We start from the raw sequence: 55,962 nt of genomic DNA, 5'->3' as shown, positions 1-55,962 counted from the left end.
GGAAGATTGACGGCCGCGGCGGGGTGTCCGGTTTGGTCTTGATGGTGTCCGTCAGATCGCCAGCGCGGCCTCACTCGCCTCCTCAGGACATTTTTGAACTTGAACGCTCAACTTCCCCGGGTAGCACAGCGGCCCGCTCAAAGGGGAGCAGGCGTGCTTAAGGGGGCATCACCGTCTGGTTTGTTCTGCCTCATGTATTGGTACCTCTGACAGTGGTTCGTCGAATCAATGTACCCAAGGTCTGTACGGGTGTAGTCATTTGAGTTGCTTGGGCCGGTATGTTTGGTGGGTTTACCTGAGGCGCAGGAACGTTTTCGTATTCGGTCAGAAGCAGGGCAGTCCGGGTTCGAGCCAATCTTTCGGCTTCGCTCGTAAGAGAGAGGTTATGTGTCCAGTGATTCACGCTGCTGGCAAGTAAACTCGATCGTTGTTGATGATTCATATCCGCAACGCTACTAAAAATTTCTCGGTGAATCGGATTGTTCGTGTTGTTCATCTCCGCCCTGGAATGTGCCTCGCGCTCTGCTGCGGCTTGGGCTTCTCGAGTTTCTCGTCTTGCGTTCGCACGGGCTTGTCCAGCTTGGGCCCTGAGGGATCTCTCACGCTGACGCAAACGCGAGGATTCGCGGAGAGTGGGATTGCCTCCATAGCGACGTTGGGGGGTGTTGACAGGTCTGAGCGGGGTGCGCATTTGTCCACTTGGGTCTGAAAAATTGATCGGGTCGCCGTTGCAATAGCAGTAGCTGTTGAGCCCTCCCAGTAAAAAAGGGCTTTGTGAGTCAGATGTGTTGAATCTCATCAATCGACTGCTGTAGGGGCGATGGCCGTTTCCCAGGAGATAGAGCCTGGAAAACGGGTCGTGATGCTCACCGTTGTAGGCAAGTGCTGGAGCCGCTGAGCCGCAGTCGGTATGTAGGCCGTAGGCGCTGTAATTCATCGTTGTGTGATGACTTTTCTGTTTCATTTCCAGGGGGACTTTCTGGTCGGGCGGTTGGGTATGCATGATCAATGGCTCCGTTGTTGGACACACCGGGTTCAAAGTAGATTCACAACGTGGGGCGTCACAACTAGCAGTTTTGTCAGGCCCGGAAACGGTGACGGAAGCCGGTGAAGGGGCCGCAAGCGATTGACCAGGCTGTCTTGATGCAGAGGCGGCTGGGGAGGCTTGTGGCGAGTTTGAAAGCGGGCACCGGGGCAAATACCACGTCTCTCCCATGGGCATGGCCATCCGCGAGGGGCTGCGCGATCTGCTCCTGACTCCAAAGCGCAAGCCCTGTACAAAACCCCATCTCCGGCACGGCTATTGCTACACCGCTGGCAACACACCGTTTTTATGACGGTCAGCCATGCGAGAGAGCAAGATGCCCCAGGCCGCCCACATATCCCTAGCCCCCGATCTGCAGGGGCAGCCCCCGATCGAGCAGGACAGTCGCCAGGGTGTCGAGCAGGCCTTCGCCCTGTTCAATCAGGTCTCGAGCCAGCTGAGCCAGTCCTATAGCCTGCTGGAAGCCCGGGTCAGCGAACTCAAGGGCGAGCTGGCGGTGGTCAGCGCCCAGCGCATCGATGAACTGAGCGAAAAGGAGCGCCTCGCCAACCGCCTGCAGAACCTGCTGGACCTGCTGCCCGGCGGGGTGATCGTGATCGATGGCCAGGGCCTGGTGCGCGAAGCCAACCCGGCCGCCTGCGAACTGCTCGGCGAGCCGCTGGTCGGCCAGCTGTGGCGCCAGGTGATCGCCCGCAGCTTTGCCCCGCGCAAGGATGACGGTCACGAAGTCTCGCTGCGCGACGGCCGCCGTCTGTCCATTGCCACTCGCTCGCTGGATGCCGAGCCTGGCCAGTTGATGTTGCTCAACGACCTGACCGAAACCCGTCGCCTGCAGGACCAGCTGGCTCGCCACGAGCGCCTGTCTTCGCTGGGGCGCATGGTCGCCTCGCTGGCGCACCAGATCCGCACGCCACTGTCGGCGGCGATGCTCTACGCCAGCCACCTGGCTGATCCCGAACAAGAGCTGAGCGCGGAAACCCGCCAGCGCTTTGCCGGTACCCTGAAGGAACGCTTGCACGAGCTGGAACACCAAGTGCGCGACATGCTGGTATTCGCCCGTGGCGAGCTGCCGCTGAATGATCGAGTCACGCCAAAAGCCTTGTTCCAGGCCCTGCAGCAGGCTGCCCAGGCGCATGTGCAAGGGCACGCCGTGCGCTGGCAGTGCGACAGCCACCTGGGTGAGCTGCTGTGCAACCGCGACACCCTGGTTGGTGCATTGCTCAACCTGATCGAAAATGCGCTGCAAGCCAGCGACGGCCCGGCGCGACTGAAGGTGCACCTGTTCCGCCGCGAGTGCAGCCTGCACCTGTGTGTAAGCGACGCCGGCAGTGGCATCGATGGCGACCTGCTCGGCCGCCTGGGCGAGCCGTTCCTGACCACCAAGGCCACTGGCACCGGCCTGGGCCTGGCGGTGGTCAAGGCCGTGGTGCGCGCGCACCAAGGTACGCTGCGCCTGCGCTCCAGGGTTGGCCGTGGCACCTGTGTGCGGGTGGAACTGCCGTTGATCGACGGGCAGCTGGCGGAGGGCATGTAATGACGATCAAGGTGCTGCTGGTCGAGGACGACCGCGTATTGCGCCAGGCGCTGGGCGATACCCTGGAAATCGGCGGCTTCGCCTACCAGGCGGTGGGCAGTGCCGAAGAAGCGCTGGAAGCGGTGCTGGAGGAGGCCTTCAGCCTGGTAGTCAGCGATGTGAACATGCCAGGCATGGATGGGCACCAACTGCTGGCCCAGCTGCGGCGCCAGCAACCGCAACTGCCCGTGTTGCTGATGACTGCGCATGCCGCGGTGGAGCGTGCCGTCGAGGCGATGCGCCAAGGCGCCGCCGACTATCTGGTCAAGCCGTTCGAGCCCAAGGCGTTGCTCAGCCTGGTCGAGCGGCATGCCGCCGGGCGCGTGGCTGAAGAAGAAGGCCCGGTGGCCTGCGAACCAGCCAGTCGACAGTTGCTGGAACTGGCCGCGCGGGTGGCGCGCAGTGACTCGACCGTGCTGATTTCGGGCGAGTCCGGCACCGGCAAGGAAGTGCTGGCGCGCTTCATTCATCAGCAATCGTCGCGGGCGGCGCAGCCCTTCGTGGCGATCAATTGTGCTGCCATCCCCGACAACATGCTCGAGGCCACGCTGTTCGGCCACGAAAAGGGTGCCTTCACTGGCGCCATCGCTGCCCAGGCCGGCAAGTTCGAGCAGGCCGAAGGCGGCACCTTGCTGCTTGATGAGATCTCGGAGATGCCGATGGCCTTGCAGGCCAAGCTGCTGCGCGTGCTGCAGGAGCGCGAGGTGGAGCGGGTAGGCGGGCGCAAGCCGATTAGCCTGGATATCCGTGTGCTGGCCACCACCAACCGTGACCTGGCTGGCGAAGTGGCGGCCGGGCGTTTCCGTGAAGACCTCTACTACCGCCTTTCGGTGTTCCCCCTGGCCTGGCGTCCGCTGCGCGAACGCCCGGGTGACATCCTGCAACTGGCCGAGCGCCTGTTGGCGCGTCACGTGGCCAAGATGAAGCACGCCCCGGTGCACCTGTCGCCCCAGGCCCGGGCCTGCCTGCAGGCGTATGCCTGGCCGGGCAACGTACGCGAACTGGACAACGCCCTGCAGCGGGCGCTGATCCTGCAGCAGGGCGGGGTGATCGAGGCGGCGGATTTTTGTCTGGCAGGCGCCATTCCATTGTCAGCTGGCATCGAGCCATCACCTGAAGTGGTGGCCGAGCCTGGCGGGCTGGGCGATGACATGCGTCGCCATGAGTACCAGATGATCATCGACACCCTGCGAGCCGAGCGCGGCCGCCGCAAGGAGGCGGCCGAACGCCTGGGGATAAGCCCGCGTACCTTGCGCTACAAGCTGGCGCAGATGCGCGATGCCGGGTTTGACGTCGAGGCCAGCCTGTTCGGCTGACAAAAACCTCAGAGCTTGCGCAGCCCTTGTAGGAGCAGCCTTGTGCTGCGAAGAGGCCAGCAAGGCAGAAGGTGGTCTGTTGCATCAAAGGCCCCTTTCGCAGCACAAGGCTGCTCCTACAGTGAACCGAGGTGCGCGTGCCAAGGCTGGCACCTTTGTTGCTTTACGTTGGCTATCCGCCGCATCACTGTCAAAAAAATGCGGCCGCAGGAGAGAGAAGGGTCATGAGCCAAGGTGTTGAATTCAATCGTCTGATGTTGGACATGCGGGCCATGCAGGCCGATGCCATGTCGCTGCCCAAGGTGGCCGCCGCTCCCGAGCTGGCACCGGGGCAGAGTACCTTTGCCGACATGCTCGGCCAGGCCATCGGCAAGGTGCATGAGACTCAGCAGGCTTCGACCCAGCTGGCCAACGCCTTCGAGATCGGCAAGAGTGGCGTCGACCTGACCGATGTGATGATCGCTTCGCAAAAGGCCAGCGTGTCGATGCAGGCCCTGACCCAGGTACGCAACAAGCTGGTCCAGGCGTACCAGGACATCATGCAGATGCCGGTTTGAGGACGGACGTAAACCATGGCTGAAGCAGTCGTCGACAACGCCCCTGCCAAGAGCGGCCCGCCCGCGGCCAAGCCGCCGCTGTTCGGCATGGCGTTTCTGGAAAATATCGCGCAGATGCCCATGCTGCGTCAGATCGGCCTTCTGGTCGGTCTGGCCGCCAGCGTGGCGATCGGCTTTGCCGTGGTACTGTGGTCGCAACAACCTGATTACCGTCCGCTGTACGGCAGCCTGGCGGGCATGGACACCAAGCAGGTCATGGATACCCTGGCCGCTGCCGACATCCCCTACAACGTCGAGCCCAACTCCGGGGCTCTGCTGGTCAAGGCCGACGACCTCTCCCGTGCGCGCCTGAAACTGGCGGCCGCCGGCGTGGCGCCAAGCGATGGCAACGTCGGTTTCGAATTGCTCGACAAAGAACAGGGCCTGGGCACCAGCCAGTTCATGGAAGCCACCCGTTACCGTCGCAGCCTGGAAGGCGAGCTGGCGCGTACCGTGTCCAGCCTGAACAACGTCAAGGGCGCGCGCGTGCACCTGGCCATCCCGAAAAGCTCGGTGTTCGTGCGTGACGAACGCAAGCCCAGCGCCTCGGTACTGGTCGAGCTGTACCCGGGCCGTGCCCTGGAAGCCGGGCAAGTGATGGCCATCGTCAACCTGGTCGCCACCAGCGTGCCGGAACTGGACAAGTCCCAGGTCACCGTGGTCGACCAGAAGGGCAACCTGCTGTCCGAGCAGATCCAGGACACCGCCCTGACCCAGGCAGGCAAACAGTTCGACTACAGCCGCCGGGTAGAAAGCATGCTCACCCAGCGGGTGCACAACATCCTGCAGCCGGTGCTGGGGAATGACCGCTACAAGGCCGAAGTGTCTGCCGACCTCGACTTCAGCGCGGTCGAATCCACCTCCGAGCAGTTCAACCCCGACCAGCCGGCACTGCGCAGCGAGCAGTCGGTCGACGAACAGCGTGCCAGCAGCCAGGGGCCGCAAGGTGTCCCCGGCGCACTGAGCAACCAGCCGCCAGGCCCGGCCTCGGCACCGCAGACCACCGGTGGTGCCGCTACCCCGGCCGCGGCCATCCAGCCTGGCCAGCCGCTGGTGGATGCCAACGGCCAGCAGATCATGGACCCGGCCACCGGCCAGCCGATGCTCGCGCCGTACCCGTCGGACAAGCGCCAGCAAAGCACCAAGAACTTCGAGCTGGACCGCTCCATCAGCCACACCCGCCAGCAGCAGGGGCGCATGACCCGCCTGTCGGTGGCGGTGGTGGTGGACGACCAGGTCAAGATCGACCCTGCCACCGGCGACGCCACCCGTTCGCCATGGGGCGCCGAGGACCTGGCACGCTTCACTCGCCTGGTACAGGACGCGGTCGGCTTCGATGCCAGCCGTGGCGACAGTGTGACGGTGATCAACGTGCCGTTCGCCGCCGACCGTGGCGAAGAGATCGCCGACATCGCCTTCTACCAGCAGCCGTGGTTCTGGGACATCGTCAAGCAAGTGCTGGGCGTGGTGTTCATCCTGGTGCTGGTGTTCGGTGTGCTGCGCCCGGTGCTGAACAACATTACAGGGGGCGGCAAGCAGGCTGCCTCGGATGGCGACATGGAGCTGGGCGGCATGATGGGGCTGGATGGCGAACTGGCCAACGACCGCGTCACTCTGGGTGGCCCGACAAGCATTCTGCTGCCTAGCCCGAACGAGGGTTACGAGGCACAGCTCAACGCAATCAAAGGCCTGGTGGCCGAAGACCCGGGCCGCGTTGCCCAGGTCGTGAAAGAGTGGATCAACGCCGATGAGTGATAACCGAGCCGTTACCGCCAAGCTGAGCCGCGTCGACAAGGCGGCGATCCTCCTGCTTTCGCTGGGCGAGACCGATGCCGCCCAGGTGCTGCGGCACATGGGGCCCAAGGAAGTGCAGCGTGTGGGTGTGGCCATGGCGCAGATGGGCAATGTGCACCGTGAACAGGTCGAGCAGGTGATGAGCGAGTTCGTCGAAATCGTCGGCGACCAGACCAGCCTGGGCGTGGGCTCCGATGCCTATATCCGCAAGATGCTCAATCAGGCCCTGGGCGAGGACAAGGCCAATGGCCTGGTCGACCGCATCCTGCTCGGTGGCAACACCAGCGGCCTGGACAGCCTGAAGTGGATGGAGCCGCGCGCCGTTGCCGACGTGATCCGCTACGAGCACCCGCAGATCCAGGCCATCGTGGTCGCCTACCTCGACCCCGACCAGGCCGGCGAAGTGCTGAGCAACTTCGACCACAAGGTGCGCCTGGACATCGTCCTGCGCGTGTCGTCGCTGAACACCGTGCAGCCGGCGGCGCTGAAGGAGCTGAACCAGATCCTCGAGAAGCAGTTCTCGGGCAACTCCAACGCGGCGCGTACCACCTTGGGTGGCATCAAGCGCGCCGCCGACATCATGAACTTCCTCGACAGCTCGGTGGAAGGTGCACTGATGGACGCGATCCGCGAAATCGACAGCGACCTGTCGGAGCAGATCGAAGACCTGATGTTCGTCTTCAACAACCTGGCCGACGTCGACGACCGAGGCATCCAGGCGCTGCTGCGCGAAGTCTCGTCCGACGTGCTGGTGGTGTCGCTCAAGGGCGCCGACGAGCGGGTCAAGGACAAGATCTTCAAGAACATGTCCAAACGTGCCTCGGAACTGTTGCGCGACGACCTGGAGGCCAAGGGGCCGGTGCGGGTCAGCGATGTGGAAACGGCGCAGAAGGAAATCCTCACCATCGCCCGCCGCATGGCCGAGGCCGGCGAGATCGTGCTCGGCGGCAAGGGCGCCGAGGAAATGATCTAAGGTCTTCGCGATCTGAAAGCCGACGCCGCCCCTTGTGGGAGCGGGTTTACCCGCGAAGGCGTCGGACCTGACGATAGAGGTTGTCGCTGCCGACGCATTCGCGGGTGAACCCGCTCCCACAGGGACCGTGTCGGCTGAACATGGTTTGAGAACATGACAGCATGCCCACCAAAGAACATCACCCCAGCGACCTGATCCGCGCCCGCGACCTCGAAGGCGTGGACGTATGGGCGCTGCCCAGCTTCGACCCGGAACCCGAGCCTGAGCCCGAACCGGAGCCGGAGCCCGAGGTAGTCGAGGAAGAAGTCGAGGAAGTGCCGCTGGAAGAAGTCCAGCCACTGACCCTGGAAGAACTCGAGGCCATCCGCCAGGAAGCCTACAACGAAGGCTTTGCCACCGGTGAGCGCGAGGGCTTCCATAGCACCCAGCTCAAGGTCCGCCAGGAAGCCGAAGAGGCCCTGAAGACCAAGCTGGAAAGCCTCGACCGGCTGATGACCAACCTGATGGAACCGATCGCCGAGCAGGACACGCAGATCGAGAAAACCCTGGTCCACCTGGTGGCTCACATGACCCGCCAGGTGATCGGTCGCGAACTGCGGGGCGATTCCAGCCAGATCACCCAGGTACTGCGCGAAGCGCTCAAGCTGCTGCCCATGGGCGCGGACAATATCCGCATCCACCTCAACCCGCAGGATTTCGAGCTGGCCAAGGCCCTGCGCGAGCGCCATGAGGAAAGCTGGCGGCTGCTCGAGGACAGCGCACTGCTACCAGGCGGCTGCCGTATCGAGACCGCGCACAGCCGCATCGACGCGACCATGGAAACCCGCATCGAGAAAGCCGTAGCACAACTGTTCGACCAGTTGCACGACCATTCGCTGCACCCGGCAGCGCCAGACATGTCGGTAGACCTGGACAGCCTGCCAGAGCGCGCCGTGGGTAGCCCGGATGCAACTTGAGCGCACCAGTTTCGGCAAGCGCCTGGGCAGTTACGCCGAGGCCATCGAGCTGCCGGCCCAGCCCATCGTCGAAGGCCGCCTGCTGCGCATGGTCGGCCTCACCCTGGAAGCCGAAGGCCTGCGCGCTGCAGTCGGCAGCCGCTGCCTGGTAATCAACGACGACAGCTACCACCCGGTGCAGGTGGAGGCCGAAGTCATGGGCTTTGCCGGGTCCAAGGTATTCCTCATGCCGGTCGGCAGCATTGTCGGCATCGCCCCCGGCGCCCGGGTGGTGCCGCTGGATGACAGCGGCCGCCTGCCCATGGGCATGAGCATGCTCGGCCGGGTGCTCGACGGCGCCGGTCGCGCGCTGGATGGCAAGGGCGGGATGAAGGCCGAGGACTGGGTGCCGATGGACGGCCCGGTGATCAACCCGTTGAACCGCGACCCCATCAGCAAGCCGCTGGACGTGGGCATTCGCAGCATCAATGGCCTGCTCACCGTCGGTCGCGGCCAGCGCCTGGGCCTGTTCGCCGGTACCGGGGTGGGCAAGTCGGTGTTGCTGGGCATGATGACCCGCTTCACCGAAGCCGAGATCATCGTCGTCGGCCTGATCGGCGAGCGGGGTCGCGAGGTCAAGGAATTCATCGAGCATATCCTGGGTGAGGAAGGCCTCAAGCGCTCGGTGGTGGTCGCTTCGCCCGCCGACGATGCGCCGCTGATGCGTCTGCGCGCCGCCATGTACTGCACACGTATTGCCGAGTACTTCCGCGACAAGGGCAAGAACGTGCTGTTGCTGATGGACTCGCTGACCCGTTTCGCACAGGCCCAGCGTGAAATCGCCCTGGCCATCGGCGAGCCGCCGGCCACCCGGGGTTACCCGCCGTCGGTGTTCGCCAAGCTGCCCAAGCTGGTGGAGCGGGCCGGCAACGGCGAGCCAGGTGGTGGTTCGATCACCGCGTTCTATACCGTGTTGTCCGAGGGCGACGACCAGCAGGACCCGATTGCCGACGCGGCGCGCGGTGTGCTCGATGGCCACTTCGTGCTGTCGCGGCGGCTGGCCGAAGAAGGTCATTACCCGGCCATCGACATCGAAGCCTCGATCAGCCGGGTCATGCCCCAGGTGGTCGATGCCGACCATTTGCGCCAGGCGCAGAAGTTCAAGCAGTTGTGGTCGCGCCTGTCGCAGAGCCGCGATCTGATCAGCGTGGGTGCCTACGTGGCGGGTGGCGACCCGGAAACCGACCTGGCCATCGCCCTGCAATCGAAGCTGGTGGAGTTTTTGCGCCAGGGCCTGCGCGAGAGCGTGGGCATGGCGCAAAGCCGCGAACAGTTGGGGGCTATCTTTGCGCCCCCGGCGGGCGGTTGATAGGCCATGACGCTGCCCGGACGTGCCACGCGCCTGGCGCCGGTGGTGGACATGGCCGAAGAGGCCGAGCGCCAGGCGGCCCAGCGCCTTGGGCAGTTCCAGCAGCAGGTGGCCACGGCCCAGGCCAAACTGGCCGAGCTCGAGCGGTTTCGCGAGGATTACCAGCTGCAGTGGATCAATCGTGGCGGGCAGGGGGTGAACGGTAGCTGGCTGGTCAATTACCAGCGCTTCCTCGGGCAGCTGGAAACGGCCATGACCCAGCAGCGCCAGAGCCTGGTCTGGCACCAGAACAACCTCAACAACGCCCGAGGCACCTGGCAGCAGGCCTATGCCCGGGTGGAAGGCCTGCGCAAGCTGGTGCAGCGCTATCTGGAGGAAGCCCGGCGGGCCGAAGACAAGCGCGAGCAGCGCCTGCTCGACGAGCTGTCACAACGCCTGCCGCGGCAGAACCACCTATAGCCTGTACTGGCCTCTTCGCGGGTAAACCTGCTCCCACAGGCACGGCGCAGGATTCGAATTTGTGGAGATCCTGTGGGAGCGGGTTCACCCGCGAAGAGGCCGGGACAGGCAGCCCACATGCTTGCCACCCCCGCCATCGCCTGCTAAACCTTTATGGAGTTGCATCCGCCATCATCGAAGGAATCGCTAGCATGGCAGTCGAGACTGATTTTTCGCAGGACGGGAAAAAGCTGACGATAAAGATCAAGGGGCGCTTCGATTTCGGCAAGCACCAGGAATTTCGCGACGCCTACGAACGCCAGACCAGCCGGCCAGATTCGGTGGTCGTCGACCTGAAGGACACTACCTACCTCGACAGTTCCGCGCTCGGCATGCTGCTGTTGCTACGTGACCATGCGGGCGGCGATGAGTCGGATGTGCGTGTGGTGCATGCCAGCTCCGACGTGCGCAAGATCCTCGCCATCTCCAATTTCGAAAAACTCTTCGATATCAGTTGAGCGCCGACATGCCGGCCGAACAGGCGTTGACCGTGCTGGTGGCTGAAGACGGTGCCGCCGACCGCCTGCTCCTGGCGCAGATCGTGCGCCGTCAAGGTCATCAGGTACTTACCGCGGAAAACGGCGAGCAGGCGGTGGCGTTGTTCGTCGAGCGTCGCCCGCAACTGGTGCTGCTGGATGCGCTGATGCCGGTGATGGACGGCTTCGAGGCGGCGCGGCAGATCAAGGCCCTGGCCGGCGAAGCGCTGGTGCCGATCATTTTCCTGACTTCATTGAACGAGGAGGAAGGCCTGGTGCGCTGCCTGGAGGCAGGGGGCGACGACTTCATGGCCAAGCCCTACAGTGCGGTGATTCTCGGCGCCAAGATCCGCGCCATGGACCGCCTGCGCCGGCTGCAGGCCACCGTGCTGGAGCAGCGTGACCAGATTGCCCGGCACCACCACCACCTGCTCAACGAGCAGCGGGTTGCCAAGGCGGTGTTCGACAAGGTGGCCCATTCCGGCTGCCTTTCCGCGCCCAACATCCGCTACCTGCAATCGCCGTATGCGCTGTTCAATGGCGACCTGATGCTGGCCGCGTTCACTCCGTCCGGCGACATGCGAGTGCTTCTCGGCGATTTTACCGGCCACGGCCTGCCAGCGGCGGTAGGGGCGATGCCGCTGGCTGAAGTGTTCTACGGCATGACTGCCAAGGGCTACGGCATGGCGCAGGTCCTGCGCGAGATGAACGCCAAGCTCAAGCGCATCCTGCCGGTGGACATGTTCTGTTGTGCGCTGCTGCTCAACCTGAGCATGCAGCGCGGTTCGGTGGAAGTGTGGAATGGTGGCATGCCTGATGGCTATCGCCTGGCAGTAGATGGCCAGGTGCTGTCGGCGCTGGGTTCGCGGCACCTGCCGCTGGGCATCCTGGACGCCGAGCATTTCGATGACAGTACCGAAGTGTTGCCGCTGGCGCCGGGTGAACGCCTGCTGCTGCTGTCGGACGGCGTGCTCGACACGGCCGACGACCAGGAGCGCCTGTTCGGTGTGCAGCGCCTGCACAGGGTGCTGGCCGACAACCGTGACCCGGCGCGGCTGTTCGACGAAGTGATGCAGGCTCTGGAGCGCTTTGGCGGGCGCCCGCGCGATGACATCAGTCTGTGCGACATTCGTATGTTCTGTGCCGAGGAGCGGGTGCCGGCGCCGATGATCTACTCTGATAGCGGCCGCTCCAGCCCGCTGGACTGGTCGCTGGGGTTCGAGGTGCGTGGCGAGAGCCTCAAACGCTTCAACCCGGTGCCGTACCTGGTGCAGTTGTTGCAGGAGATTCACGGCCTGCGTGCGCGCACCGGCAACCTGCACAGTGTGCTCAGCGAGCTTTATTCAAACGCGCTGGAGCATGGCGTGCTGGGCCTGGATTCGCAGCTCAAGCGCGATGGCCAAGGCTTTGCAGACTATTATCAAGAGCGCGCCCGGCGCCTCGGGGTGTTGACCGACGGTTACGTGCGCATCGATTTCAAGGTTGAACCGCATGCCGACGGCGGGCGTCTGATGATCGAGGTCCGTGACAGTGGTGCCGGGTTCGATGTGCAGCGCGTGCTGTCGCGGCCCACGCTGGAGCAGGGGCTGAGTGGGCGTGGCCTGAATTTGGTAAGGCGGCTGGCCAGCAGCGCTTGCTGGAGTGAGGGCGGGCGTTGCGCGCATGTGGAGTTCGTCTGGTGAGCCACGGGTTGGCTCGGGCATAATCTGGCTTGATCAAGGAGTGAACAAGTGACTGACATGCATATTGACCATAAGGTACTCAGCGACCTGCGTGAGGTCATGGAAGATGGCTACCTGCAGTTGGTGCAAACCTTTCTTGACGACTCCGAGCGGCGCCTGGGCCAGCTGCATGCGGCCAAAAGTGCCGAAGAGCTCGGTTCTGCGGCCCACAGTTTCAAGGGCAGCAGCAGCAACATGGGCGCGGTTGCGCTGGCCAGCCTGTGCCAGCAACTGGAGGAGCGCGCGCGGCGGCCTCCGCTGTATGGCATCGAGGACCTGATCAACCGCATCGACCTGGAGTTCGTCGAGGTGCAGCGCTTCTACCGAGGTGAGCAGCAACGCATTTCGGCGGGTTGATACACGACTTGGCGCGAGTCTTGCCTGTCTCTGGCTGCATGATTTTTTTGTTTCTGGCGCGGAGACCGCTCGATGCCTGTCGCACCCAACCCATTGTTGCAAGGCAACGCCATTGCCAATACCTCGCGTTCGGCCACCGCACAGGCCGACAAGCCGCTGCAGGCGCTGGGTGACAAGGGCGACGGCTTCGGCCAGGTGATGGCCAGGCAGGGCCGCGACAAGGCCGCAGGGCAGGACGACAAGGTCGCCCAGGCCAAGCCCAAGGACAAGCCCGAGTCGGCGCAGGGCGGCAAGAAAGCCGCTGCCGACAAACCCGCGGTTGCCGATGACGGCAAACAATTGCCAGCCGACGACCAGGCCCAGACTGACACCGGCTTGCGCGATGCCAGCCTGGTGGCCGGCCAGGTAACCGACGCTCAGCCTGGCGCTCAGCTGATCCAGGCGCAGGCCGAGGCGGTGGCGCCGGTGTTGCAGGCCGCCGCGGCGCAGGTCACCGCCGAGCTGCCCGAGGAGCCGGCCACCGAGGAAGCCTTCGATCCCGACGCCGATCCTCTGGCCAACCTGCCGACCTTGCGCCTGGCGCTGGAGCAAAGTGCCCAGGCCAAGGGAGCGACCTCGGCGCATGCCCTGGATCCTTCGCAGGCTCAGGGCGAGGAGGGGCAGGCCGCCGTCAATACCTTGGCGAATCTGGTCGAGAATGCCGAGGGTGAAACGGGCGAGCCCGGCGACAAGGCCTTTGCTGCCTTGCTCGAAGATGGCCTGAAGGACACCAAGAGCGCTGGCAGCGATACACGCGTAGACGATTTCGCCAACCGCCTGGCCAACCTGACCCAGGCCGCCACGGCCAAGACCGCCAATGCCGTGCCGGCCAGTGCCAGCCCATTGCACCAACCGCTGCCGATGAACCAGAACGCCTGGGCCGAGGGCCTGGTCAACCGGGTCATGTACCTGTCCAGCCAGAACCTCAAGTCGGCGGATATCCAGCTGGAACCGGCTGAACTGGGCCGCCTGGACATTCGCGTCAATGTTGCGACGGACCAGTCGACCCAGGTCACCTTCATCAGCGGCCACGCCGGCGTGCGTGACGCCCTCGACAGCCAGGTGCACCGCCTGCGCGAGCTGTTCGCCCAGCAGGGGCTGGCACAGCCGGATGTCAACGTGGCCGACCAGTCGCGCGGGCAGCAGCAACAGCAGCAGGGTCAGGCGCAGGGCAGCAACCTGTCCGGGGTTGCGGCGCGCCGGGCCGAGCAGGGCGGGGCCGAGGCAGTCGATAGCGCCCGGCCTGTGGAGCAGCAGGTGGTTGTTGGTGACAGTGCGGTCGATTATTACGCGTAGATCCCGATTGCCTGTACTGGCCGCTTCGCGGGTAAACCCGCTCCCACAAGCACAGCGCAGGGTTCGAAGCCTGTGGAGGTCCTGTGGGAGCGGGTTCACCCGCGAAGAAGCCAGCACGGTTGTCCCTGCTGAAATCTCCCTTCTGCAAAATCTGGCATAACACTTGCTCAAGCCAAGCCATCCTCCCTTGAACCCCCGATGGACGACGGATTATTGGCATGGCGAAGAGCGAAGCAGTCAAAGACCCCGCCACTAAAGGCAAACTCAAGCTGATCCTGCTGGCAGTAGTGGGCCTGTTGCTGGCGATCGGCCTTTCGGTGGGCGCTACCTGGTTCATCATGCACAAGAGCGAGCCAGCCCCGGCCGCCGACCCTGCAGCCAGCAACGTCAAGCCAGCGGCTATCTACGAAGCATTGGCCCCGGCCTTCGTGGTCAACTTCAACCAGAACGGTCGCCAGCGCTACATGCAGGTGAGCATCACCCTGCAAGCGCGCAACCAGGCTGATCTGGACGCCCTCAAGGTGCACATGCCGGTAATCCGCAACAACCTGGTGATGATGTTCTCCGGGCAAGGCTTCGACACCCTGGCCGGTAGCCCGGTGGGACAGGAAATGCTGCGCCAGAAGGCCACCGCAGTGGTCCAGGAAGTGGCGCAGAAGGAAGTCGGCAAGCCGGTCGTCGACCAGTTGCTGTTCACCAATTTCGTATTGCAGTAGGAGTCCGCAATGGCCGTACAGGACCTGCTGTCCCAGGATGAAATCGATGCCCTGTTGCATGGCGTCGACGACGGGCTGGTGCAGACCGAGAGTGCATCCGAGCCTGGCAGCATCAAAAGCTACGACCTGACCAGTCAGGACCGTATCGTGCGGGGTCGCATGCCGACCCTGGAAATGATCAACGAGCGCTTCGCCCGTTACACCCGTATCAGCATGTTCAACCTGCTGCGCCGCTCCGCCGACGTGGCGGTGGGTGGCGTGCAGGTGATGAAGTTCGGTGAATACGTGCACTCGCTGTACGTGCCGACCAGCCTCAACCTGGTCAAGATCAAGCCGCTGCGCGGTACCTCGCTGTTCATCCTCGACGCCAAGCTGGTGTTCAAGCTGGTGGACAACTTCTTCGGCGGCGACGGCCGCCACGCCAAGATCGAAGGCCGCGAGTTCACCCCCACCGAGTTGCGCGTGGTGCGCATGGTGCTGGACCAGTGCTTCGTCGATCTCAAGGAAGCCTGGCAGGCAATCATGCCGGTCACCTTCGAGTACATGAACTCCGAGGTCAACCCGGCCATGGCCAACATTGTCGGCCCCAGCGAGGCGGTGGTGGTGTCCACCTTCCACATCGAGCTGGACGGCGGTGGCGGCGACCTGCACGTGACCATGCCGTACTCGATGATCGAGCCGGTGCGGGAAATGCTCGACGCCGGTTTCCAGTCCGACCTGGACGACCAGGACGAGCGCTGGGTCAAGGCCCTGCGCGAGGATGTGCTGGACGTGGCCGTGCCGCTGACCGCCACCGTAGCCCGGCGCCAGCTGAAGCTGCGCGACATCCTGCATATGCAGCCTGGCGACGTGATCCCGGTGGAGCTGCCCGAGCACCTGGTGCTGCGTGCCAACGGTGTGCCGTCGTTCAAGGCGCGCCTGGGTTCGCACAAGGGCAACCTGGCGCTGCAGATCATCGACCCGATCGAACGCCGCTGACGGCGTGCCGGTCGCACATAACGAATTGAATGCCTGTCGAGGAAACCATGGCTAACGAAAACGAGATCACCTCCGCAGAGGACCAGGCACTGGCCGATGAATGGGCTGCGGCACTGGAAGAAACCGGTGCAGCCGGCCAGGCCGATATCGATGCACTGCTGGGTGGTGACACCGGTAGCAGCACCGGCGGCGCGGGCCGCCTGCCGATGGAGGAGTTCGCCAGCTCGCCGAAGCCGAACGAAAACGTCAGCCTCGAAGGCCCTAACCTGGACGTGATCCTGGATATCCCGGTGAACATTTCCATGGAAGTGGGCAGCACCGAGATCAACATCCGCAACCTGCTGCAGCTCAACCAGGGCTCGGTGATCGAGCTCGACCGCCTGGCCGGCGAGCCGCTCGACGTGCTGGTCAACGGCACGCTGATCGCCCATGGCGAGGTAGTGGTGGTCAACGAGAAGTTCGGCATCCGCCTGACCGACGTGATCAGCCCCAGCGAACGTATCAAGAAGCTGCGCTGAGTGAAGGGCACGATGCGCGCCATCGCGGCGGCTGCCGCGCTGCTCGCCAGCCAGGCTTGCCTGGCCGCGGCCACACCGGCGGCAACCCCGGCAACCGCGCCTGGCAGCCTCGGTGGGCAGCTGGCGCAGATGGTCTTCGGCCTGCTGCTGGTGGTCGGCCTGATCTTCTTCCTGGCCTGGTTGCTGCGGCGCATGCAAAGCACGGCGGTAAAGGGCGGGCAGGTGATCGAGATCGTCGGCAGCCGGGCCATCGGCCCGCGTGATCGGCTGCTGCTGGTGCAGGTGGGCAAGGAGCAGATCCTGATCGGCCATACCCCTGGCAGCATCGAGGCCCTGCATGTGCTGGCCGAACCCGTGGAAGTGCCGGAAAACGCCCGCCAGGCGACGCCGGAGTTTGCCCAGCGGCTGATGGAGCTGATGGGCAAGGACCCTAAGGACAAGAAGTGATGAGTGGCGCGCTGCGTGTGTTGTTGACTCTGGCGCTGCTGCTGGCTGCGCCGCTGGCCCTGGGTGCCGACCCGCTGTCGATCCCGGCCATTACCCTGTCCAATACCGCGGACGGGCAGCAGGAGTATTCGGTCAGCCTGCAGATTCTGCTGATCATGACGGCGCTCAGCTTCATCCCGGCGTTCGTCATCCTGATGACCAGCTTCACCCGCATCATCATCGTGTTCTCGATCCTGCGTCAGGCCCTGGGCCTGCAGCAGACGCCGTCGAACCAGCTGCTGACCGGCATGGCGCTGTTCCTGACCATGTTCATCATGGCGCCGGTGTTCGACCGGGTGAACCAGGACGCCCTGCAGCCGTACCTGAAGGAGCAGATGACCGCCCAGCAGGCCATCGACAAGGCCCAAGGGCCGCTCAAGGACTTCATGCTGGCACAAACCCGGCAAAGCGACCTCGACCTGTTCATGCGCCTGTCCAAACGTACCGACATCGCCGGCCCGGACCAGGTGCCGCTGACGATCCTGGTGCCGGCGTTCGTGACATCCGAGCTGAAGACCGCGTTCCAGATCGGTTTCATGATCTTCATCCCGTTCCTGATCATCGACATGGTAGTGGCCAGCGTGCTGATGGCCATGGGTATGATGATGCTGTCGCCGCTGATCATCTCGCTGCCGTTCAAGATCATGCTGTTCGTGCTGGTCGATGGCTGGGCGCTGATCATGGGTACCCTGGCCAGCAGTTTCGGCGGCGTCTGACGCCGTCAAGGAGAGCCGCCGATGACACCTGAAGTCGCTGTCGATCTGTTCCGTGATGCCTTGTGGCTGACCACCCTGATGGTCGCCATACTGGTGGTGCCCAGCCTGCTGGTGGGCCTGGTGGTGGCCATGTTCCAGGCCGCCACCCAGATCAACGAACAGACCTTGAGTTTCCTGCCGCGCCTGCTTGTGATGCTGGTCACGCTGATCATCGCCGGGCCGTGGCTGGTGCAGAAGTTCATGGAGTACTTCACCAGTCTCTATACCAACATTCCTCAGCTGATCGGTTGACGCGCCGATGCTGGAGCTGACCGACACGCAGATCGGCACCTGGGTCGCGACCTTCATCCTGCCGTTGTTCAGGGTGACGGCAGTATTGATGACCATGCCGATCTTTGGCACCCGCATGCTGCCGGCACGGGTGCGCCTGTATGTGGCGGTGGCTATCACCGTGGTGATTGTCCCGGCCCTGCCGCCCTTGCCCGAGTTCGACCCGTTGAGCCTGCGTGGCCTGCTGTTGTGTGCCGAGCAGATCATCGTCGGGGCATTGTTCGGGTTGTCCTTGCAGTTGCTGTTCCAGGCTTTCGTGATCGCTGGCCAGATCGTCGCGGTGCAGATGGGCATGGCCTTCGCATCGATGGTCGACCCGGCCAACGGCGTCAACGTCACGGTGATCAGCCAGTTCATGACCATGCTGGTGAGTGTGCTGTTCCTGCTGATGAACGGCCATCTGGTGGCGTTCGAGGTACTGACCGAAAGCTTCACCACCTTGCCGGTAGGCAACGCGCTGGTGGTCAATCAGTTCTGGGAACTGGCGGGGCGCCTGGGTTGGGTGTTCGGTGCCGGCCTGCTGCTGATCCTGCCGGCTATCGCCGCGCTGCTGGTGGTGAACATCGCTTTTGGCGTGATGACGCGTGCCGCGCCGCAGTTGAACATTTTCTCCATCGGTTTTCCGCTGACCCTGGTCATGGGCATGTTCATTTTCTGGGTCGGCCTGGCCGACATACTTTCCCATTATCAGGCATTGGCCAGCGAAGCGCTGCAATGGCTGCGTGATCTGGCAAGGGCGCGCTGAGCATGGCGGAAAGCGAAAGCGGTCAGGACAAGACAGAAGAACCCACCGACAAGCGCAAGCGCGATGCCCGCGAGAAAGGCGAGATCGCGCGTTCCAAGGAGCTGAACACGGTGGCGGTGACCTTGGCCGGTGCCGGTGGCCTGCTGGCGTTCGGCGGCCACCTGGCCGAGACGCTGCTGGCGATCATGCGCATGAACTTCAGCCTGACCCGCGACTTCATCGTCGATGAGCGCGCCATGGGTGCCTTCCTGCTGGCCTCGGGCAAGATGGCCATCTGGGCGGTGCAGCCGATCTTGATCCTGTTGTTCGTGATTTCCTTCGTCGCGCCGATAGTCCTGGGCGGTTTCCTGTTTTCCGGCAGCCTGCTGCAGCCGAAATTCAGCCGCATGAATCCCTTGTCGGGGATCAAGCGCATGTTCTCGATGAACGCCCTGACCGAGCTATTGAAAGCACTCGCCAAGTTTTTCGTGATTCTGGTCGTGGCGGTAGTGGTGCTGGTCAATGACCGCCAGGCGCTGCTCGCCATCGCCAATGAGCCGTTGGAGCAGGCAATCATCCATAGCCTGCAGGTGGTGGGCTGGAGTGCGTTGTGGATGTCGGCCGGGCTGCTGTTGATTGCGGCGGCGGACGTGCCGTTCCAGCTGTGGCAGACGCACAACAAGCTGAAGATGACCAAGCAGGAAATCAAGGACGAGTACAAGGACAGCGAAGGCAAGCCCGAGGTCAAGCAGCGTATTCGCCAGCTGCAGCGTGAGGCTTCGCAGCGGCGCATGATGGCGGCTGTGCCCGAAGCTGACGTGATCATCACCAACCCGACGCATTATGCGGTGGCCTTGCAATACGACCCGGAGAAAGGCGGGGCGGCGCCGTTGCTGCTGGCCAAAGGGACGGATTTCATTGCCCTGAAGATTCGCGAGATCGGCGTGGAGCACAAGGTCCAGATCCTCGAATCGCCGGCGTTGGCGCGGGCGATCTACTACTCCACCGAACTCGAGCAGGAAATCCCTGCCGGGCTTTACCTGGCGGTGGCGCAGGTGCTGGCCTATGTGTTCCAGATCCGCCAGTACCGGGCTGGCAAGGGCAAGCGGCCAGAGCCGCTGAAGGACGACCTGCCGATTCCACCGGACCTGCGCCGCGACAGTTGACCTTGTGTCAGGGCTTCTGGCCCTTTCGCGGGTGAACCCGCTCCCACAGGTCCTCTGCGGGCCTTGAAGGCTGTGCGGTCCCTGTGGGGGCGGGTTCACCCGCGAAGAGGCCGGAACAGGCAACATAAATCCCCCGTCGAGCAAAGTTGGAAGGCTTCTTGCAAAGCCAGCGCCAGGCGCCCCCTGTGCGTCAAAGTTTTGCATCAAGAGGACTCGCGGTGGATCGCACTCAGTTAATCAGCAACGCCCGTAACAACCTGGCCGGGCTCGGTCGGGGCAACCTGGGTGTGCCGCTGTTGCTGCTGGTGATGTTGGCAATGATGATGTTGCCGATACCGCCGTTCCTGCTCGATGTGTTCTTCACTTTCAACATCGCCCTGTCGATCGTGGTCCTGCTGGTCTGCGTCTACGCCCTGCGCCCGCTCGACTTCGCCGCATTCCCCACCATCCTGCTGGTGGCCACGCTGTTGCGTCTGGCCCTGAACGTGGCCTCCACCCGGGTTGTGATGCTGCATGGCCAGGAGGGCCACGGCGCCGCCGGCAAGGTGATCCAGGCCTTCGGCGAGGTGGTGATCGGCGGTAACTACGTGGTCGGTGCCGTGGTGTTCGCCATCCTCATGATCATCAACTTCGTGGTGGTGACCAAGGGTGCCGGGCGTATCTCGGAGGTGAGCGCGCGTTTCACCCTCGACGCCATGCCCGGCAAGCAGATGGCCATCGACGCCGACCTCAACGCCGGCCTGATCGACCAGGCCCAGGCCAAGCACCGTCGTGCCGAAGTGGCGCAGGAAGCCGAGTTCTACGGTTCGATGGACGGTGCCAGCAAGTTCGTCCGCGGTGACGCCATCGCCGGCCTGCTGATCCTGTTCATCAACCTGATCGGCGGCATGCTGATCGGCATGCTGCAGCACGGCATGAGCTTTGGCGATGCCGGCAAGGTGTACGCCTTGCTGACCATCGGTGACGGTTTGGTGGCGCAATTGCCATCACTGTTGCTGTCCACCGCTGCCGCGATCATGGTTACCCGTGCTTCGGGCTCCGAGGACATGGGCAAGCTGATCAACCGGCAGATGTTCGATTCGCCCAAGGCCCTGGCGGTGTCCGGCGCGCTGATGATCGTCATGGGCCTGGTGCCGGGCATGCCGCACGTGGCCTTCCTCAGCCTCGGCCTGCTGGCCGGTGGTGGCGCCTACCTGGTGTGGAAGAAGCAGCAGAAGGCCAAGGCGCAGGCGCTGCAGGAGGCGCAGCGCCAGCAGGACCTGTTGCCCTCGCCACAGCGCGCGCTGGAAACCAAGGAGCTGGGCTGGGACGACGTCACGCCGATCGACATGATTGGCCTGGAGGTCGGCTACCGGCTGATCCCGCTTGTCGATCGCAACCAGGGTGGCCAGTTGCTGGCGCGGATCAAGGGCGTGCGCAAGAAGCTGTCGCAGGACCTGGGCTTCCTCATGCCCACCGTGCACATCCGCGACAACCTTGACCTGCAGCCCAGCGCCTATCGCCTGACCCTGATGGGGGTGATCCTGGCCGAAGCCGAGATCTACCCGGATCGCGAACTGGCAATCAACCCGGGGCAGGTGTTCGGTACCCTCAACGGCATTGCCGCGCGTGACCCGGCGTTTGGCCTTGAAGCCGTGTGGATCGATGTCGGCCAGCGCTCCCAGGCGCAGTCGCTGGGCTACACCGTGGTCGACGCCAGTACCGTGGTGGCCACCCACCTGAACCAGATCCTGCAGAAGCACTGCCACGAGCTGATCGGCCATGAAGAGGTCCAGCAACTGCTGCAGGTGTTGGCCAAGGCATCGCCTAAACTTGCAGAAGAGCTGGTGCCGGGTGTCATTTCGTTGTCGGGCCTGCTCAAGGTGCTGCAGGCGCTGTTGTCGGAGCAGGTGCCCGTACGCGATATCCGCAGTATCGCCGAGGCGATCGCTAACAACGCCGGCAAGAGTCAAGATACCGCCGCGCTGGTGGCGGCGGTGCGCGTCGGATTGTGTCGCGCCATCGTGCAAAGCATTGTCGGCGTTGAGTCGGAGCTGCCAGTGATTACCCTGGAGCCAAGGTTGGAACAGATTTTGCTCAATAGTCTGCAAAGGGCCGGGCAAGGTCAGGAAGACGGTGTTCTTCTGGAACCGAGCATGGCCGAGAAGCTGCAGCGTTCGTTGATCGAGGCGGCCCAGCGCCAGGAAATGCAGGGCCAGCCGGCCATCCTCCTGGTCGCCGGCCCGATCCGCGCCATGCTGTCGCGTTTCGGTCGTCTGGCTGTACCGAATTTGCATGTTCTGGCGTATCAGGAAATACCGGACAACAAGCAAGTCACCATCGTTGCCACCGTGGGCCCTAACGGCTGAGGTAGGGGATAATGCAAGTTAAGCGATTTTTCGCCGCCGATATGCGTCAGGCCATGAAGCTGGTCCGTGATGAGCTGGGCGCCGATGCCGCCATCATCGGCAACCGTCGCATCGCCGGCGGTGTCGAGCTGACGGCCGCGCTGGACTACAAGCTGTCCGCCCTGGCTCCACGTGTGCCCAACGCCGAACTGGAAGAAGAGCTGCGCAAGACGCATACGCGCATCGCCACTGCCCAGGCCGAGCTGGGCCACCGCCAGGACAGCAGCGACAACAACCGCCAATTGTTCGCCGGGCAGTCGCTGACAGCCGCCGAGCCGTTGATCGAACCGCATGTCGATGTTCCCGAGGCTGCTGCAGCGCCTGCGTCGGCGCCGGTCGACCCGCGCCTGTTCGATGCCATGCGCTCCGAGCTGTCGGGCCTGCGCGAGCTGCTGGAAGTGCAGCTCGGCTCGCTGGCCTGGAATCAGCTGCAGGGCAGCAAGCCGCAGCAGGCCACCGTCTGGCGCCGGCTGCAGCGTATCGGCCTGTCCGGGCCGATCGCCCGTGAGCTGCTGGACCTGACTGCCGAGATCGACGAGCCACGCCAGGCCTGGCGCATGTTGCTTGCGCACCTGGCGCGGATGATCGAAATTCCCGAGGTCGAGCCGATAGAAGAGGGTGGGGTGATTGCCATGGTCGGCCCGGCCGGCATGGGCAAGACCACCACCCTGGCCAAGCTGGCCGCCCGCTACGTGCTCAAGTACGGCGCGCAGAACCTGGCGCTGGTGAGCATGGACAGCTTCCGCATTGGCGCCCAGGAGCAGCTCAAGACCCTGGGCCGCATCCTCAACGTGCCGGTGACCTACGTCGACCCGGGCCAGTCGCTTGCTGCGGCGCTGGAGCCGCTGCTGCGCAAGCGCGTGGTGCTGATCGATACCGCCGGCCTGCAGGCCAGCGACCCGGCCCTGCGCATGCAACTGGATACCCTGGCCGGGCGTGGCATTGCCGCGAAGAACTACCTGGTGCTGGCCACCACCAGCCAGAAGCAGGTGCTGACCGCCGCCTACCACAGCTACAAGCGCTGCGGCCTGGCTGGTTGCATCCTGACCAAACTCGATGAAACGGCGAGCCTTGGCGACGTGCTGAGCCTTGCCATCAGTCATGAACTGCCAGTGGCCTACCTGACCGACGGGCCGCGCATTCCTGACGACCTGCACCTGCCTCGGGGGCACCAGTTGGTATCCCGCGCGGTCAATGTGCAGCAGCAGGACGAGCCCAGCGAAGAGGCCATGGCCGACATGTTCGCTGATCTCTATCACAACCCACGGCGAGCGGGTTGATGATGAAGTGTGTGCAAGGTAGCTATGCCAAAGGGTACGCAGAATTGCCCTACGTGTGGCCTGAGTCCCAGCGAGACAAGGTAAAGAACAGGCATGGGTAGCATGCATCCCGTACAGGTGATCGCCGTGACCGGTGGCAAAGGTGGCGTCGGCAAGACTAACGTTTCAGTGAACCTGTCCCTGGCGCTGGCCGAGCTTGGCCGCAGGGTCATGCTGCTGGACGCCGACCTGGGCCTGGCCAATGTCGACGTACTGCTGGGCCTTACCCCCAAGCGGACCCTTGCCGATGTCATCGAAGGGCGCTGCGAACTGCGCGACGTGATGTTGCAGGGCCCTGGTGGAGTGCGCATCGTGCCGGCTGCCTCGGGCACGCAGAGCATGGTGCACCTGGCCCCGGCCCAGCATGCCGGGCTGATCCAGGCGTTCAGCGAAGTCGGCGACAACCTCGACGTGCTGGTGATCGACACCGCGGCCGGTATCGGTGATTCGGTGGTCAGCTTCGTCCGCGCCGCCCAGGAAGTGCTGCTGGTGGTATGCGATGAACCCACCTCGATCACCGATGCCTACGCCCTGATCAAGCTGCTCAATCGCGACTACGGCATGAACCGTTTCCGCGTGCTGGCCAACATGGCGCAGAGCCCGCAGGAAGGCCGCAACCTGTTCGCCAAGCTGACCAAGGTCACCGACCGCTTCCTCGACGTTGCCCTGCAGTACGTGGGCGCCGTGCCGTATGACGAGTGCGTGCGCAAGGCGGTGCAGAAGCAGCGTGCCGTGTACGAAGCCTTCCCACGCTCCAAATGCGCGCTGGCCTTCAAGGCGATAGCCCAGAAGGTCGACAGCTGGCCGCTGCCTGCCAACCCGCGTGGCCATCTGGAGTTCTTTGTCGAGCGTCTGGTGCAACCCACCAGCGCGGGTCCAGTGCTATGAACGCCAGCGGTTTCAAGATGTACAGCCGAGCGTCGAAAGACGCCCAGTACGAGCTGATCGAACGCTACGCCCCGCTGGTCAAGCGCATCGCCTACCACCTGCTGGCGCGGCTGCCGGCCAACGTGCAGGTCGAGGACCTGATCCAGGCCGGCATGATCGGCCTGCTGGAAGTGGCCAACAAGTACGACGCCAGCAAGGGCGCCAGCTTTGAAACCTACGCCGGCATCCGCATCCGCGGGGCCATGCTGGACGAAGTGCGCAAGGGCGATTGGGCACCGCGTTCGGTGCACCGCAACACCCGCATGGTCAGCGACGCGATGCGTGCGGTTGAAGCCAGAACCGGCCGTGACGCTAAAGATCATGAAGTTGCTGCCGAACTCCAATTGAGTCTCGATGATTACTACGGGATCTTGAACGATACCCTGGGCAGCCGCCTGTTCAGCTTCGACGACCTGTTGCAGGACGGCGAGCACGAAGGGCTGCATGAGGATGGCGCCAGTGGCCAGGTAGAACCTGCGCGCGGCCTGGAGGACGAGCGCTTCCAGGCCGCCCTGACCGAGGCCATCTCCAACCTGCCGGAGCGTGAGCGCCTGGTGCTGGCGCTGTACTACGACGAAGAGCTGAACCTCAAGGAAATCGGTGAGGTGCTGGGGGTCAGCGAGTCGCGGGTCAGCCAGTTGCACAGCCAGTGTGCCGCGCGCCTGCGCAGCCGCCTGGGGGAATGGCGGGCGCGTTGAGCCCGCTGTCGTTGCAGTCGTTTTCTACGTTGTACCGAATTGTGAATGCGCGCTCGGGGCCGAGCGCGTTTGAGACTGCTTGGAGGTCTACTTGAACAAAGACATGAAAATCCTCATCGTTGACGACTTTTCGACGATGCGGCGGATCATCAAGAACCTGTTGCGTGACCTGGGCTTCACCAACACCGAAGAAGCCGATGACGGCACTACGGCGCTGCCGATGCTGGAGAACGGCCACTACGACTTCCTGGTGACCGACTGGAACATGCCTGGCATGTCCGGCATCGACCTGCTGCGCAAGGTGCGTGCCCACGATCGCCTGAAAACCATGCCGGTGCTGATGGTGACCGCCGAAGCCAAGCGCGACCAGATCATCGAAGCGGCCCAGGCCGGCGTCAATGGCTACGTGGTCAAGCCGTTCACCGCCCAGGTGCTCAAAGAAAAGATCGAGAAGATCTTCGAACGCGTCAACGGCTGAGTCACGTCAGGGGGCGCGCCATGGATTCATCACAAACGTCTTTGGGCGAGTTCGAATCGACCCTGAAGAAGCATGCCCAGGAGCTGGTCGAAAGCCTGGAGCGGGGCCGTTTCGGCGAGGCGGTGCAGCTGATTCACGAGCTGAACCAGACCCGCGACCGCGGCCTGTACCAGGAAGTCGGCAAGCTGACCCGCGAGCTGCACAGTGCCATTGTCAGTTTCCAGATCGACCCGACCATGCCGCAGGCCGAGGAGGTGTCGCAGATAACCGACGCCACCGAGCGCCTGTCGTACGTGGTCAGGCTCACCGAGGGCGCGGCCAATCGCACCATGGACCTGGTCGAGGAAAGCACCCCGGTGCTCAACGACCTGGCCAGCGAGGCCCAGGCACTGAGCACCGACTGGCAGCGTTTCATGCGCCGCGAAGTGGCTGCGCCGGAGTTCCGTGACCTGGTCAAGCGCGTCGACAGTTTCCTGACGCACAGCGCCGAAGGTAACCGCAAGGTCGCCGGCCACCTCAACGACATTCTGCTGGCCCAGGACTATCAGGACCTGACCGGCCAGGTGATCAAGCGCGTCACCACGTTGGTCACCGAGGTGGAAAGCAACCTGCTCAAACTGGTGCTGATGGCCAGCCAGGTCGACCGCTTTGCGGGCATCCAGCATGACCACGATCAACTGCGTGCAGAAAAAGATCGAGAAAAACATCCGACTCGGGGTGAAGGTCCGCAGATTCATGCCGATAAGCGTGAAGACGTCGTGTCCGGTCAGGACGATGTCGATGATCTGCTGTCCAGCCTGGGTTTTTAAGGAGCACGTTTGATGAGCTTCGGCGCCGATGAAGAAATCCTCCAGGATTTCCTGGTAGAAGCCGGCGAAATTCTTGAGCAACTGTCCGAGCAACTGGTCGAGCTGGAAAGCCGGCCCGACGATGCCGACCTGCTCAATGCGATCTTTCGCGGTTTCCACACTGTAAAAGGGGGCGCCGGCTTCCTTCAGCTGAACGAGCTGGTGGAGTGCTGCCATATCGCCGAGAACGTGTTCGACGTTCTGCGCAAAGGTGAGCGCCGGGTCGACGCGGAACTGATGGATGTGGTGCTCGAGGCACTGGACACGGTCAACAGCATGTTTGGCCAGGTGCGCGAGCGCGCCGAAGTGACCCCGGCTACCCCCGAGCTTTTGGCGGCGCTGTCGCGCCTGGCCGAGCCGGGGGGCGCCGGGGCCGTTGAAGCGCCTGCCGCCGCGGCACCGGCACCGGTTGCCGAAGCGCCTGCCGAGGAGCAGGACATCACCGACAGCGAGTTCGAACAGCTGCTCGATTCGCTCGATGCGGTCAAGGCGCAAGCTGCGGCCGACGAGCAGATGCAGGGCGAGACCGTGAGCGGTGAAGGTGACGAAATCACCGACGCCGAGTTCGAGTCGCTGCTCGACCAGTTGCACGGCAAAGGCCAGTTCAGCGCCGAAGTTGCCGCGCAGCCAGTTGCCAGCGCGCCGGAAGTGGCCAGCGACGAAATTACCGACGCCGAATTCGAATCGCTGCTGGACCAGTTGCATGGCAAGGGCACCTTCCAGGCCGATGCCTTGCCCGCTGCCAAGGCGCCGGCGCCTGCTGCAACTGACACCAGTGCAGCCAGCGATGAAATCAGCGAGCACGAGTTCGAGGCGCTGCTGGACCAGTTGCACGGCAAAGGCAAGTTCGGCGGCGACGTGGCCGCTGTCGAAGCCCCGGCTGCAACCAAGGTGCAAGCGCCGGCCGCGGCCAAGGCCGACAGCCAGCCCGTGGCCAAGCCAGCAGCAGCTGCCCCGGCTCCTGCGCCGGCGCCTGCCAGCAAACCTGCCGCAGCACCCCGCGCCCCGGCCCCGGCCGCCGACAAGCATGGCGCCAGCGAAGCGGAAACCACCGTGCGGGTCGATACCGCGCGCCTGGACGAGATCATGAACATGGTCGGCGAGCTGGTGCTGGTGCGTAACCGTCTGGTGCGCCTGGGCCTTAACAGCGGTGACGAGGCCATGTCCAAGGCCGTGTCCAACCTCGACGTGGTCACCGCCGACCTGCAGACCGCGGTGATGAAAACCCGCATGCAGCCGATCAAGAAAGTCTTCGGCCGCTTCCCGCGCCTGGTGCGTGACCTGGCCCGCCAGCTCAAGAAAGAAATCAACCTGGAGCTGGTCGGCGAAGAGACCGACCTCGACAAGAACCTGGTCGAGGCCCTGGCCGACCCGTTGGTGCACCTGGTGCGCAACGCTGTCGACCATGGCGTGGAAATGCCCGAAGAGCGTGAAGCCTCCGGCAAGGCGCGCACCGGCCGCGTGGTGCTGTCGGCCGAGCAGGAAGGCGACCACATCCTGCTGTCGATCTCCGACGACGGCAAGGGCATGGACCCCAACATCCTGCGCGCCAAGGCCGTGGAAAAGGGCCTGATGGACAAGGATGCCGCCGATCGCCTGAGCGAGTCGGACTGCTACAACCTGATCTTCGCCCCGGGCTTCTCGACCAAGACCGAGATTTCCGACGTGTCCGGCCGCGGTGTGGGCATGGACGTGGTGAAGACCAAGATCTCCCAGCTCAACGGCTCGATCAACATCTTCTCGGCCAAGGGCCAGGGCTCGAAGATCGTCATCAAGGTGCCGCTGACCCTGGCGATCATGCCCACCCTGATGGTGATGCTGGGCAACCAGGCGTTCGCCTTCCCGCTGGTCAACGTCAACGAGATTTTCCACCTCGACCTGTCGCGCACCAACGTGGTCGACGGCCAGGAAGTGGTGATCGTACGCGACAAGGCGCTGCCGCTGTTCTACCTCAAGCGCTGGCTGGTCCAGGGCCAGGTGCACGAAGAGCAGCACGAGGGCCACGTGGTGATCCTGTCGGTCGGCACCCAGCGCATCGGCTTTGTCGTCGATCAACTGGTTGGCCAGGAAGAAGTGGTAATCAAGCCGCTGGGCAAGATGCTGCAGGGCACCCCGGGCATGTCCGGGGCCACCATCACCGGCGACGGTCGCATCGCGTTGATTCTCGACGTACCGAGCATGCTCAAGCGTTACGCCGCGCGGCGTATTTGATTTCGGTGGCGCACCCTGGCGGGTAGCGCCGCCTAATGGAGTGTTTATGGCAGTCAAGGTCCTGGTGGTGGATGATTCCGGTTTCTTCCGCCGCCGCGTCTCGGAAATCCTCTCGGCGGATCCGACGATCCAGGTAGTGGGTACCGCGACCAACGGCAAGGAAGCAATCGACCAGGCGCTGGCGCTGAAGCCCGATGTCATCACCATGGACTACGAAATGCCCATGATGGACGGCATCACCGCGGTGCGGCACATCATGCAGCGCTGCCCGACGCCGGTGTTGATGTTCTCGTCGCTGACCCATGAAGGCGCCCGTGTCACCCTCGATGCGCTGGATGCCGGTGCGGTGGATTACCTGCCGAAGAACTTCGAGGACATCTCGCGCAACCCCGACAAGGTCAAACAACTGCTGTGCGAGAAGGTGCATACCATTTCCCGCAGCAACCGCCGTTTTGGCAGCTACGCCAGCCATGCGCCGGTTGCCGCACCCGTACCCGCGCCAGCAGGCAGCGGTCACGCAGCTGCCAGCAGTTTCGCCAGCCCGGCAGCGGCGCGCACGCCTGCGCCTGCCCGTGCAGCGGCCCCGGCAGCGGCGCCAGCGCATTCGCCGGCACCCAAGCGCAAGCCATACAAACTGGTGGCCATCGGTACCTCCACGGGCGGCCCGGTCGCCCTGCAGCGGGTGCTGACCCAGCTGCCAACCAACTTCCCGGCGCCGATCGTACTGATCCAGCACATGCCGGCGGCGTTCACCAAGGCCTTTGCCGAGCGCCTGGACAAGCTGTGCCGCATCAGCGTCAAGGAAGCCGAGGACGGCGACATGCTGCGCCCGGGCCTGGCCCTGCTGGCCCCAGGTGGCAAGCAGATGATGATCGACGGCCGTGGCGCGGTGAAAATCCTGCCCGGTGACGAGCGTCTGAACTACAAACCGTGCGTGGACATCACCTTCGGCTCGGCGGCCAAGTCGTATGGCGACAAGGTGCTGTCGGTGGTGCTTACCGGCATGGGTGCCGATGGTCGTGAAGGGGCGCGCCTGCTCAAGCAGGGCGGCAGCACGGTCTGGGCCCAGGATGAAGCCAGCTGCGTGATTTATGGCATGCCCATGGCTATCGTAAAGGCCAACCTGGCCGACGCGGTGTACAGCCTGGACGAAATCGGCAAGCACCTGGTGGAGGCGTGCGTCTGATGGACGTGCTCAGCCTGATCGGCCTGATCCTCGCGTTTGTCGCCATCGTCGGTGGCAACTTCCTCGAAGGCGGCCATGTCGGCGCCCTGATCAATGGCCCGGCGGCACTGATCGTGCTGGGCGGCACCCTGGCGGCGGCCTTGCTGCAGTCGCCGCTGTCGTCGTTCAAGCGTGCCTTGCAGATTCTGCGCTGGATCCTGTTTCCGCCACGGGTAGACCTGGCGGGCGGGATCGACCGCGTCGTCAACTGGAGCCTGACCGCGCGCAAGGAAGGCCTGCTGGGCCTGGAAGGGGTGGCCGACAGCGAGCCTGACCCTTATGCGCGCAAGGGCCTGCAGTTGCTGGTGGATGGTGCCGAGCCGGAGGCCATCCGCAGCATCCTCGAAGTCGACTTCCTGACCCAGGAAAGCCGTGATATCCAAGCCGCCAAGGTGTTCGAGAGCATGGGCGGCTACGCGCCAACCATCGGCATCATCGGTGCGGTGATGGGCCTGATTCACGTGATGGGCAACCTGGCCGACCCGTCGCAGTTGGGCAACGGCATTGCCGTGGCCTTTGTCGCGACCATCTACGGCGTGGCCAGCGCCAACCTGGTGCTGCTGCCGATCGCCAGCAAGCTCAAGGCCATCGTCATGCGCCAGTCGCGCTACCGCGAGATGCTGCTCGAGGGCCTGCTGTCGATTGCCGAGGGTGAGAACCCGCGCTCGATCGAGCTGAAGCTGCAAGGCTTCATGGAGTAACCCATGCGTCGCCGTCGTCATACCGAGGAACACGAAAACCACGAACGCTGGCTGGTGTCCTACGCCGACTTCATCACCTTGCTGTTCGCCTTTTTCGTGGTGATGTATTCGATTTCCTCGATCAACGAGGGCAAGTACAAGGTCATTTCCCAGGCCTTGCTCGGGGTGTTCAACGACCCCGAGCGCAGCATGAAGCCGATCCCCATCGGTGAAGAGAGGCCGCTGAGCGTGCGCCCGGCCGAGCCGTTGGTGAAGGACAGCGAGCAGACCGATGCGGGCCTTGGGGCGACCAGTATCGACCCGCTGAAAACCATCAGCGATGACGTGCGCGATGCCTTTGGCGACCTGATCAAGAGCGACCAGATGACTGTGCGCGGCAATGAACTGTGGATCGAGATCGAGCTCAATTCCTCGTTGCTGTTCGGCAGCGGCGATGCCATGCCCAGCGACAAGGCATTTGCGATCATCGAGAAAGTGGCCGGCATTCTCAAGCCGTTCGCCAACCCGGTGCACGTCGAAGGCTTTACCGATAACCTGCCGATCCGCACTGCGCAGTACCCGACCAACTGGGAGTTGTCTTCGGCTCGGGCGGCAAGCATCGTGCGCCTGCTGGCGATGGAAGGTGTCAACCCGGCACGCATGGCTTCGGTCGGCTATGGCGAGTACCAGCCCGTGGCCAGCAACGACACTGCCGAAGGCCGTGCGCGCAATCGCCGCGTGGTGCTGGTGATTTCGCGCAACCTCGAAGTACGCCGCAGTCTGACTGGCTCGGGCAGTGCCAATGCCACGCCGGATGCTGCATTGCGCCGGGCTGGCACACAAAGTGCACCGGCAACGCCAGCAACGGTGGCGGGGCAGTGATCCGTCAATTCCCCGACGTTGCCACGAACACAAATTTGAAGGCAGTACTGTCCCCTGTGGGAGCGGGCGAGCCCGCGAATCAGGCGATGCGGTGAATGGCACCGGCTGCGCCGGTGTTCGCGGGCGCGCCCGCTCCCACAGGGATCGCGCCAGCTTTCCGATGTTGAGCAAGACAGTTGCCCCAGCAGTGTCCCTGCCAAATCAATAGATAGAGTTTGCTTGATGAGAGTCTGGGCAGTAGCCAATCAAAAAGGTGGCGTCGGCAAGACCACCACTACCATCGCCCTGGCCGGCCTGCTGGCCGAGGCCGGCAAGCGCGTGGTCGTCGTCGACCTCGACCCGCACGGCTCGATGACCAGCTATTTCGGGCACAACCCCGATGCCCTGGAGCACAGCTGCTACGACCTGTTCCTGCACAAGGGCGCGGTGCCCGAGGGCCTGCCCGGGCAACTGCTGCTGCCTACCAGTGACGAACGCATCTCGCTGTTGCCGTCGAGTACCGCGCTGGCGGTGCTGGAGCGCCAGTCACCGGGGCAGAACGGCCTGGGCCTGGTGATCGCCAAGAGTCTGGCGCAGCTGTGGCAGGATTTCGACTATGCCCTGATCGACAGCCCACCCTTGCTCGGTGTGCTGATGGTCAATGCCCTGGCAGCCAGCCAGCAGCTGGTGATTCCGGTGCAAACCGAATTTCTCGCGGTAAAGGGCCTGGAGCGCATGGTCGGGACCCTGGCCATGGTCAACCGCTCGCGCAAGCAGGCGCTGCCGTACCAGATCGTGCCGACCTTGTTCGACCGCCGCACCCAGGCCTCGCTGGCCACGCTCAAGCTGCTGCGTGACACCTACGGCCAGCATGTGTGGCAGGGCTACATCCCGGTGGATACGCGCCTGCGCGATGCCAGCCGCAAGGGCGTCACGCCCTCGCAATTCGACAGCAAGAGCCGCGGGCTGGTTGCCTACAGGGCGCTGCTCAAGCACCTGCTGACCTACAAGACTGCGGCGCAGGTGGCCTGATGACCCAGACCCGGCAAACCAGTACCCGGCCACAGATGGCCCTGCAGTCGTACCTCGACGGCCTGCTGCAGGACGCCACCGAAGCCGAAGACTTGTTCGAGGCGCCAGCGGCGGCGGACGAGTTCGCCGAAGCGGTGCGCGAAGAGCAGGCGCGTGATGCCTTGCAGCAAGCCAGGCCGGCGTCAGCCGAAGCAACTGTCAGCCCCGCACCACGGCCGTTCGCCGAGCCCAGGCTGGCGGTGCTGCCACAGGTGATGCCGGTGGAGGCACCGGTAGTGACGGTAGTCGAGCGCGAGGTGGTGGCCGAGGCCAGCATCCCGGTGCTGGTCGAGGAGCAGACCGTGGAGCCGGCAGTGCCGCTGGTGGACGTACACCTGCCGGCGCCGCAGGTACCCGTGCCCCCGGCCACGGTCGATGGCCGCCCGGCCTGGGCCGCCGAGCCGTTCGAATGCCTGCTGTTCGACGTGGCGGGCCTGACCCTGGCGGTGCCGCTGGTGTGCCTGGGCTCGATCTACACCCTGGCCGGCCAGGAACTGACACCACTATTCGGCCAGCCGGATTGGTTTCTCGGCATTCTGACCTGCCAGGCCGGCAACCTGAAGGTGCTGGACACCGCGCGCTGGGTGATGCCCGATCGCTACCGCGATGATTTCCGCCAGGGCCTGCAGTACGTGATTTCCGTGCAGGGCTATGAATGGGGGCTGGCCGTACACCAGGTCAGCCGCTCGCTGCGCCTGGACCCGTCCGAGATCAAGTGGCGCAGCCAGCGTGGCCAGCGTCCGTGGCTGGCCGGCACGGTTATTGAACACATGTGTGCGCTGCTCGACGTCGCTGCACTGGCCGAGCTGATCGCCAGTGGTGCGGTCAAGCAGATGCACGCCAAACAGAAATGACACCGAACACACCGCCTGTGGCGGATTTTGAGGGTAGGGGAATGAAAAAGTCGTCTGCACAAGGTTCCGAAGATCCGATCCTGCAATGGGTTACCTTCCGTCTGGACAATGAGTCCTACGGCATCAACGTGATGCAGGTGCAGGAAGTGTTGCGCTACACCGAGATCGCCCCGGTGCCGGGTGCACCAAGCTACGTGCTGGGCATCATCAACCTGCGCGGCAACGTGGTGACCGTGATCGACACCCGCCAGCGTTTTGGCCTTATGCCGACTGAAGTCACCGACAACACCCGTATCGTCATCATCGAGGCCGACAAGCAAGTGGTCGGTATCCTGGTCGACAGCGTGGCCGAGGTGGTCTACCTGCGCCAGTCCGAGATCGAGACCGCGCCGAACGTGGGTAACGAAGAGTCGGCCAAATTCATCCAGGGCGTGTGCAACAAGAACGGCGAACTGCTGATCCTGGTCGAACTGGACAAGATGATGACCGAGGAAGAGTGGTCCGAGCTGGAGAACATCTGAGTTGATCCTAGAGGTTGCTGTCATCTTCCTGGCGCTGGTCTGGGCGCTGAGCCTGTGGTTTTTCCTCAACTACAGCAAGCGCCAGCGCGAGCTGGCTGCGCAGCAGGCAGCGGGTGACGCGCTGCGTGACCAGCGCATCAAGGACCTGGCCAAGCGCCTGGATGATTACCAGAACGGTACCGTGCGCATGGGCGAGGCGCTGCATGACTTGCGCGTGGCGGTTGCGCCGCTGCCCGACAAGATCCAGCAACTGGAACAGCGCGACCCGCACAACGTCACCTTTACCCAGGCGGCCAAGCTGGTGGGCATGGGCGCCAGCGTGGCGGAGCTGACCGAAAGCTGCGGCCTGACCCAGGCCGAGGCAGAGCTGATGAGCAAGCTGCATCGCGGCAACTGAATGCCATGAATCTTGTGCGGCCCCAGGCACAGCGGCCGCGCAAGCCCGTCCGGCCGTCAGTAACCCTGAGCGTTTCCGGCCATTGCGACCTCTTCCAGGGGGAGCAACCGCAGCTCTGCACGCCGTTGTGCTGCTTCATCCAGCAGCGCGTCGTAGTTCAGGGTGTGCATGTTTGCCAGGTCCGCCACCTGCCTGAATGTGTACAGCTCAGGTAGACGTTGGTCGATCACATGGTTGAGCACCGCAGGCCCGGTCAGCGTGTTGAGCCTTTCGGTATAGGCCTGGAATGCCGCCGCATGCTGTCGCGGAGGTTTGGGGACCTCGTAGAACGCCTGGCCCTCCGGGGTGAGGTAGCGCGCCAGGATCTCGTCGGAAATGGCGTTCAGCACCGGATTACCAGCGCGGCTACCAATCATGCTGGTGTTGTAGCTGGTATACATGCCCAATTGCGCATTGCACACCGGGCTCCTCAACAGCAGCCCGTCGAGGGGCGTGGTGAGCGGTACGCTGTCGATCTTTGCCCGTAACTGCCCGGTTGCGTCCGGCTCGACCAGCAGATGGTCGTCAATATCCAGGTAGATGCCGCCTTCGCTATGCAGGATGCGGTAGCGCAAAATATCGGAGGCCGAGGAGAAGTTGCTGGCCACACCGCCATTTCCTTCCAGCGCAGCCTGGTACTGGTCGAAGTATTCACTTGCCGCGAATTGATGATAGAAAGTCTGCTGCTCCAGTACTGCAACCTTCAATCCCCTGTCGATGCGGGGCTGCAGCAGGGTCATGTTACGTTCGAATGCCTGAGGGTTGGCGTTGGAGAGGTAGAGTTTGAGCGTGAAATCGCTGTTGCGCAGTGCCTGCACGTTGTTGTCGAGCGCGGCCAGGTAATCACCGGCGATCGTCCTGTCACCCAGCCAGATGTGAAATACCTGCCTGGGGACGGGTATGCCTGGTGCAGTCCCCAGCGCATCGAGGTCGATGGGCAGCTGCAGATCGATACCCAGTGCCCGCAGCGTGCGCGAGCGCGATGCCGGGCTGATTTCCCGCAACGGGTCCGTATTGGGCAGCAGTCGGCTGATCGAGGGCTGCAGCGGATCGGCGCTGGCCACATAGTGCTGGGCGCCGCGTGTGCCGTTGGGGTACTTGAGCACGAAACTGTCCTGTCGGGCGTCGTAGTACAGCGGGTGTGGGCCATTCCCCGCATCGCCGATCAGTTCGTCACCTGTGCCGAATGCCTTGCGCCGCGTTACGCAGCGGGCAACGTGTGAGTCTGCGCCGGGCAAGGTGGTGGCTACTTGGTCACCCGCTACTGCCAAGTCCTGGAAATAGGGTGTCATCGCAGGCCCGGGCCAGCGTGGCGGCGAGACCGGGCTCAGCGGGTAGCCTATGCGGCCATTGAGCCTCACCGGTTTGATGAAGCCAATGGGGCGTTGGCCGAACAGCGCCTTGCTCGCCTTGACCCCGCGCGCCAGCCCAGGGGCTGCGTTCAGCAGGCCGAACACGGCCTGCTCCGCGCCTTCGAGCTGTTGGTTCACATTCTTGCCGTGCAGCGCCTGGTCCAGGCCCACTGTAAATTGGGCCACCCCGGCCACGGCAGCCAGGGGTAGCAGTCCGGGAACCATCAGCAGAAACGGTGTGGCCAGGTTCATGGTCAGGTAGAAATAGCTGCGCCATGCGGCCTTGGTCACTTCACTGTCGCGCGTGATCAGGAAGTCGGCGTCGGATTGGCTGCGTTGACGTTGTGCCACCGTCAATGCATCGAACAGGTTGTATTCGATGCGTGGGCTGGAGGTGTCTGCCTTGTAGTTGATCAGGGTGTGCGGGTTCCAAACCCTGGCCAGGCGATACACGCTGGTTGCAGGCAGGATGATCTGGCGGGGCGGGAAATCGGCCATGCCCTGAAGTACCCGACGCAACCCCGAGCGGCCAATCCTGTCCGGAATATCGCAGGCCCTGAAGTGGGCAAGCAGGGCTGCCCGTTTGTCGGCGTCGCGGCACTGCCTGGCAAGCCACGCACGCATGGCACCTGGGTTGGCGAACTCATGCAACGGCGCCGCATTGCCCGGTATGTACAGCAAGGTCAGGCGGCTGCGCATATCGCTCAGGCAGAGGATGTCGCTCGATGGGTAGCCATTGATGTTCAGCAGCCTGGCCTCTACCCCGTTGTCACTGAGGTTGGCGCCGTGGTGCCAGCGTTCCACGCCTGCCGCCCGCCACGCCAGGCTGCGCCCCTGTTCACTGAGTTTGCCCCGCAATGCTTGCCTGTTGCAGGCAGCGAGGAATGCGATGCACGCGCTGACGCTGTACTGGCTGGCGGCATGGGCCCAGAAGTCATCGAGCTGGCGTTTGAATACACCCTGGAAGTCGAGTTGCCAGATGAAGGACTGGAAGGTCGTGGCGTCGAACTGCACATAAGTGCTGGCGTCGTAGCGCATGGGTGCGGTCTGGCGGAAAAGGCCATGGAATTCGGTGTGCACATCGATGTCGTGGTCCAGGCCACTTCCTGGCAATTCATCGACGATCGTCACCTGGCCATTGCTGAAGGCCTGGGCCCAGGGCGCTCGACCGTGTGGCAGGGAAAGCTCTGGCAGTACACCTAGCAGGTCGACGGTGGCCGTCCCGCCTCTTAGCAGCAGCTGCGCGGTTTGCTCGGCAACCTTGGAGTAGCCGCTTTGCTGCCAGTTGCCAAGCAGCGCTTCGGTCAGGCTCATTTGTTGGACGATCTTGGCCAGCCAGCCCCGCTTGGGAACGAATTTGCAATGCAAGGTCACTGCAAGCGTGTTGTCGGGTTCCACGTCCAGCCGCTGCTGGCTGGCCCATTCGCGGATGGCTGCACTGGCACTGCAGTCAGGGCGAGGCACGGAACCCAGCATTGCCTTGACGTAGTCTTGGCCGGCTGCGCCGACCACAGGTTGGCGCGGGTTCATGTTCGGCTCCAGGAATGGTTGCCACCGACAGTGGCGAAGCGGTTCAGAGGCAGGAGTGTACGCACCGAATCGCGCATGCGTGGCAGATCGACGAACCGGTAGGCATTGATGCGCGGCATCCCATAGAGATTGGTGAGCTGGCGCAGGATGCGCAGGCTCGGCAGTTGCCGATCGACCACGTCGCTGAGCAGGGCAGGGCCGGTGAGGTAGCTCAGGCGGCTGGCATACTCATAGAAATTCCCCGGGTCTTCAGCCAGGCTGGGCTTGCTGTCGTAGAAGTCGCGATTGAGCTGGTAGCGTGCGTACATCTCTTCGGAAATGGCCTCCAGGGTGGGGTTGCCGGGGTGGCTGCCGATGAGGCTGGAGTTGTAGAGGCTGTTCATGCCCATCTTTTCATTGGACATGGGCGGTACCAGCAGCAGCCCATTGGCGTCCGTGCTCAAATCGACCTGATCGATGGGTTCACCGGCGGCACCTACCGGTTGGCCGTCGATGATCAATGAGTATTCGCCTGGCGCGAGCAAGGTGTCATCGACATCCATGTACAGGCCACCTTCGTGGTGCAGCATCGGGTAGCGCAGCACATCGCATGCCGATGCATAGTTGCGGGCAACGCCGCCGTTGCCATCCAGGGCAGCGTCGTACTGCGCGTAGTACCTGCTTTGGCGGAAAGCCCTGAAGAAGGCCTGCTCTTCCAAGGGCAGCACCTGCAAGCCCGGGGCATGACTGGCCAGCAGCTCCAGGTTTTCGGCATAGGCCTGCTGGGCAGTGCTGGAAAGGAACAACCGCATGCTGTATTCGCTACCTTGCAACCGCGCTGCGTTCTGGCCCAAGTTGGCCAGCAGCTCCGGGCCGATGATCTGGTCACCGACCCACAGGCAGGAGATGTGCTTGGGTATTGGCCAACTGCCTGGCGCTCTGGCCGGCACCTGTAGCGGCAATGGCAGGTCCACGCCCAGCGCCCGCAGGGTACGACTGCGCATCGCATGGGTAACCACGCGCCCTTGTGGCGCGGGGCGCAGGTTCCGGCTGCCGGGTACCGCCACGAAGCCGACAGGGTCGACCTGGTTCAGGTCTTCGGCCCGAATGAATACGTCCCGCTCCATGTCGTAGATCACCTTGGCGTTGTAGCCATCGATGTTCGCTGCCAGGGTGTCTGGCTCACCATCGTACTGGGGTGTACGAATGACGGCGTCGGCAACTGCCTGGTCAGCGTCCTCCAGTGGCTCTATCGGGTCGGTGATATGGAAGTAGCTTGCGCCCTCGGGCTCCGGGAAGCGCGGTGGCGAGAGCGGGCTCAGGGGGTAGCCGATCTGTTCATTCAGCCGCGTCGGCGGCGCGAAACCTTCGACCTTGAATTCGAACAACGCCTTGGCCCTTGCGGCAGCGCCTGCCGCCAGGGGCAAGGCGTTGAACAGGCCCCAGGTGATGTTGCCGATGCCTTCCTGCTGCTGCTGAAGTGACTTGCCGTTGATTGCCTGGTCGAGCCCCAGGCCAAGCTGGGCGATACCGCCGACGGCCAGCAGCGGCCCCAGGCCGGGTACTACCAGGCACAGTGGCGCCAGCAGGTTGAGCGTAGTGGCCAGGTAGCCACGCCACCTGGCCTTGATGACTTCGCTGTCAGCCGTGATCAGAAACGCGGCATCGTCGTAGCTGCGCTGACGCTGGCGCTCGGCCAGTGCCTGGAACAGGTCGCCCTTGATTTTGGGGTTGTACTTGGCTGGTCGATAATTGACATAGGTCTGCGGCGGCCAGGTGCCGTCGTCGTTGAAATAGCCGTGTTCGGGCGGCAGCAGGTGCCGTTCAGGGTAGGCGCCCAGCCCCTCCATGGCAGTGTCCAGGCCGCTGAAGTCGAGGCCTTGCGGACAATCTGCCAGGCGAAAGTGCTGTTTCAGGGCCTGGCGCCTGGTCGGGTCTTTGCATTGTTCACCGACCCAGGCCTTCAATTCTCGTTCGCTGCTGAACGTCAGCAACGGTGAGCTGTTGCCAGGTACGTACAGCACCGTCAGGTCGGTGGCGGGGTCGTTTAGGTACAGCAGGTCGGTCGCTGCATAGCCGTAGATGCTCAACGTGCTGCGTCGCAGCCTGTTGCGCCGTGGCATCAGCCCGGCCGCTTGCCAGACCAGTTGCCGTGCAGGTTCGCTGAGGCTGCCCTCGCTGACCTGTCTGTTGCAGGCTGCGATGAAGTTGAGCTTCAGCGCCAGCCTGTGACTGTGCAGATGGTCACGCCAGTAGACATCCAGCGCCGCCTTGAAAGGCTGCTGGAAGTCCAGGTTGTTGATGAACTGCTGGAAGGCTTCGGCGCTTACCGGCAAATGGGTGGAAGCGTCGTAGCGTTGCGCGGTAGTGCGCCGGAACAGTCCGTTGAATACCTCGAAGGGTGCCCCGTAGTGATTGAAGGCGGGGGCCGGGAGGGTGTCCACCAACCGTATCGGACCTGCGGGTAACGCACCGGCCCATGGTGCTTGCAGCAGCTTGCCGAACACGTCACTGGCCGACTCGCCCTGCCAGTTGCCCAGCAGTGCCTGGGGCAGGCTGGTGCGCTGGCTGATTGCGGCCAGCTGGCCACCTGCGCCATCCGAACAGTAGTGGAGGGTAACGACGTCGAGCTGGTCCGGGTCCAGGTCATGGCCTTGCTGCGCAAGCCATTGGCGGATGGCGCGGTTGGCTTCACGATCGGGGCGAGGCACATGGCCGAGGTGGTCTATAACGTAATGCGTGCCCATCACGTTGATGCGGGTCGAATGCATGGGGGGTATACCTTGCGCTGAGATGAGGTCGGCAAGGTTGAAACAGGGGCGCGGGAAAACGGTGGTAGATATTTCGGTACAGGACCTGACCGTTCTCATCGCACCTGGCCACGGTCGCTGATGGCATTTTGCATGTATGTCACTATCCTTCCGTTTCCTGTCCGGTTCCCTTCTTACCCGGGGTCGTACTTAAACGTTTAAATCCCTGCCTGTACGCACAAGGGATTTACGCAATGAACACCCTCTCTTCAAAGCAGTTGGCCCCCGGCGAACCACAGTTGCAGTGGTTGCGCCAGGCTGACAGCGATACCGCGCCAGCCATCATGCAACTCATCAACAGCACGGTTGGCGATGGCGGTGTTCTGGGTTACGAGCACGAGATGTCTGCCGGGCAGAGCGTCGAATTCACGGCCTCGCTGCAAGAGCGCATCCGTGGCGGCGATACCCACGTCCTGCTCGGCCAGGCAATGGCAGGGCCGGCATGCCTGGTCATCCTTTCGCGCAGCAGCATGCCGAACTGCCGGCATATTGCCGACCTTAGCAAGGGCGTGGTGCATCCGTCCTATCGCGGGTCCGGCCTGGTGGCACGGGCTTTCTGCGAAGTCGTGCGCTTGTGCCAGGCCCAAGGTATCGAGCTGTTGACCCTGGATGTGCGCGAGGGCACTCGTGCACACCGGTTATGGCAATCCTTCGGGTTTAAGACCTACGGCGTGCTTGACGACTACGCGCGGGTCGATGGCGTGAAGCATCGCGGCCATTACATGGCCCAGACCGTGGAAAGCCTTGCGCTGCGACTCAACCTGCACTGAATTGCCCTTCATTGACCCCGCCTGCGGTCATCCCCGTCAACGGCAACTGCTCATTCACCAAGGAACGCCCCAATGGCCTTATCTACTGCAGATTTTCGCGATCAGTTGGAGCAGAAGCTGCACCACCATCTGACCTTGTCCCACCCCATATTCGAGGAATTGCTTGCGCCTGAGGGCAACCGGCCGCTGCTGCGCAAGGTCGCGCTGCAAGGCTACCAGCTCACCAAGTATTTCCTGACTTATGTCGAGCACCTGTTCTTTTATTGCCCGCTACCCGCCCACAAGCGGGCATTGATCACCAATTGCTTCGAAGAAGAAACCGGCCGGCTTTCGCGCACCGATAACCATGTCGTGCTCATGCAGAACTTCCTGAGGGCGCTCGGTATCACCGATACCGAGCGTGATGCCGAGCAACCGCTGCCAGCCACTCGGGAGTTGATCGATTTCCGCCTGCAGGCGGTACGGGACCCGGCGCGTTATCACATTGGTGCAGCAGCAGTGATGATCGCCAGCGAGGGGCAGAACCTCGAGACCGTCGCTGGAGATGCACGGCACGTGTTGCTGGGGCGAGCCTATGGCCTGACCGAACAGGACCTGCTGTTTTTCTCGGTGCACCAGAAGGAAGACGTGGGCCACGTCAATGAAGGCTTGGACCTTGTCTCGCAGTTGTGCACCACCGCGCAGATGCAGGAAGAGGCGTTGCAGGCGGTAGACCACACCTGCCGGCTGTTCTACGCAATGTACGAAAACATGTACCAGGCCTATTGCCGAGCTCCGCAAGCCGAGGCGGTGTAATGCCCACACGATAAGGATTGGCCATGAAACAGAAATTCAGCTCTACCTTGATCGTCTCGGTGCTGGTAGTCGGCTTCGTGGTGATGTTTCTGTCCAGCGCATTGAAAGGGTTGTACCAAGTCTACTTCGTCGACCTGGCCTCGCACTTTGGCGAGGGGCGCGCAGCCTTGGCCACCGCAGGATCGCTGTTCGTCCTGACCATTGGCCTGGTGTCGCCCGTGGTGGGGTGGCTGAGCGACCGGGTTGGCCCCTTGAGCACGGTGGCCCTGGGTAGTCTCAGCGGCGGGGTGGTGCTGCTGGGCGTGACCTTCGCCGGCACGCACCTGCTGGTGTTCACCCTGGTGTATGGCCTGCTTGGAGCCTTTGCCCTTGCGGCGATGACCTATGTACCCATGGGTATTCTGGTCGATCGCCTGGTCGCCGAACGGTTCAAGGCCTTCGCTTTCGCATTCGTCACCAACGGCACGTCCATCGGCTTCATCGTGCTGTCGCCGTTGTGGATCATGCTGCAGCAGAGCGTGCCCTGGCAGTCGGTGTTCTCTTGGGTTGGCCTGATCTTCCTGGTGCCTTTGAGCCTGGCGCTGTATTGGGTATCCCGCACCGTGCCGCTGAAGCCCGACCCGCAGGCGGCAAAGGTCAGGCATCCGGTGATGTTTCTGCTGCGTGACCCGCGCTTCTTCGTGCTGGCGCCCAGTTTCGCCAGTTGTGGTGCCACCATGGCGTTCATCGATGTTCATCTGGTGTCGTTCTGGCAGGGTGAGGCGCTGCCCAGTTCGGTGCAGGCCAGCGGCCTGAGCCTGCTGGGTGTGCTGGAGCTGGTCAGCGGCCTGCTGGCGGGTTGGTTGGCCACCCGCTACAACAAGGGCCTGTTGCTGATGATGTTCTACCTGCTGCGAACCGCTGCGGTCATCGTGCTGCTGACCACGCCCGGGCCCCTCGGAACGTACGTGTTCGCTGTGCTGTTTGGCGCCAGTTACCTCGGAACGGTGGTGCTCACGTCTGCCTTCTGCTTCGCGCTGTATGGCGCCGAAATCAAAGGCAAGGTGTTTGGGATGCTGTTCCTGGTACACCAACTTGGCGCCTTGGTAGCCACGCAGCTGGGCGCACTGGATTTCGACCGGCATCAAAGCTACCAGCTGACCTTGGCCGGCCTGGCCACGGCCACGGCGGTGGCTGCCCTGGCATCCTTGTGGCTGGTAGCAGTTCGCCCTTCAAGCGAAACCCTGGCCACTCAACTCGCCGAACCTGAATAGTCCACCGATCAATTGCGCATTGTTCAATGCAAACAAGGAGGCGCATAACCATGCAATCGACCGTGATTGGCCTGGATGATTTCAACGCAACTGATTTCAATGCAACCAGGGCATTGCATGCTCACCGGGTCAGCGACCTGTCCGATGTGTTCTGTGAACCGTTGGCCATGACGTCCGCCTATACCTTCGCTTCAGCCAAAGAGGCATGCGAGCGCTTCAGCGGCCAGCAGCAAGGCAATGTATACAGCCGGTTCACCAACCCGACCGTCCAAGCGTTTGAAAACCGTGTGGCAGCGCTCGAACGCGCTGAAAGCGCAGTGGCGTTCGCTTCTGGTATCGGCGCTTTCACCGCGCTTTGTCACGCCTTTCTCCAGCAAGGCGACAACATCGTCTGCAGCCGGGACGTGTTCGGCACTACGGTCAATGCCTTCAGCTACTACATGGCCCGCTTCGGGATCGAGGCCCGATTCGTCGATTTGACAGACCTGGCGCAGTGGAAGTCAGCAATCGACGGCAGGACCCGCCTGGTGGTGTTGGAGTCGCCCTCCAATCCGCTGCTGAAAATCGGTGATATCCGCGCCATAAGCATGCTGGCACATGAAAAAGGGGCATTGCTGGTGGTGGACAACACCTTGCTGACCCCGGTTTTTCAGCGGCCACACACACTGGGAGCGGACCTGGTCATCCACTCCGCTGGCAAGTACATGGATGGCCAGGGGCGTGCATTGGCGGGCGTCGTGACCGGTTCGCAAAGCCTCCTGCAGGTGTTGCGGGGTGTTCTGCGTACCTTGGGCATTTCTTGCAGCCCGTTCAACGCCTGGCTGCTGCTCAAAAGCCTGGAAACCCTCGAAGTCAGAATGATGCGGGCGCAGGAGAGCGCCTTTGAGCTGGCACGCTGGCTTATGGATCAGGACCTGGTGACTGCAGTCCATTACACCGGCCTTGAACACCACCCCCAGCATGCATTGGCGTGCCGCCAGCAGGACGGCCATGGCGGGCTATTGGCTTTCGAGATCGTCGGGGGCCAGGCCGCAGCCTGGCAATGGATTGACGAACTGCGTTGTGTGGCGCGCTGTACCAACATCGGCGACACCCGCAGCATGGTCACGCATCCGGCCACAACCACACACGGGCGGCTGGACGCACAGGCACGCCAACAGGCGGGTATCACGGATGGTTTGATCAGGTTGTGTGTCGGCCTGGAGCGTGTTGACGATATCAAGGCCGACCTGCAACAGGCCTTCCGGGCCGTGTCCTCGCAAAGGTCCATGGCCGCGACGGCCGGCCGTGCCTGGAGCGCGGTGTTCAATGGCTGAACTGCTTGCTTCAGGATTCGGCATCGGTGTGTTCGCCGTGGGGGTGCAGATCCTTGCATTGATCGCGGTGTATGGCACGGCCTGCGCGAAGGAGGTGCGTTTTTATGCCGTGGCTTTTGTGCTGGCGAGTTGCGTGATGACAGGTATGGCGATGCTCGACCCGTTGGCATTCACCCAATGGCATGTTGATGGCCTGGCACTAATGACGATGTGCGGCTGATGCCAGGCGCCGCCAATTTTCGATAACGGGTGCAGGTTCAACACCCGCTCATGACGTTCAGGGGTAACCAGATGTTCAAAGTAATGGCCATCAGCTTGGTGCTTGGCTGTGCGCTTCCGTTCGCAGCGGCCCGGGCTGAGGTCGCCGCCACCGATAGCGGCACCGTTGCCACTGTCAGCAAACGGCTTGTCTCTTTCTATAGTCAGCCACTGCCATCCGCCGGCAAGGCGATACCGATTCGGGTTCCGGCTGTGTTGTCGCTGCCGGCCAACGGTGCGGGCCCGGTACCGGCGGTGATCATCCTGCATGGCTCGGCGGGCATGGATTCGCGCGGCCCGTTGCATGGCGGCGACCTCAATGCCCGCGGCATCGCTACGCTGGAGTTGGATATGTGGGGCGCGCGCAGGCTTGCGGGCGGTGCACAAGGGCGGCCACCACGTGTGCACGATACCCTGCCGGACCTGGCAGGCGCCCTGGCTTACCTGGCCAAGCAACCCGGTGTCGATGACAAACGCGTGGGCGTGCTCGGGTTTTCCTGGGGGGGCGTACAGGCCATGCTCGCCGCCTCTGCTCCCATCAACGACGAACTGGAGAAAGCCTCAGGCGTACGCCCCATCTCGATGGCCGCGTTCTACCCCGTGTGTTGGGGTTACAACCGTGTGCCAGGTTATACCTTCAAGCATCTGGCCCCGGCGCGCTTGCTGGTGCTGGTGGGCGAAAACGACCAGTACGACGATGACCCGCGTGCCTGTTCGTCGCTGATTTCAAACCTGCCCAGCGAAGACCAGGCGCGGGCGCAGGTGCTGGTGTACCCCGGCGCAGAGCACGGCTTCAATGGGTTGGAGGCTGCACAGGAGTATCAGGACCCGTTCCTGCACCGTGGCCAGGGAGGCGTGGGGCGTTCGGCACCTGACCCGGCAGCGCGCGACGCTTCGCGCCGGGCCGTGGTGGAGTTCTTCACCGAAAGCTTCGCCCCGACTGCGATAAGCGAGCGGTAGCAGCGCAAAGATCTAGGCGCCCTCGTGAGCCAGAGCATGGCGAAACTGCAGTGGCGGCTGCGGCATTTCCTGGCGCCATGCCAGGCGAAAGGCATGGCTGCTGCCGTAGCCGCAACGCTCGGCGATCTGTTCCACGTTGAGATGGCTGCCGCGCAAAAGCTCACGGGCCAGGTCGATGCGTTGGGCGCGCAGGTAGTTCTGCAGTGTCTGGCCGGTATTATCGCGAAACAGCCGCGCCAGGTGCCGGTAGCTCACATTGAACTGGCTGGCCAGTTGTTCGAAGCTGAAGTTGGTACCCAGGTGTGCATCCATGTAGTCCTGGGCTGCATGCACCAACGGGTGGATGTGGTTGCGCGCCAGGTCTGCCGCGCGCAGTTGCACATCTTCGCCGGCGCGGCGACGGTAGATGACCAGTTCCTGCGCCACCTGGTTGGCTACTACCTTGCCAAATTGCAGGCTGACGATGTGCAGCGCCAAGTCGGTACCGCTGGACACGCCTGCCGAGGTGAACACGCCATCATCCTCGACGAACAGGCGGTTCTCCAGCACCTTGGCTGCTGGGTAGCGCGTTCGAAGCAAGTCGACGTAACGATGGTGCGTGGTGCATTGCCGGCCATCCAGCAAGCCAGCTTCGCCCAGCAGAAACGCACCGGTGCATATGGAGCACAGCTTTATATCCGGCGTTTGCCTGACCACCTTCGCCAGCCACCGGGCTGTGGCGGTCAATATCGCGGTATCGGCGGGTGTCGCAGAGAGCTTGTTGCCCACCACGAACAGCAAGTCCTGCGGTGCCAGCCGGTCAGGCAACTGGTGCAGGCCACTCAGTGTCACGCCCTGAAAACTGCTGACCTGTTGTCTGGCGGCTATGCAACGTACGTTGACCGGTGCCAGCTGGAGTTCTTCGAGGCTCGCCATGATTTGTAACGGGCCACCGAGATCAAGGATGTGGGTGCCCGGGAGCAGCAAGAACCAGATGGTACGCATTACAGTATTCCTTACATCGCCAAGCGCCTGACCTTGAACGGCACGTTACCAATATGGCGCAAAAAGGCAATTTGCATGGATACCGTGGCGGTCAGGCGCCTTCGCCACCGGGCAGCAGCCTTCCGAGCAGCGGTGGGGTTGCCCCTGGGGCGTCAGGTTCGTCATCGAAGCCCGCAGGCACTTTGCCCCGCAGGTGCCAGGCAAAGGCGATGATTTCGGCGATGGTCAGGTACAGCGCCTCCGGTATCTGGTCTCCCAGCTCCAGGCGCGCCAGCAGACGCACCAGCTCGGCATTTTCGTAGATCGGCACTTCGTGCTCGCGGGCCAATGCCAGGATGGCCTCGGCCAGCGCATCGTCGCCCTTGGCGGTGAGGGTCGGGGCTTGCTGCCCGTCGTAGAACAGGGCAATCGCCTGGCGTGCAGGTTGGTGCGTCATGCGTTCTCATCCACCCAACGTTGTTCTACCCGCGTACGCGGGCCTTGTGGGGGGATACCAGGATGGCATTCCAGATCACCCACATCCAGGCCCCGCGCCAACAGGCGTTCGCGCAAGCTGCCGAGCTGGCTGTCGATCAGCCGGGCTGTCGCCTCGCGTTCCGCCCAAAGCTGGCCACCCAGGCGGCCTTGGCTCAGTTGTGCCTGGACTTGCACCGGGCCAAGGGGCGAGAGGTCGAAAGCCAGCTCGATACGCCACAGGGCTTGCAGCGGGTCGGCTGCTTCCTGCTGGCGGTCGGCCTGCTGTTGTGGCGTTTCCTCGCGTTGCAGCTTGACCTGCAACGGTATGAACTCCTGGCCGTGACGGATCGGCACTTCGGTTTGCCAGGTGGTCTGCAGGTTGCCGTTTTCCAGGGTACCGGTTTGTTGCAGACTGCTCATGGCATGGCTTTGCAGGCGCGATACAGCAGCGGCGGCCAGGCGCAGCAATTGTTGCAGGTCGCCTTCGTCCTCCATGGCCTTGAGCAGGCGCGACGGCAGCGGGAATGCGCCCGGCTGCGGCTTGGGGCTGACCCGTTCGAGCATGCCCAGCGCGCTGCGGGCCAGGGCCGGCATGGTAACGGCCAGGCTGGCGGGCGCCAGGTTGGGCGCCCCGGGTACGCTTGCCGGCGTGAGGGTGATCAGCCGCAGCAAGTGCGCCTTGAGGTCGGCTGCGACGCTGGCCGGGAAACCGCCCAGCAGTTTGGCTTCGAGAAAGGCACCGCTGTTGTTCAGGGCCTGCGCCACTGCCTTGGCATCACCCAGTTGCCGGGCTTCTGGCAGGCTCGCCAGCAGGCGTTCGGCGCTGGCTCGCAATTCGCCATCGGCGCCCGGGTCGCGGGCCACCTGTTGCAGGGCATTGAGCAGGCCGGGCAGCGAAGCCTGGCGGTTTTGCTGGGTCAGCAGCTGCTGGGCAATGCTGAGCTGGTCCTGGCGGCCGCTGAGCGGTACGAAACGCAACGACTGGTCGCCCTGCACCAGCGCGCTGAGCAGGCTGCCGACGGCCAGCGGTCGCGGGCTGTCCACGCTCAGGGTAGCGCCGGCCTGGGCGCTGTTGAGCAGGCTGACCAGCGCCCGGTAGACGGCGGGCTGGCCGGGCGCCTGGGCCAGAGCCTGGTTGGTCAGGACCTTGCCCTGCAGCAGGGTGCCGACCGGCACTTTGCTGGTGTCCAGGCGGGTGAGGGTGGCGACCTGGCTGGCGCTGGCCTGCTGCAGCATGATCGCCAGGCGGTTGCTTTCGGTCTGGCTGACCGTGACCTGGCTACCCTGGGGCAGGGGCTGGCTGGCGCTGGCTTGCAGCTGGGTCTGGGTGCCGTTGGCCAGCATCAGCCGCAGCACCAGCTGGAAGTCCTGGCCCACCTGGCGCAACGACATGACTTCGGCCTGGGCGGTCTCGCCGGGGGCCATCAAGCCGGGTTGCGGTTGTGTCAGGCGCAGCAGTTCGCCGGTCATGCCCGCCTTGATGGCCTGGGGGTTGATTGCGGTTTGTGCGCCGAGACTATTGATTTCAGTCATGATTGTATACAACCTGTCGAACCCGCCCTCTTGGCAGCGCGGCGGCGCGTGTAATAATGCCGACCGTCCGTCGTTGCCAGTATAACGGCAGCGAGGGGGGCGACTTGAGATACAGGGCTAGAGGTCGGCGTCGCCTGCTTCGCGGGTGAACCCGCTCCTACAAGGGTTTGCGCAGCTTTCAAACCCTGCGTTGAACCTGTGGGAGCGGGTTTACCCGCGAAGCAGGCGACGCCGACCTCTAGCCCTACAAAGATAAGGCGAAACCGTGACCCTTCACCTCCAAGCCGCGGGCCTGGCCTGCGAGCGCGACTGGCGCCTGCTGTTCGAGCACCTCGCTTTCGAGCTGCGGCCCGGCGACATGCTGCAGATCAGCGGCCCCAACGGCAGCGGCAAGACCAGCCTGCTGCGCTTGCTGGCCGGCCTGATGCAGCCGACGGCCGGGCAGATCCTGCTGGGCGGCAAGCCACTGGCCGAACAGCGCCACGCCCTGGCCAGCATCCTGTTGTGGATCGGCCACGCCGCCGGCATCAAGGACCTGCTCACCGCCGAGGAGAACCTCACCTGGCTGTGCGCCCTGCACCAGCCGGCCAGCCGCGAGGCGATCTGGGCGGCACTGGCGGCCGTCGGCCTGCGTGGTTTCGAAGACGTGCCCTGCCACACCCTGTCTGCCGGCCAGCAGCGCCGCGTGGCCCTGGCCCGGCTGTACCTGGCCAGCCCACCGCTGTGGATCCTCGACGAACCCTTCACCGCCCTCGACAAGCAGGGCGTGGCGCAGCTCGAGGCGCACCTGGCGGCCCACTGCGAGCAGGGCGGCACGGTAGTGCTGACCACCCACCACACGCTGGAACGCAAATCCTCCGGTTACCGTGAACTGAACCTGGGGCAATGGGCGGCATGAGCGTATTCATCCTGTTGTTGCGCCGCGAAGCGCGCCTGCTGTTCCGCCGCCCGGCCGAGCTGGCCAACCCGTTGGTGTTCTTCGCCATCGTGGTTGCACTGTTCCCGCTGGCAGTCGGCCCGGAAAGCCAATTGTTGCAAACCTTGTCGCCAGGCTTGGTCTGGGTGGCGGCACTGCTGGCGGTGCTGTTGTCGCTGGACGGCCTGTTCCGCAGCGATTTCGAGGACGGCTCGCTGGAACAGTGGGTGCTGTCGCCGCACCCGTTGGCGCTGCTGGTGCTGGCCAAGGTGCTGGCACACTGGATCTTTTCCGGGCTGGCGCTGGTATTGTTGGCGCCGCTGCTGGCGCTGATGCTGGGCCTGCCGAGCCATTGCCTGCCGGTGCTGCTCGGTTCGCTGCTGCTGGGTACGCCCGTGCTGAGCCTTTTGGGCGCGGTGGGCGCGGCGCTGACAGTCGGTCTGAAACGCGGCGGTTTGCTGCTGGCATTGCTGATTCTGCCGTTGTATATCCCTGTATTGATCCTGGGCAGTGGTGCGTTGCAAGCGGCGTTGCAGAATATGCCGGCAACCGGCCACCTGCTCTGGCTCGCCAGCCTGACGGCCCTGGCCGTGACCCTGGCACCCTTTGCGATAGCGGCCGGCCTGAAGATCAGCGTCGGCGAATAACGAGTCCCGGGCTTTCAAGCCCGGCCAATACCCTGGATGTACCCTGATGAAAATAAGCTGGACGTGGTTCCACAAGCTGGGCTCCCCCAAATGGTTCTATGCCATCAGCGGCCGCATGCTGCCGTGGCTTGCCGGCGCTGCCGTGCTCCTGCTGCTGGTCGGCATCACCTGGGGCCTGGCCTTCGCCCCCCAGGACTACCAGCAAGGCAACAGCTTCCGCATCATCTACATCCACGTACCGGCGGCGATGCTGGCGCAGTCCTGCTACGTGCTGCTGGCAGTGGCCGGGGTGGTGGGGCTGGTATGGAAGATGAAACTGGCCGACGTCGCCTTGCAATGCGCGGCCCCCATTGGTGCCTGGATGACCGCCGTGGCACTGGTCACCGGGGCCATCTGGGGCAAGCCCACCTGGGGAAGCTGGTGGGTCTGGGATGCCCGGCTGACGTCCATGCTCATCCTGTTGTTCCTGTACTTCGGCATTATTGCGCTGGGCCAGGCAATCAGTAATCGTGACAGTGCAGCCAAGGCCTGTGCGGTACTGGCGATCGTCGGCGTGGTGAACATCCCGATCATCAAGTACTCGGTGGAGTGGTGGAACACCCTGCACCAGGGCGCCACCTTCACCCTCACCGAAAAGCCGGCGATGCCCGCAGAAATGTGGTTGCCGCTGCTGTGCACGGCGCTGGGCTTCTACTGCTTCTTTGGCGCGGTGCTGTTGCTGCGCATGCGCCTTGAAGTACTCAAGCGCGAAGCGCGCGCCAGTTGGGTCAAGGATGAAGTATTGAACAGCCTGGGGCGGAGGGCCGCACAATGAGTTTCGCCACCTTCGGTGACTTTCTCGCCATGGGCCACCATGGCCTGTACGTGTGGACGGCCTATGGCATCTGCCTGGCCGTGCTGGCGCTGAATGTCGCCACGCCCGTGCTGGCCCGCCGTCGCTACCTGCAAGATGAGGCGCGCCGTTTGCGCCGGGAGAACAACCAGTGAATCCGCAGCGCAAGAAACGCCTGTTGCTCATCGTCGGCCTGCTGGTCGGCGTCGGGGTTGCCGTCGGCTTTGCCTTGAGCGCATTGCAGCAAAACATCAACCTGTTCTACACCCCGACCCAGATCGCCAACGGCGAAGCGCCGCTGGACACCCGCATCCGCGCCGGCGGCATGGTCGAGAAAGGTTCGGTACAGCGTTCGTCCGATTCGCTGGACGTGCGTTTCGTGGTCACTGACTTCAACAAGTCGGTGCCGATCACCTACCGTGGCATCCTCCCCGACCTGTTCCGCGAAGGGCAGGGCATCGTCGCCCTCGGCAAGCTCAACGCCGATGGCGTGGTGGTGGCCGATGAAGTACTGGCCAAGCACGACGAGAAGTACATGCCGCCCGAGGTTACCAAGGCCCTGAAGGAAAGCGGCCAGGCCGCCAGCGGCGGGGAGGCCAGGCCATGAACGCGGCGCTGGTGATCCCCGAACTCGGCCAGCTGGCGATGATCCTGGCCATCTGCTTTGCTGCCGTGCAGGCCAGCGTGCCGCTGCTCGGCGCCTGGCGTGGCGACAGCCTGTGGATGAGCCTGGCGCGGCCGGCGGCCTGGGGGCAGTTCGCCTTCCTGGCCTTTGCCTTCGCCTGCCTGACCCATGCCTTCATGACCGACAACTTCTCGGTCGCCTATGTGGCCAGCAACTCCAACAGCGCCTTGCCCTGGTACTACAAGTTCAGTGCCGTGTGGGGGGCGCACGAAGGTTCGCTGTTGCTGTGGGCGCTGATCCTCGGCGGCTGGACCTTCGCCGTATCGGTGTTCTCGCGGCAGTTGCCGCAGGTGATGCTGGCCCGCGTGCTGGCGGTAATGGGCATGATCAGCGTGGGCTTCCTGAGCTTCCTGATCATCACCTCCAACCCGTTCCAGCGCCTGCTGCCGCAAGTGCCGACCGATGGCCGCGACCTCAACCCGCTGTTGCAGGACTTTGGCCTGATCGTCCACCCGCCGATGCTGTACATGGGCTACGTCGGGTTCTCGGTGGCCTTCGCCTTCGCCATCGCCGCCTTGCTCGGTGGCCGCCTGGACGCCGCCTGGGCGCGCTGGTCGCGGCCCTGGACCATCGTTGCCTGGGCCTTCCTCGGGGTCGGCATTACCCTGGGTTCGTGGTGGGCCTACTATGAACTGGGCTGGGGTGGCTGGTGGTTCTGGGACCCGGTGGAAAACGCCTCGTTCATGCCTTGGCTGGTGGGTACGGCGCTGATCCACTCGCTGGCGGTGACCGAAAAGCGCGGGGTATTCAAGAGCTGGACCGTGCTGCTGGCGATTGCCGCGTTCTCGCTGAGCCTGCTGGGTACCTTCCTGGTGCGCTCCGGTGTCCTGACCTCGGTGCATGCGTTTGCCGCCGACCCGTCGCGGGGTATTTTCATCCTGATCTTCCTGCTGTTCGTGGTCGGTGGTTCGCTCACTCTGTTCGCCCTGCGCGCACCGGTGGTAAAGAGCCAGGTCGGCTTTGCCCTGTGGTCGCGCGAGACGCTGCTGTTGGCCAACAACCTGGTGCTGGTAGTGGCGGCCTCGATGATTCTGCTCGGCACCCTCTACCCGCTGGTGCTCGATGCGTTGACCGGTGCCAAGCTGTCGGTCGGCCCACCGTATTTCGACGCCTTGTTCCTGCCGCTGATGGCACTGCTGATGGTGGTGCTGGGCGTGGGCGTGGTGGTTCGCTGGAAAGACACCCCAGGCAAATGGTTGGCCAGCATGATGACCCCGGTGCTGCTCGGCAGCGCCATCCTTGCGCCGGTGGCGGGCCTTATCGTCGACGACTTCGACTGGCCGACCCTGACCGCCTTCGCCCTGGCCGCCTGGGTGGTGCTTGGCGGGCTGCGCGACATTCTCGACAAGACCCGCCACAAAGGCCTGCTCAAGGGCCTGCCTGGCCTGGGCCGCAGCTACTGGGGCATGCAGCTGGCGCACGTGGGCCTGGCGGTGTGCGCGCTGGGCGTGGTGCTGTCGAGCAACAACAGCGCCGAACGCGACCTGCGCATGGCACCGGGCGAGAGCGTGGAACTGGGCGGTTACCACTTCCTGTTCCAGGGGGCCCGGCACTTCGAAGGGCCGAACTTCATTTCCGACAAGGGCACCGTGGTGGTCAGTCGCGATGGCCGTGAAGTGACCACCCTGCACCCGGAGAAGCGCCTGTACACCGTGCAGCAGTCGATGATGACCGAAGCCGGCATCGACGCCGGCTTTACCCGCGACCTGTACGTCGCCCTCGGCGAGCCGCTGGAGAACGGCGCCTGGGCAGTACGCGTGCATATCAAGCCTTACGTCCGCTGGATCTGGCTGGGCGGTCTGCTGACCGGCCTGGGCGGGTTGCTGGCGGCCCTCGACCGGCGCTATCGCGTCAAGGTCAAGACCCGGGTGCGTGATGCCCTGGGCGTGTCTGGAGCAGCTGCATGAAGCGTTGGATCATGGTAGTCCCTCTGGCGGTATTCCTGCTGGTGGCGGTGTTCCTCTACAAAGGGCTGTTCCTCAAGCCCGACGAGCTGCCCTCGGCAATGATCGGCAAGCCGTTCCCGGCGTTTTCCCTGGCCTCGACCCAGGGCGACCGTAACCTGACCGAGGCCGACTTGCGTGGCCGCCCGGCACTGGTCAACGTGTGGGCCACCTGGTGCCCGTCGTGCAAGGTCGAGCACCCGTACCTGAACCAGCTGGCCCAGCAGGGCGTGGTGATCCACGGCGTCAACTACAAGGACGACAATGCGGCGGCCCTGAAGTGGCTGGCCGAGTTCCACAACCCGTACCAGCTGGACATTCGTGACGAGCAGGGCAGCCTGGGCCTGGACCTGGGCGTGTATGGCGCGCCGGAAACCTTCCTGATCGATGCCAAGGGCATCATCCGCTACAAGCACGTGGGCGTGGTCGATGCCACGGTCTGGCGTGAGCAGCTGGCGCCGCTGTACCAGGGCCTGGTCGACGAGGCCAGGCCATGAAGCGGGGGCTGGCAGCTGCCGTGCTGGGGCTCTTCATGGGGTTGAGCCTGGCAGGCGTGGCCAAGGCGGCCATCGACACCTACCAGTTCCGCGACGATGCCGAGCGTGAGCGCTACCAGCAGCTGACCAAGGAGCTGCGCTGCCCCAAGTGCCAGAACCAGGACATCGCCGATTCCAACGCGCCGATTGCCGCCGACCTGCGTCGGGAAATCTTCCGCATGCTCGGCGAGGGCAAGAGCAACCAGCAGATCGTCGACTTCATGGTCGACCGCTATGGCGACTTCGTGCGCTACAAGCCGGCGCTCAGCGGGCGTACCTGGCTGCTGTGGTTCGGCCCGGGGATTTTGCTGGCCGGTGGTTTCGTGGTACTGGCGCTGATCGTGCGCCGGCGCCGCAGTGCGGCCGTGCAGGGCGCCAATGAGTTGTCCGCCGAAGAACGCGAGCGTCTCGCCAAATTGCTGGAAAAAGAACAGACCCATGATTGAATTCTGGCTTAGCGCGGGCCTGCTGCTGCTCGCTGCCCTCAGCTTCCTGCTGATCCCGATCCTGCGTGGCCGTGGCCGCCAGCAGGAAGAAGACCGCACCGCCCTGAACGTGGCCCTGTACCAGGAACGCGTCGCCGAACTGGCTGCCCAGCAGGCCGCCGGCGTGCTCGATGAGGCGCAAATGGCCAAGGGTCGTGACGAGGCCGCCCGTGAGCTGCTGGCGGATACCGAAGGTGCCGAGGCCCCTCGTCAGGGCCACTTGGGCAAGGCCCTGCCGTTGCTGGCGGCGCTGCTGGTGCCGCTGCTGGCATTGGGGCTGTACCTGCATTTCGGCGCGGCCGACAAGGTTGAGCTGACCCAGGAGTTTGCCGAAGCGCCCAAGTCGATGGAAGAAATGACTGCCCGCCTGGAACGGGTGGTGCAGGCCCAGCCGGATTCGGCCGAGGCCGTGTACTTCCTGGGCCGAGCCTACATGGCCGAGCAGCGCCCCGCCGATGCCGCGCGTACCTTCGAGCGCGCCGTGGCCCTGGCCGGTCGCCAGCCCGAATTGCTCGGGCAATGGGCACAGGCGCTGTACTTCGCCGCCGACAAGAAATGGAGCCCGCAGCTGCAGGCGCTGACTGACGAGGCGCTGAAAGCCGACCCCAACGAAGTGACCAGCCTGGGCCTGCGTGGTATCGCTGCCTTCGAGGGCGAGCGTTACCAGGAAGCCATCGATTACTGGAAGCGCCTGCTGGCGCAACTGCCGGAAGGTGATACCTCGCGTGCGGCGCTGCAGGGTGGTATCGACCGCGCTGCCGAGCGCCTGGGCGGTTCGCCGGGGCAGGCTGCGGCGCCCGTGGCGGCTCGCTTGAAGGTGCGCGTGGAACTTGCTGCGGCGTTGAAGGACAAGGTCAAGCCTGACGACACGGTGTTCATCTTCGCCCGCGCCAGCAATGGCCCACCCATGCCGCTGGCGGCCAAGCGGGTGACCGTGGCGCAGTTGCCGATCGAGGTGGAACTGTCCGATGCTGACGCCATGATGCCGCAGATGAAACTGTCGGACTTTGCCGAAGTCCAACTCGTTGCACGTGTATCACGCGCTGGCCAGCCAACCCATGGCGAGTGGATTGGCCAGGGCACGCCATTGCCCAGCGCCACCCAGGCCATCCAGCACCTGACCATCGACAGCCCCGACCCGTAAGAGAGCAATGCCATGCACAGCATCGTCCGCCTGACCCTGATCACCCTGGCCCTGGGTTTGTCTGCGTGTACGGTGCATGAGCCGTACGAGCAGCCCGAACCACCGATCGAGCGCCTGCCGCCGCCGGGGCCGGCGGTCAAGCCCTTGCCGGACAGACAGCCGGCCCCCGCGCCGAGCAAGCCTGCGGCCACGCCCAAGCCGATGCCTCGCACCTCGGCCAGCTTCGCGCCGCCACCTGGCGGGGCGAGCCATTGGGACCCTAAGCTGGGTGTGTATGTGCTGGAGAAGAAACCCAATACCTTCTACCGCCAGCGGACCTACTACCGCTTCAACAACGGCTGGAGCTGGTCGCTGAGCCCGGATGGACCGTGGCAGGAGACTGACAGCAGCGGTGTGCCGGGTGGTCTGGGGCGTGCGTTCGCCCAATAATTGCAACGTTGCCGTTGCCGTTGCCGTTGCCGTTGCCGTTGCCGTTGCTTTTGCTTTTAAGCGCGCGGTAGTCCAGGCGCCGCAGATTGCGACTTCAGGAGGCCGAGCGAAGGGACTGCGGAGGGAGGTGACGGGCATGGATGCCCGTCAAGCGCTGAGGCCCCATGGATGGGGCCTGCAGCGCGTACTCCCGGGAGCAGGCCCGTAGCGA

Annotated in this window: 57 protein-coding genes (1 of these 57 only partly in view); 51 read left to right on the top strand and 6 right to left on the bottom strand. The window is 63.8% G+C overall.

Annotated features, from left to right (window positions below):
- Window positions 1-10: the 3' portion of a transcriptional regulator FleQ gene (gene fleQ / locus WM94_RS17680; protein WP_061551808.1), read on the top strand. 1,466 nt of this gene lie to the left of the window's left edge; only the last 10 of its 1,476 coding nucleotides appear in the window; the start codon falls outside the window, past its left edge; the stop codon is at window positions 8-10.
- A 180-nt stretch (window positions 11-190) separates the two neighbouring features.
- On the opposite strand, the gene WM94_RS29300 is transcribed toward fleQ, so the two are convergent.
- The gene (locus tag WM94_RS29300; RefSeq protein WP_256207025.1) at window positions 191-1,003 is read right to left on the bottom strand and encodes an RHS repeat-associated core domain-containing protein; all 813 of its coding nucleotides are present in this window, start codon (window positions 1,001-1,003) and stop codon (window positions 191-193) included.
- 358 nt (window positions 1,004-1,361) lie between these two features.
- On the opposite strand from WM94_RS29300, the gene WM94_RS17675 reads away from it, so the two are divergent.
- From WM94_RS17675 to WM94_RS17510, 34 genes are all read left to right on the top strand, one after another.
- Entirely contained in the window at window positions 1,362-2,579 is a 1,218-nt protein-coding gene (locus WM94_RS17675) for a PAS domain-containing sensor histidine kinase (RefSeq protein WP_061551807.1), read from the top strand.
- Window positions 2,579-3,934 (top strand): sigma-54 dependent transcriptional regulator, encoded by a 1,356-nt coding sequence (locus WM94_RS17670; RefSeq protein WP_047595711.1) that lies wholly within the window; start codon window positions 2,579-2,581, stop codon window positions 3,932-3,934. Before WM94_RS17675 ends, WM94_RS17670 begins: the two co-directional genes overlap by 1 nt.
- Window positions 3,935-4,158: 224 nt before the next feature.
- A complete protein-coding gene (gene fliE, locus WM94_RS17665) occupies window positions 4,159-4,491 on the top strand; it encodes a flagellar hook-basal body complex protein FliE (protein WP_013973606.1) in 333 nt (110 codons plus the stop codon).
- A 15-nt stretch (window positions 4,492-4,506) separates the two neighbouring features.
- On the top strand, window positions 4,507-6,285 hold the full coding sequence (fliF, locus tag WM94_RS17660) for a flagellar basal-body MS-ring/collar protein FliF (RefSeq protein ID WP_061551806.1): 1,779 nt from the start codon (window positions 4,507-4,509) through the stop codon (window positions 6,283-6,285).
- On the top strand, window positions 6,278-7,297 hold the full coding sequence (gene fliG, locus WM94_RS17655; RefSeq protein ID WP_003257289.1) for a flagellar motor switch protein FliG: 1,020 nt from the start codon (window positions 6,278-6,280) through the stop codon (window positions 7,295-7,297). The genes fliF and fliG overlap by 8 nt, the downstream gene beginning before the upstream one ends.
- Window positions 7,298-7,458: 161 nt before the next feature.
- On the top strand, window positions 7,459-8,253 hold the full coding sequence (fliH, locus tag WM94_RS17650; RefSeq protein WP_061551805.1) for a flagellar assembly protein FliH: 795 nt from the start codon (window positions 7,459-7,461) through the stop codon (window positions 8,251-8,253).
- Window positions 8,243-9,601, top strand: a complete 1,359-nt coding sequence (fliI, locus tag WM94_RS17645; RefSeq protein WP_061551804.1) for a flagellar protein export ATPase FliI — start codon at window positions 8,243-8,245, stop codon at window positions 9,599-9,601. Before fliH ends, fliI begins: the two co-directional genes overlap by 11 nt.
- Before the next feature lie 6 nt (window positions 9,602-9,607).
- On the top strand, window positions 9,608-10,060 hold the full coding sequence (fliJ, locus tag WM94_RS17640) for a flagellar export protein FliJ (RefSeq protein WP_061551803.1): 453 nt from the start codon (window positions 9,608-9,610) through the stop codon (window positions 10,058-10,060).
- 191 nt (window positions 10,061-10,251) lie between these two features.
- Window positions 10,252-10,557 (top strand): STAS domain-containing protein, encoded by a 306-nt coding sequence (locus tag WM94_RS17635; protein ID WP_061551802.1) that lies wholly within the window; start codon window positions 10,252-10,254, stop codon window positions 10,555-10,557.
- Window positions 10,558-10,565: 8 nt separating this feature from the next.
- On the top strand, window positions 10,566-12,257 hold the full coding sequence (locus WM94_RS17630; protein ID WP_061551801.1) for a fused response regulator/phosphatase: 1,692 nt from the start codon (window positions 10,566-10,568) through the stop codon (window positions 12,255-12,257).
- Between the two features lie 48 nt (window positions 12,258-12,305).
- A complete protein-coding gene (locus WM94_RS17625) occupies window positions 12,306-12,653 on the top strand; it encodes an Hpt domain-containing protein (RefSeq protein ID WP_025340080.1) in 348 nt (115 codons plus the stop codon).
- Window positions 12,654-12,725: 72 nt separating this feature from the next.
- Window positions 12,726-13,988, top strand: coding sequence for a flagellar hook-length control protein FliK (locus WM94_RS17620; protein WP_061551800.1), 1,263 nt, complete (start codon window positions 12,726-12,728; stop codon window positions 13,986-13,988).
- Window positions 13,989-14,206: 218 nt separating this feature from the next.
- On the top strand, window positions 14,207-14,704 hold the full coding sequence (gene fliL / locus WM94_RS17615) for a flagellar basal body-associated protein FliL (protein WP_015271211.1): 498 nt from the start codon (window positions 14,207-14,209) through the stop codon (window positions 14,702-14,704).
- Between the two features lie 9 nt (window positions 14,705-14,713).
- Window positions 14,714-15,682 carry a flagellar motor switch protein FliM gene (gene fliM / locus WM94_RS17610; protein ID WP_013973595.1) on the top strand — a complete coding sequence of 323 codons (969 nt, stop codon included), beginning with the start codon at window positions 14,714-14,716 and terminating at the stop codon, window positions 15,680-15,682.
- A 47-nt stretch (window positions 15,683-15,729) separates the two neighbouring features.
- A complete protein-coding gene (gene fliN / locus WM94_RS17605) occupies window positions 15,730-16,200 on the top strand; it encodes a flagellar motor switch protein FliN (protein ID WP_003257291.1) in 471 nt (156 codons plus the stop codon).
- A 12-nt stretch (window positions 16,201-16,212) separates the two neighbouring features.
- On the top strand, window positions 16,213-16,647 hold the full coding sequence (gene fliO / locus WM94_RS17600; protein WP_043936227.1) for a flagellar biosynthetic protein FliO: 435 nt from the start codon (window positions 16,213-16,215) through the stop codon (window positions 16,645-16,647).
- On the top strand, window positions 16,647-17,402 hold the full coding sequence (gene fliP / locus WM94_RS17595; protein WP_003257293.1) for a flagellar type III secretion system pore protein FliP: 756 nt from the start codon (window positions 16,647-16,649) through the stop codon (window positions 17,400-17,402). Before fliO ends, fliP begins: the two co-directional genes overlap by 1 nt.
- A 21-nt stretch (window positions 17,403-17,423) precedes the next feature.
- Complete coding sequence (gene fliQ / locus WM94_RS17590) at window positions 17,424-17,693, top strand: flagellar biosynthesis protein FliQ (protein ID WP_003257294.1); 270 nt, start codon at window positions 17,424-17,426, stop codon at window positions 17,691-17,693.
- Between the two features lie 7 nt (window positions 17,694-17,700).
- Window positions 17,701-18,477, top strand: a complete 777-nt coding sequence (fliR, locus tag WM94_RS17585; protein ID WP_061551799.1) for a flagellar biosynthetic protein FliR — start codon at window positions 17,701-17,703, stop codon at window positions 18,475-18,477.
- Between the two features lie 2 nt (window positions 18,478-18,479).
- Window positions 18,480-19,622 (top strand): flagellar biosynthesis protein FlhB, encoded by a 1,143-nt coding sequence (flhB, locus tag WM94_RS17580; RefSeq protein ID WP_015271208.1) that lies wholly within the window; start codon window positions 18,480-18,482, stop codon window positions 19,620-19,622.
- A gap of 218 nt (window positions 19,623-19,840) precedes the next feature.
- Window positions 19,841-21,970: a flagellar biosynthesis protein FlhA gene (flhA, locus tag WM94_RS17575; protein WP_013973588.1), complete on the top strand. Its 2,130-nt coding sequence runs from the start codon at window positions 19,841-19,843 to the stop codon at window positions 21,968-21,970.
- An 11-nt stretch (window positions 21,971-21,981) separates the two neighbouring features.
- On the top strand, window positions 21,982-23,289 hold the full coding sequence (flhF, locus tag WM94_RS17570) for a flagellar biosynthesis protein FlhF (protein ID WP_015271206.1): 1,308 nt from the start codon (window positions 21,982-21,984) through the stop codon (window positions 23,287-23,289).
- A gap of 93 nt (window positions 23,290-23,382) precedes the next feature.
- A complete protein-coding gene (gene fleN, locus WM94_RS17565) occupies window positions 23,383-24,216 on the top strand; it encodes a flagellar synthesis regulator FleN (protein WP_039612698.1) in 834 nt (277 codons plus the stop codon).
- Window positions 24,213-24,953, top strand: coding sequence for an RNA polymerase sigma factor FliA (fliA, locus tag WM94_RS17560; RefSeq protein ID WP_003257298.1), 741 nt, complete (start codon window positions 24,213-24,215; stop codon window positions 24,951-24,953). The genes fleN and fliA overlap by 4 nt, the downstream gene beginning before the upstream one ends.
- A gap of 103 nt (window positions 24,954-25,056) precedes the next feature.
- Window positions 25,057-25,431, top strand: coding sequence for a chemotaxis response regulator CheY (locus tag WM94_RS17555; protein WP_161551427.1), 375 nt, complete (start codon window positions 25,057-25,059; stop codon window positions 25,429-25,431).
- A gap of 20 nt (window positions 25,432-25,451) precedes the next feature.
- Window positions 25,452-26,240, top strand: coding sequence for a protein phosphatase CheZ (locus WM94_RS17550; RefSeq protein ID WP_015271204.1), 789 nt, complete (start codon window positions 25,452-25,454; stop codon window positions 26,238-26,240).
- Between the two features lie 12 nt (window positions 26,241-26,252).
- Complete coding sequence (locus tag WM94_RS17545; protein WP_061551798.1) at window positions 26,253-28,490, top strand: chemotaxis protein CheA; 2,238 nt, start codon at window positions 26,253-26,255, stop codon at window positions 28,488-28,490.
- A 46-nt stretch (window positions 28,491-28,536) separates the two neighbouring features.
- Window positions 28,537-29,676, top strand: coding sequence for a chemotaxis response regulator protein-glutamate methylesterase (locus WM94_RS17540; protein ID WP_061551797.1), 1,140 nt, complete (start codon window positions 28,537-28,539; stop codon window positions 29,674-29,676).
- Window positions 29,676-30,416: a flagellar motor protein gene (locus WM94_RS17535; RefSeq protein WP_013973580.1), complete on the top strand. Its 741-nt coding sequence runs from the start codon at window positions 29,676-29,678 to the stop codon at window positions 30,414-30,416. The genes WM94_RS17540 and WM94_RS17535 overlap by 1 nt, the downstream gene beginning before the upstream one ends.
- Window positions 30,417-30,419: 3 nt before the next feature.
- Window positions 30,420-31,277 (top strand): flagellar motor protein MotD, encoded by an 858-nt coding sequence (motD, locus tag WM94_RS17530; protein ID WP_013973579.1) that lies wholly within the window; start codon window positions 30,420-30,422, stop codon window positions 31,275-31,277.
- Between the two features lie 222 nt (window positions 31,278-31,499).
- Window positions 31,500-32,288, top strand: a complete 789-nt coding sequence (locus WM94_RS17525; RefSeq protein ID WP_013973578.1) for a ParA family protein — start codon at window positions 31,500-31,502, stop codon at window positions 32,286-32,288.
- Window positions 32,288-33,181, top strand: coding sequence for a CheW domain-containing protein (locus WM94_RS17520; RefSeq protein ID WP_061551796.1), 894 nt, complete (start codon window positions 32,288-32,290; stop codon window positions 33,179-33,181). The genes WM94_RS17525 and WM94_RS17520 overlap by 1 nt, the downstream gene beginning before the upstream one ends.
- Before the next feature lie 41 nt (window positions 33,182-33,222).
- Entirely contained in the window at window positions 33,223-33,702 is a 480-nt protein-coding gene (locus tag WM94_RS17515) for a chemotaxis protein CheW (protein ID WP_003254393.1), read from the top strand.
- A 1-nt stretch (window position 33,703) separates the two neighbouring features.
- On the top strand, window positions 33,704-34,099 hold the full coding sequence (locus tag WM94_RS17510) for a DUF2802 domain-containing protein (RefSeq protein WP_015271199.1): 396 nt from the start codon (window positions 33,704-33,706) through the stop codon (window positions 34,097-34,099).
- Window positions 34,100-34,155: 56 nt separating this feature from the next.
- On the opposite strand, the gene WM94_RS17505 is transcribed toward WM94_RS17510, so the two are convergent.
- Both WM94_RS17505 and WM94_RS17500 read right to left on the bottom strand, forming a co-directional pair.
- Window positions 34,156-37,020 (bottom strand): dermonecrotic toxin domain-containing protein, encoded by a 2,865-nt coding sequence (locus tag WM94_RS17505; RefSeq protein WP_061551795.1) that lies wholly within the window; start codon window positions 37,018-37,020, stop codon window positions 34,156-34,158.
- On the bottom strand, window positions 37,017-39,770 hold the full coding sequence (locus WM94_RS17500) for a dermonecrotic toxin domain-containing protein (RefSeq protein WP_061551794.1): 2,754 nt from the start codon (window positions 39,768-39,770) through the stop codon (window positions 37,017-37,019). Before WM94_RS17500 ends, WM94_RS17505 begins: the two co-directional genes overlap by 4 nt.
- Before the next feature lie 233 nt (window positions 39,771-40,003).
- Here WM94_RS17500 and WM94_RS17495 point away from each other — a divergent pair, with 233 nt between their 5' ends.
- The 6 genes from WM94_RS17495 (at window position 40,004) to WM94_RS17470 (ending at window position 45,161) form a co-directional block, all read left to right on the top strand.
- The gene (locus tag WM94_RS17495; RefSeq protein ID WP_061551793.1) at window positions 40,004-40,579 is read left to right on the top strand and encodes an N-acetyltransferase; all 576 of its coding nucleotides are present in this window, start codon (window positions 40,004-40,006) and stop codon (window positions 40,577-40,579) included.
- Window positions 40,580-40,651: 72 nt separating this feature from the next.
- On the top strand, window positions 40,652-41,374 hold the full coding sequence (locus WM94_RS17490) for a TenA family transcriptional regulator (protein ID WP_061551792.1): 723 nt from the start codon (window positions 40,652-40,654) through the stop codon (window positions 41,372-41,374).
- A gap of 23 nt (window positions 41,375-41,397) precedes the next feature.
- On the top strand, window positions 41,398-42,627 hold the full coding sequence (locus tag WM94_RS17485; RefSeq protein WP_061551791.1) for an MFS transporter: 1,230 nt from the start codon (window positions 41,398-41,400) through the stop codon (window positions 42,625-42,627).
- 50 nt (window positions 42,628-42,677) lie between these two features.
- The gene (locus WM94_RS17480) at window positions 42,678-43,943 is read left to right on the top strand and encodes an aminotransferase class I/II-fold pyridoxal phosphate-dependent enzyme (protein WP_061551790.1); all 1,266 of its coding nucleotides are present in this window, start codon (window positions 42,678-42,680) and stop codon (window positions 43,941-43,943) included.
- A complete protein-coding gene (locus tag WM94_RS17475; RefSeq protein ID WP_003257320.1) occupies window positions 43,936-44,163 on the top strand; it encodes a hypothetical protein in 228 nt (75 codons plus the stop codon). The genes WM94_RS17480 and WM94_RS17475 overlap by 8 nt, the downstream gene beginning before the upstream one ends.
- Before the next feature lie 71 nt (window positions 44,164-44,234).
- On the top strand, window positions 44,235-45,161 hold the full coding sequence (locus WM94_RS17470; protein WP_054573514.1) for a dienelactone hydrolase family protein: 927 nt from the start codon (window positions 44,235-44,237) through the stop codon (window positions 45,159-45,161).
- Between the two features lie 12 nt (window positions 45,162-45,173).
- Here WM94_RS17470 and WM94_RS17465 read toward each other — a convergent pair whose 3' ends face one another.
- The 3 genes from WM94_RS17465 to WM94_RS17455 form a co-directional block, all read right to left on the bottom strand.
- On the bottom strand, window positions 45,174-46,145 hold the full coding sequence (locus WM94_RS17465; protein WP_061551789.1) for a GlxA family transcriptional regulator: 972 nt from the start codon (window positions 46,143-46,145) through the stop codon (window positions 45,174-45,176).
- A 91-nt stretch (window positions 46,146-46,236) separates the two neighbouring features.
- Window positions 46,237-46,581 carry an EscU/YscU/HrcU family type III secretion system export apparatus switch protein gene (locus tag WM94_RS17460; RefSeq protein WP_039612711.1) on the bottom strand — a complete coding sequence of 115 codons (345 nt, stop codon included), beginning with the start codon at window positions 46,579-46,581 and terminating at the stop codon, window positions 46,237-46,239.
- Entirely contained in the window at window positions 46,578-48,134 is a 1,557-nt protein-coding gene (locus WM94_RS17455; RefSeq protein WP_061551788.1) for a flagellar hook-length control protein FliK, read from the bottom strand. Before WM94_RS17455 ends, WM94_RS17460 begins: the two co-directional genes overlap by 4 nt.
- Window positions 48,135-48,399: 265 nt before the next feature.
- Between WM94_RS17455 and ccmA the strand changes: the two genes are divergently transcribed.
- From ccmA to WM94_RS17405, 10 genes are read left to right on the top strand one after another with little or no spacing between them, the layout of a single operon-like run.
- Complete coding sequence (gene ccmA / locus WM94_RS17450) at window positions 48,400-49,032, top strand: cytochrome c biogenesis heme-transporting ATPase CcmA (RefSeq protein WP_061551787.1); 633 nt, start codon at window positions 48,400-48,402, stop codon at window positions 49,030-49,032.
- A complete protein-coding gene (gene ccmB / locus WM94_RS17445) occupies window positions 49,020-49,697 on the top strand; it encodes a heme exporter protein CcmB (protein WP_013973563.1) in 678 nt (225 codons plus the stop codon). The genes ccmA and ccmB overlap by 13 nt, the downstream gene beginning before the upstream one ends.
- Window positions 49,698-49,743: 46 nt before the next feature.
- The gene (locus WM94_RS17440; protein ID WP_012273476.1) at window positions 49,744-50,511 is read left to right on the top strand and encodes a heme ABC transporter permease; all 768 of its coding nucleotides are present in this window, start codon (window positions 49,744-49,746) and stop codon (window positions 50,509-50,511) included.
- On the top strand, window positions 50,508-50,684 hold the full coding sequence (ccmD, locus tag WM94_RS17435; RefSeq protein WP_003257324.1) for a heme exporter protein CcmD: 177 nt from the start codon (window positions 50,508-50,510) through the stop codon (window positions 50,682-50,684). The genes WM94_RS17440 and ccmD overlap by 4 nt, the downstream gene beginning before the upstream one ends.
- On the top strand, window positions 50,681-51,136 hold the full coding sequence (gene ccmE, locus WM94_RS17430) for a cytochrome c maturation protein CcmE (RefSeq protein WP_013973561.1): 456 nt from the start codon (window positions 50,681-50,683) through the stop codon (window positions 51,134-51,136). Before ccmD ends, ccmE begins: the two co-directional genes overlap by 4 nt.
- An 11-nt stretch (window positions 51,137-51,147) precedes the next feature.
- The gene (locus WM94_RS17425) at window positions 51,148-53,121 is read left to right on the top strand and encodes a heme lyase CcmF/NrfE family subunit (RefSeq protein WP_177342405.1); all 1,974 of its coding nucleotides are present in this window, start codon (window positions 51,148-51,150) and stop codon (window positions 53,119-53,121) included.
- The gene (locus WM94_RS17420) at window positions 53,118-53,654 is read left to right on the top strand and encodes a DsbE family thiol:disulfide interchange protein (RefSeq protein WP_061551785.1); all 537 of its coding nucleotides are present in this window, start codon (window positions 53,118-53,120) and stop codon (window positions 53,652-53,654) included. The genes WM94_RS17425 and WM94_RS17420 overlap by 4 nt, the downstream gene beginning before the upstream one ends.
- Window positions 53,651-54,139 (top strand): cytochrome c-type biogenesis protein, encoded by a 489-nt coding sequence (locus WM94_RS17415; RefSeq protein ID WP_003257333.1) that lies wholly within the window; start codon window positions 53,651-53,653, stop codon window positions 54,137-54,139. The genes WM94_RS17420 and WM94_RS17415 overlap by 4 nt, the downstream gene beginning before the upstream one ends.
- Window positions 54,132-55,322 (top strand): c-type cytochrome biogenesis protein CcmI, encoded by a 1,191-nt coding sequence (ccmI, locus tag WM94_RS17410; RefSeq protein ID WP_015271184.1) that lies wholly within the window; start codon window positions 54,132-54,134, stop codon window positions 55,320-55,322. The genes WM94_RS17415 and ccmI overlap by 8 nt, the downstream gene beginning before the upstream one ends.
- 12 nt (window positions 55,323-55,334) lie before the next feature.
- Entirely contained in the window at window positions 55,335-55,751 is a 417-nt protein-coding gene (locus tag WM94_RS17405) for a hypothetical protein (protein WP_013973557.1), read from the top strand.
- Window positions 55,752-55,962 lie beyond the last annotated feature (211 nt).

Origin of the sequence: Pseudomonas sp. ABFPK, assembly GCF_001586765.1 — a bacterium.
In the GTDB taxonomy this organism is placed as follows: Bacteria; Pseudomonadota; Gammaproteobacteria; order Pseudomonadales; family Pseudomonadaceae; genus Aquipseudomonas; species Aquipseudomonas asiatica.
The sequence above is the reverse complement of the archived record's forward strand: the minus strand, read 5'-3'. Positions and strand labels throughout refer to the sequence as shown.

Bases quoted from the DNA above. Each gene is read 5' to 3' on its own strand.
- WM94_RS17515 (WP_003254393.1), top strand. From the start codon at position 33,223: ATGAAAAAGTCGTCTGCACAAGGTTCCGAAGATCCGATCCTGCAATGG.
- WM94_RS17520 (WP_061551796.1), top strand. From the start codon at position 32,288: ATGACCCAGACCCGGCAAACCAGTACCCGGCCACAGATGGCCCTGCAG.
- fleN (WP_039612698.1), top strand. From the start codon at position 23,383: ATGGGTAGCATGCATCCCGTACAGGTGATCGCCGTGACCGGTGGCAAA.
- WM94_RS17545 (WP_061551798.1), top strand. From the start codon at position 26,253: ATGAGCTTCGGCGCCGATGAAGAAATCCTCCAGGATTTCCTGGTAGAA.
- WM94_RS17415 (WP_003257333.1), top strand. From the start codon at position 53,651: ATGAAGCGGGGGCTGGCAGCTGCCGTGCTGGGGCTCTTCATGGGGTTG.
- WM94_RS17540 (WP_061551797.1), top strand. From the start codon at position 28,537: ATGGCAGTCAAGGTCCTGGTGGTGGATGATTCCGGTTTCTTCCGCCGC.
- fliE (WP_013973606.1), top strand. From the start codon at position 4,159: ATGAGCCAAGGTGTTGAATTCAATCGTCTGATGTTGGACATGCGGGCC.
- fliQ (WP_003257294.1), top strand. From the start codon at position 17,424: ATGACACCTGAAGTCGCTGTCGATCTGTTCCGTGATGCCTTGTGGCTG.
- WM94_RS17630 (WP_061551801.1), top strand. From the start codon at position 10,566: ATGCCGGCCGAACAGGCGTTGACCGTGCTGGTGGCTGAAGACGGTGCC.
- WM94_RS17525 (WP_013973578.1), top strand. From the start codon at position 31,500: ATGAGAGTCTGGGCAGTAGCCAATCAAAAAGGTGGCGTCGGCAAGACC.
- WM94_RS17455 (WP_061551788.1), bottom strand. From the start codon at position 48,134: ATGACTGAAATCAATAGTCTCGGCGCACAAACCGCAATCAACCCCCAG.
- fliM (WP_013973595.1), top strand. From the start codon at position 14,714: ATGGCCGTACAGGACCTGCTGTCCCAGGATGAAATCGATGCCCTGTTG.
- fliL (WP_015271211.1), top strand. From the start codon at position 14,207: ATGGCGAAGAGCGAAGCAGTCAAAGACCCCGCCACTAAAGGCAAACTC.
- flhB (WP_015271208.1), top strand. From the start codon at position 18,480: ATGGCGGAAAGCGAAAGCGGTCAGGACAAGACAGAAGAACCCACCGAC.
- ccmD (WP_003257324.1), top strand. From the start codon at position 50,508: ATGAGTTTCGCCACCTTCGGTGACTTTCTCGCCATGGGCCACCATGGC.
- fliF (WP_061551806.1), top strand. From the start codon at position 4,507: ATGGCTGAAGCAGTCGTCGACAACGCCCCTGCCAAGAGCGGCCCGCCC.
- WM94_RS17420 (WP_061551785.1), top strand. From the start codon at position 53,118: ATGAAGCGTTGGATCATGGTAGTCCCTCTGGCGGTATTCCTGCTGGTG.
- fliJ (WP_061551803.1), top strand. From the start codon at position 9,608: ATGACGCTGCCCGGACGTGCCACGCGCCTGGCGCCGGTGGTGGACATG.
- fliH (WP_061551805.1), top strand. From the start codon at position 7,459: ATGCCCACCAAAGAACATCACCCCAGCGACCTGATCCGCGCCCGCGAC.
- WM94_RS29300 (WP_256207025.1), bottom strand. From the start codon at position 1,003: ATGCATACCCAACCGCCCGACCAGAAAGTCCCCCTGGAAATGAAACAG.
- fliP (WP_003257293.1), top strand. From the start codon at position 16,647: ATGAGTGGCGCGCTGCGTGTGTTGTTGACTCTGGCGCTGCTGCTGGCT.
- WM94_RS17405 (WP_013973557.1), top strand. From the start codon at position 55,335: ATGCACAGCATCGTCCGCCTGACCCTGATCACCCTGGCCCTGGGTTTG.
- motD (WP_013973579.1), top strand. From the start codon at position 30,420: ATGCGTCGCCGTCGTCATACCGAGGAACACGAAAACCACGAACGCTGG.
- fliR (WP_061551799.1), top strand. From the start codon at position 17,701: ATGCTGGAGCTGACCGACACGCAGATCGGCACCTGGGTCGCGACCTTC.
- WM94_RS17490 (WP_061551792.1), top strand. From the start codon at position 40,652: ATGGCCTTATCTACTGCAGATTTTCGCGATCAGTTGGAGCAGAAGCTG.
- fliA (WP_003257298.1), top strand. From the start codon at position 24,213: ATGAACGCCAGCGGTTTCAAGATGTACAGCCGAGCGTCGAAAGACGCC.
- ccmI (WP_015271184.1), top strand. From the start codon at position 54,132: ATGATTGAATTCTGGCTTAGCGCGGGCCTGCTGCTGCTCGCTGCCCTC.
- fliN (WP_003257291.1), top strand. From the start codon at position 15,730: ATGGCTAACGAAAACGAGATCACCTCCGCAGAGGACCAGGCACTGGCC.
- fliG (WP_003257289.1), top strand. From the start codon at position 6,278: ATGAGTGATAACCGAGCCGTTACCGCCAAGCTGAGCCGCGTCGACAAG.
- WM94_RS17475 (WP_003257320.1), top strand. From the start codon at position 43,936: ATGGCTGAACTGCTTGCTTCAGGATTCGGCATCGGTGTGTTCGCCGTG.
- WM94_RS17535 (WP_013973580.1), top strand. From the start codon at position 29,676: ATGGACGTGCTCAGCCTGATCGGCCTGATCCTCGCGTTTGTCGCCATC.
- WM94_RS17505 (WP_061551795.1), bottom strand. From the start codon at position 37,020: ATGAACCCGCGCCAACCTGTGGTCGGCGCAGCCGGCCAAGACTACGTC.
- WM94_RS17675 (WP_061551807.1), top strand. From the start codon at position 1,362: ATGCCCCAGGCCGCCCACATATCCCTAGCCCCCGATCTGCAGGGGCAG.
- WM94_RS17440 (WP_012273476.1), top strand. From the start codon at position 49,744: ATGAAAATAAGCTGGACGTGGTTCCACAAGCTGGGCTCCCCCAAATGG.
- fliO (WP_043936227.1), top strand. From the start codon at position 16,213: ATGCGCGCCATCGCGGCGGCTGCCGCGCTGCTCGCCAGCCAGGCTTGC.
- WM94_RS17495 (WP_061551793.1), top strand. From the start codon at position 40,004: ATGAACACCCTCTCTTCAAAGCAGTTGGCCCCCGGCGAACCACAGTTG.
- ccmB (WP_013973563.1), top strand. From the start codon at position 49,020: ATGGGCGGCATGAGCGTATTCATCCTGTTGTTGCGCCGCGAAGCGCGC.
- WM94_RS17460 (WP_039612711.1), bottom strand. From the start codon at position 46,581: ATGACGCACCAACCTGCACGCCAGGCGATTGCCCTGTTCTACGACGGG.
- WM94_RS17670 (WP_047595711.1), top strand. From the start codon at position 2,579: ATGACGATCAAGGTGCTGCTGGTCGAGGACGACCGCGTATTGCGCCAG.
- fliI (WP_061551804.1), top strand. From the start codon at position 8,243: ATGCAACTTGAGCGCACCAGTTTCGGCAAGCGCCTGGGCAGTTACGCC.
- WM94_RS17635 (WP_061551802.1), top strand. From the start codon at position 10,252: ATGGCAGTCGAGACTGATTTTTCGCAGGACGGGAAAAAGCTGACGATA.
- WM94_RS17480 (WP_061551790.1), top strand. From the start codon at position 42,678: ATGCAATCGACCGTGATTGGCCTGGATGATTTCAACGCAACTGATTTC.
- WM94_RS17555 (WP_161551427.1), top strand. From the start codon at position 25,057: ATGAAAATCCTCATCGTTGACGACTTTTCGACGATGCGGCGGATCATC.
- WM94_RS17550 (WP_015271204.1), top strand. From the start codon at position 25,452: ATGGATTCATCACAAACGTCTTTGGGCGAGTTCGAATCGACCCTGAAG.
- WM94_RS17620 (WP_061551800.1), top strand. From the start codon at position 12,726: ATGCCTGTCGCACCCAACCCATTGTTGCAAGGCAACGCCATTGCCAAT.
- WM94_RS17500 (WP_061551794.1), bottom strand. From the start codon at position 39,770: ATGCATTCGACCCGCATCAACGTGATGGGCACGCATTACGTTATAGAC.
- flhF (WP_015271206.1), top strand. From the start codon at position 21,982: ATGCAAGTTAAGCGATTTTTCGCCGCCGATATGCGTCAGGCCATGAAG.
- WM94_RS17485 (WP_061551791.1), top strand. From the start codon at position 41,398: ATGAAACAGAAATTCAGCTCTACCTTGATCGTCTCGGTGCTGGTAGTC.
- WM94_RS17465 (WP_061551789.1), bottom strand. From the start codon at position 46,145: ATGCGTACCATCTGGTTCTTGCTGCTCCCGGGCACCCACATCCTTGAT.
- WM94_RS17470 (WP_054573514.1), top strand. From the start codon at position 44,235: ATGTTCAAAGTAATGGCCATCAGCTTGGTGCTTGGCTGTGCGCTTCCG.